The sequence below is a fragment of the Lentzea sp. NPDC058450 genome, assembly GCF_042721395.1.
GTDB lineage: Bacteria > Actinomycetota > Actinomycetes > Mycobacteriales > Pseudonocardiaceae > Lentzea.
The window spans coordinates 334,329-390,734 of sequence record NZ_JBHXLO010000001.1; the positions used below are offsets into that span (position 1 = coordinate 334,329).

At 68.3% G+C, this 56,406-nt stretch carries 53 protein-coding genes and 1 tRNA gene (2 of these 54 running past the window's edge); 28 read left to right on the top strand and 26 right to left on the bottom strand.

Translation table 11 applies throughout. From position 1 onward, the window contains the following. Window positions 1–2,425: the 5' portion of an ATP-dependent RNA helicase HrpA gene (gene hrpA, locus ACFWNN_RS01700; protein ID WP_382437891.1), read on the bottom strand. 1,442 nt of this gene lie to the left of the window's left edge; 2,425 of the gene's 3,867 nt are visible here — the first part of the coding sequence; its start codon is at window positions 2,423–2,425; its stop codon lies off the left edge, out of view. 215 nt (window positions 2,426–2,640) lie between these two features. On the opposite strand from hrpA, the gene ACFWNN_RS01705 reads away from it, so the two are divergent. The 3 genes from ACFWNN_RS01705 to ACFWNN_RS01715 all read left to right on the top strand — a co-directional run bounded on the left by ACFWNN_RS01705 (window position 2,641) and on the right by ACFWNN_RS01715 (window position 4,329). Continuing rightward, the gene (locus ACFWNN_RS01705; protein ID WP_382437892.1) at window positions 2,641–3,222 is read left to right on the top strand and encodes a DUF4240 domain-containing protein; all 582 of its coding nucleotides are present in this window, start codon (window positions 2,641–2,643) and stop codon (window positions 3,220–3,222) included. Window positions 3,223–3,460: 238 nt separating this feature from the next. After that, window positions 3,461–4,003: a DUF4240 domain-containing protein gene (locus ACFWNN_RS01710; protein WP_382437893.1), complete on the top strand. Its 543-nt coding sequence runs from the start codon at window positions 3,461–3,463 to the stop codon at window positions 4,001–4,003. Continuing rightward, window positions 4,003–4,329, top strand: coding sequence for a hypothetical protein (locus tag ACFWNN_RS01715; RefSeq protein WP_382437894.1), 327 nt, complete (start codon window positions 4,003–4,005; stop codon window positions 4,327–4,329). Before ACFWNN_RS01710 ends, ACFWNN_RS01715 begins: the two co-directional genes overlap by 1 nt. Here ACFWNN_RS01715 and add read toward each other — a convergent pair. Both add and ACFWNN_RS01725 read right to left on the bottom strand, forming a co-directional pair. Continuing rightward, complete coding sequence (add, locus tag ACFWNN_RS01720) at window positions 4,245–5,273, bottom strand: adenosine deaminase (protein WP_382437895.1); 1,029 nt, start codon at window positions 5,271–5,273, stop codon at window positions 4,245–4,247. The two genes, ACFWNN_RS01715 and add, sit on opposite strands and share 85 nt — an antisense overlap. A gap of 529 nt (window positions 5,274–5,802) precedes the next feature. Next, on the bottom strand, window positions 5,803–6,549 hold the full coding sequence (locus ACFWNN_RS01725) for an alpha/beta hydrolase (protein WP_382437896.1): 747 nt from the start codon (window positions 6,547–6,549) through the stop codon (window positions 5,803–5,805). A 212-nt stretch (window positions 6,550–6,761) separates the two neighbouring features. Here ACFWNN_RS01725 and ACFWNN_RS01730 point away from each other — a divergent pair, with 212 nt between their 5' ends. From ACFWNN_RS01730 to ACFWNN_RS01745, 4 genes are all read left to right on the top strand, one after another. Next, window positions 6,762–7,133, top strand: a complete 372-nt coding sequence (locus ACFWNN_RS01730) for a DUF4180 domain-containing protein (protein ID WP_382437897.1) — start codon at window positions 6,762–6,764, stop codon at window positions 7,131–7,133. A 65-nt stretch (window positions 7,134–7,198) separates the two neighbouring features. After that, window positions 7,199–8,245, top strand: coding sequence for a threonine aldolase family protein (locus ACFWNN_RS01735; RefSeq protein WP_382437898.1), 1,047 nt, complete (start codon window positions 7,199–7,201; stop codon window positions 8,243–8,245). Then, window positions 8,242–9,360: a site-specific integrase gene (locus ACFWNN_RS01740; protein WP_382437899.1), complete on the top strand. Its 1,119-nt coding sequence runs from the start codon at window positions 8,242–8,244 to the stop codon at window positions 9,358–9,360. Before ACFWNN_RS01735 ends, ACFWNN_RS01740 begins: the two co-directional genes overlap by 4 nt. 366 nt (window positions 9,361–9,726) lie before the next feature. Then, window positions 9,727–11,238, top strand: coding sequence for a M4 family metallopeptidase (locus tag ACFWNN_RS01745; protein WP_382437900.1), 1,512 nt, complete (start codon window positions 9,727–9,729; stop codon window positions 11,236–11,238). Window positions 11,239–11,310: 72 nt separating this feature from the next. Here ACFWNN_RS01745 and ACFWNN_RS01750 read toward each other — a convergent pair whose 3' ends face one another. Then, the gene (locus ACFWNN_RS01750; protein ID WP_382437901.1) at window positions 11,311–11,760 is read right to left on the bottom strand and encodes a YybH family protein; all 450 of its coding nucleotides are present in this window, start codon (window positions 11,758–11,760) and stop codon (window positions 11,311–11,313) included. A gap of 103 nt (window positions 11,761–11,863) precedes the next feature. Here ACFWNN_RS01750 and ACFWNN_RS01755 point away from each other — a divergent pair, with 103 nt between their 5' ends. Then, window positions 11,864–12,238 (top strand): YciI family protein, encoded by a 375-nt coding sequence (locus ACFWNN_RS01755; protein WP_382437902.1) that lies wholly within the window; start codon window positions 11,864–11,866, stop codon window positions 12,236–12,238. Further along, a complete protein-coding gene (locus ACFWNN_RS01760) occupies window positions 12,235–13,410 on the top strand; it encodes an RNA polymerase sigma factor (protein WP_382437903.1) in 1,176 nt (391 codons plus the stop codon). The genes ACFWNN_RS01755 and ACFWNN_RS01760 overlap by 4 nt, the downstream gene beginning before the upstream one ends. Here the strand turns inward: ACFWNN_RS01760 and ACFWNN_RS01765 are convergent. The 3 genes from ACFWNN_RS01765 to ACFWNN_RS01775 are packed head-to-tail and all read right to left on the bottom strand — an operon-like array spanning window position 13,382 to window position 15,952. Next, window positions 13,382–14,068, bottom strand: a complete 687-nt coding sequence (locus ACFWNN_RS01765; RefSeq protein WP_382437904.1) for a histidine phosphatase family protein — start codon at window positions 14,066–14,068, stop codon at window positions 13,382–13,384. The two genes, ACFWNN_RS01760 and ACFWNN_RS01765, sit on opposite strands and share 29 nt — an antisense overlap. 10 nt (window positions 14,069–14,078) lie before the next feature. Continuing rightward, on the bottom strand, window positions 14,079–14,906 hold the full coding sequence (locus ACFWNN_RS01770; protein ID WP_382437905.1) for an undecaprenyl-diphosphate phosphatase: 828 nt from the start codon (window positions 14,904–14,906) through the stop codon (window positions 14,079–14,081). Further along, window positions 14,903–15,952 (bottom strand): LLM class F420-dependent oxidoreductase, encoded by a 1,050-nt coding sequence (locus ACFWNN_RS01775; protein ID WP_382437906.1) that lies wholly within the window; start codon window positions 15,950–15,952, stop codon window positions 14,903–14,905. Before ACFWNN_RS01775 ends, ACFWNN_RS01770 begins: the two co-directional genes overlap by 4 nt. A gap of 72 nt (window positions 15,953–16,024) precedes the next feature. Here ACFWNN_RS01775 and ACFWNN_RS01780 point away from each other — a divergent pair, with 72 nt between their 5' ends. The 3 genes from ACFWNN_RS01780 to ACFWNN_RS01790 all read left to right on the top strand — a co-directional run bounded on the left by ACFWNN_RS01780 (window position 16,025) and on the right by ACFWNN_RS01790 (window position 18,097). Then, on the top strand, window positions 16,025–16,990 hold the full coding sequence (locus tag ACFWNN_RS01780; RefSeq protein WP_382437907.1) for an aldo/keto reductase: 966 nt from the start codon (window positions 16,025–16,027) through the stop codon (window positions 16,988–16,990). 241 nt (window positions 16,991–17,231) lie between these two features. Beyond that, window positions 17,232–17,888, top strand: a complete 657-nt coding sequence (locus ACFWNN_RS01785; protein WP_382437908.1) for a YncE family protein — start codon at window positions 17,232–17,234, stop codon at window positions 17,886–17,888. After that, the gene (locus ACFWNN_RS01790) at window positions 17,885–18,097 is read left to right on the top strand and encodes a DUF5703 family protein (protein WP_355296552.1); all 213 of its coding nucleotides are present in this window, start codon (window positions 17,885–17,887) and stop codon (window positions 18,095–18,097) included. Before ACFWNN_RS01785 ends, ACFWNN_RS01790 begins: the two co-directional genes overlap by 4 nt. Here ACFWNN_RS01790 and ACFWNN_RS01795 read toward each other — a convergent pair. Continuing rightward, window positions 18,090–19,022: an aldo/keto reductase gene (locus tag ACFWNN_RS01795; RefSeq protein WP_382437909.1), complete on the bottom strand. Its 933-nt coding sequence runs from the start codon at window positions 19,020–19,022 to the stop codon at window positions 18,090–18,092. The genes ACFWNN_RS01790 and ACFWNN_RS01795 overlap by 8 nt on opposite strands. Window positions 19,023–19,092: 70 nt before the next feature. Between ACFWNN_RS01795 and ACFWNN_RS01800 the strand changes: the two genes are divergently transcribed. The 3 genes from ACFWNN_RS01800 to ACFWNN_RS01810 are packed head-to-tail and all read left to right on the top strand — an operon-like array spanning window position 19,093 to window position 24,134. After that, the gene (locus tag ACFWNN_RS01800; RefSeq protein WP_382437910.1) at window positions 19,093–19,815 is read left to right on the top strand and encodes a helix-turn-helix domain-containing protein; all 723 of its coding nucleotides are present in this window, start codon (window positions 19,093–19,095) and stop codon (window positions 19,813–19,815) included. 46 nt (window positions 19,816–19,861) lie between these two features. Further along, window positions 19,862–23,623: a hypothetical protein gene (locus ACFWNN_RS01805; protein WP_382437911.1), complete on the top strand. Its 3,762-nt coding sequence runs from the start codon at window positions 19,862–19,864 to the stop codon at window positions 23,621–23,623. Window positions 23,624–23,672: 49 nt separating this feature from the next. After that, the gene (locus ACFWNN_RS01810; protein WP_382437912.1) at window positions 23,673–24,134 is read left to right on the top strand and encodes a hypothetical protein; all 462 of its coding nucleotides are present in this window, start codon (window positions 23,673–23,675) and stop codon (window positions 24,132–24,134) included. Here ACFWNN_RS01810 and ACFWNN_RS01815 read toward each other — a convergent pair. The 8 genes from ACFWNN_RS01815 to ACFWNN_RS01850 form a co-directional block, all read right to left on the bottom strand. Continuing rightward, a complete protein-coding gene (locus ACFWNN_RS01815) occupies window positions 24,115–25,218 on the bottom strand; it encodes a hypothetical protein (RefSeq protein ID WP_382437913.1) in 1,104 nt (367 codons plus the stop codon). The two genes, ACFWNN_RS01810 and ACFWNN_RS01815, sit on opposite strands and share 20 nt — an antisense overlap. A gap of 16 nt (window positions 25,219–25,234) precedes the next feature. Continuing rightward, window positions 25,235–26,068 (bottom strand): alpha/beta fold hydrolase, encoded by an 834-nt coding sequence (locus tag ACFWNN_RS01820; protein ID WP_382437914.1) that lies wholly within the window; start codon window positions 26,066–26,068, stop codon window positions 25,235–25,237. 63 nt (window positions 26,069–26,131) lie between these two features. Then, a complete protein-coding gene (locus tag ACFWNN_RS01825; RefSeq protein WP_382437915.1) occupies window positions 26,132–26,920 on the bottom strand; it encodes an SDR family oxidoreductase in 789 nt (262 codons plus the stop codon). 11 nt (window positions 26,921–26,931) lie between these two features. Beyond that, window positions 26,932–28,257 (bottom strand): M20/M25/M40 family metallo-hydrolase, encoded by a 1,326-nt coding sequence (locus ACFWNN_RS01830; RefSeq protein WP_382437916.1) that lies wholly within the window; start codon window positions 28,255–28,257, stop codon window positions 26,932–26,934. 19 nt (window positions 28,258–28,276) lie between these two features. Beyond that, on the bottom strand, window positions 28,277–29,167 hold the full coding sequence (locus tag ACFWNN_RS01835) for a glutaminase (protein WP_382438394.1): 891 nt from the start codon (window positions 29,165–29,167) through the stop codon (window positions 28,277–28,279). 27 nt (window positions 29,168–29,194) lie between these two features. Next, window positions 29,195–29,788: a DUF6801 domain-containing protein gene (locus ACFWNN_RS01840; protein ID WP_382437917.1), complete on the bottom strand. Its 594-nt coding sequence runs from the start codon at window positions 29,786–29,788 to the stop codon at window positions 29,195–29,197. Between the two features lie 144 nt (window positions 29,789–29,932). Further along, window positions 29,933–31,090: a PucR family transcriptional regulator gene (locus ACFWNN_RS01845; RefSeq protein ID WP_382437918.1), complete on the bottom strand. Its 1,158-nt coding sequence runs from the start codon at window positions 31,088–31,090 to the stop codon at window positions 29,933–29,935. A 75-nt stretch (window positions 31,091–31,165) separates the two neighbouring features. Beyond that, window positions 31,166–31,834 (bottom strand): GAP family protein, encoded by a 669-nt coding sequence (locus tag ACFWNN_RS01850; protein ID WP_382437919.1) that lies wholly within the window; start codon window positions 31,832–31,834, stop codon window positions 31,166–31,168. Window positions 31,835–31,934: 100 nt separating this feature from the next. Here ACFWNN_RS01850 and ACFWNN_RS01855 point away from each other — a divergent pair, with 100 nt between their 5' ends. Next, complete coding sequence (locus ACFWNN_RS01855) at window positions 31,935–32,339, top strand: hypothetical protein (protein ID WP_382437920.1); 405 nt, start codon at window positions 31,935–31,937, stop codon at window positions 32,337–32,339. Between the two features lie 18 nt (window positions 32,340–32,357). Continuing rightward, complete coding sequence (locus ACFWNN_RS01860) at window positions 32,358–33,239, top strand: LysR family transcriptional regulator (protein ID WP_382437921.1); 882 nt, start codon at window positions 32,358–32,360, stop codon at window positions 33,237–33,239. 6 nt (window positions 33,240–33,245) lie between these two features. Here ACFWNN_RS01860 and ACFWNN_RS01865 read toward each other — a convergent pair whose 3' ends face one another. Together ACFWNN_RS01865 and ACFWNN_RS01870 are read right to left on the bottom strand one after the other, a co-directional pair. Continuing rightward, a complete protein-coding gene (locus tag ACFWNN_RS01865; protein WP_382437922.1) occupies window positions 33,246–35,822 on the bottom strand; it encodes a LuxR C-terminal-related transcriptional regulator in 2,577 nt (858 codons plus the stop codon). Beyond that, window positions 35,819–38,152: a LuxR C-terminal-related transcriptional regulator gene (locus tag ACFWNN_RS01870; protein ID WP_382437923.1), complete on the bottom strand. Its 2,334-nt coding sequence runs from the start codon at window positions 38,150–38,152 to the stop codon at window positions 35,819–35,821. Before ACFWNN_RS01870 ends, ACFWNN_RS01865 begins: the two co-directional genes overlap by 4 nt. A gap of 218 nt (window positions 38,153–38,370) precedes the next feature. Between ACFWNN_RS01870 and ACFWNN_RS01875 the strand changes: the two genes are divergently transcribed. Genes ACFWNN_RS01875 through ACFWNN_RS01890 form a run of 4 tightly spaced genes read left to right on the top strand, consistent with a single transcriptional unit; the run spans window position 38,371 to window position 41,700 of the window. After that, window positions 38,371–39,255, top strand: coding sequence for an ABC transporter ATP-binding protein (locus ACFWNN_RS01875; RefSeq protein WP_382437924.1), 885 nt, complete (start codon window positions 38,371–38,373; stop codon window positions 39,253–39,255). Further along, on the top strand, window positions 39,252–39,959 hold the full coding sequence (locus tag ACFWNN_RS01880) for an ABC transporter permease (protein ID WP_382437925.1): 708 nt from the start codon (window positions 39,252–39,254) through the stop codon (window positions 39,957–39,959). Before ACFWNN_RS01875 ends, ACFWNN_RS01880 begins: the two co-directional genes overlap by 4 nt. Continuing rightward, the gene (locus tag ACFWNN_RS01885) at window positions 39,956–41,098 is read left to right on the top strand and encodes a sensor histidine kinase (protein ID WP_382437926.1); all 1,143 of its coding nucleotides are present in this window, start codon (window positions 39,956–39,958) and stop codon (window positions 41,096–41,098) included. Before ACFWNN_RS01880 ends, ACFWNN_RS01885 begins: the two co-directional genes overlap by 4 nt. After that, a complete protein-coding gene (locus ACFWNN_RS01890) occupies window positions 41,095–41,700 on the top strand; it encodes a response regulator (RefSeq protein ID WP_382437927.1) in 606 nt (201 codons plus the stop codon). Before ACFWNN_RS01885 ends, ACFWNN_RS01890 begins: the two co-directional genes overlap by 4 nt. Here the strand turns inward: ACFWNN_RS01890 and ACFWNN_RS01895 are convergent. Next, window positions 41,697–42,314, bottom strand: a complete 618-nt coding sequence (locus ACFWNN_RS01895; protein WP_382437928.1) for a hypothetical protein — start codon at window positions 42,312–42,314, stop codon at window positions 41,697–41,699. The two genes, ACFWNN_RS01890 and ACFWNN_RS01895, sit on opposite strands and share 4 nt — an antisense overlap. A 437-nt stretch (window positions 42,315–42,751) precedes the next feature. Between ACFWNN_RS01895 and ACFWNN_RS01900 the strand changes: the two genes are divergently transcribed. Then, window positions 42,752–42,837, top strand: a tRNA-Leu gene (locus ACFWNN_RS01900). On the opposite strand, the gene ACFWNN_RS01905 is transcribed toward ACFWNN_RS01900, so the two are convergent. The 5 genes from ACFWNN_RS01905 to ACFWNN_RS01925 all read right to left on the bottom strand — a co-directional run bounded on the left by ACFWNN_RS01905 (window position 42,816) and on the right by ACFWNN_RS01925 (window position 48,041). After that, the gene (locus ACFWNN_RS01905; RefSeq protein WP_382437929.1) at window positions 42,816–44,564 is read right to left on the bottom strand and encodes a recombinase family protein; all 1,749 of its coding nucleotides are present in this window, start codon (window positions 44,562–44,564) and stop codon (window positions 42,816–42,818) included. The two genes, ACFWNN_RS01900 and ACFWNN_RS01905, sit on opposite strands and share 22 nt — an antisense overlap. A 150-nt stretch (window positions 44,565–44,714) precedes the next feature. After that, entirely contained in the window at window positions 44,715–46,793 is a 2,079-nt protein-coding gene (locus ACFWNN_RS01910) for an FtsK/SpoIIIE domain-containing protein (protein ID WP_382437930.1), read from the bottom strand. Continuing rightward, a complete protein-coding gene (locus ACFWNN_RS01915) occupies window positions 46,790–47,383 on the bottom strand; it encodes a hypothetical protein (protein ID WP_382437931.1) in 594 nt (197 codons plus the stop codon). The genes ACFWNN_RS01910 and ACFWNN_RS01915 overlap by 4 nt, the downstream gene beginning before the upstream one ends. Beyond that, the gene (locus ACFWNN_RS01920; RefSeq protein ID WP_382437932.1) at window positions 47,380–47,706 is read right to left on the bottom strand and encodes a hypothetical protein; all 327 of its coding nucleotides are present in this window, start codon (window positions 47,704–47,706) and stop codon (window positions 47,380–47,382) included. The genes ACFWNN_RS01915 and ACFWNN_RS01920 overlap by 4 nt, the downstream gene beginning before the upstream one ends. Continuing rightward, window positions 47,703–48,041, bottom strand: coding sequence for a WhiB family transcriptional regulator (locus ACFWNN_RS01925; RefSeq protein ID WP_382437933.1), 339 nt, complete (start codon window positions 48,039–48,041; stop codon window positions 47,703–47,705). Before ACFWNN_RS01925 ends, ACFWNN_RS01920 begins: the two co-directional genes overlap by 4 nt. Before the next feature lie 349 nt (window positions 48,042–48,390). On the opposite strand from ACFWNN_RS01925, the gene ACFWNN_RS01930 reads away from it, so the two are divergent. The 3 genes from ACFWNN_RS01930 (at window position 48,391) to ACFWNN_RS01940 (ending at window position 50,821) form a co-directional block, all read left to right on the top strand. Next, window positions 48,391–48,774, top strand: coding sequence for an XRE family transcriptional regulator (locus tag ACFWNN_RS01930; RefSeq protein ID WP_166053843.1), 384 nt, complete (start codon window positions 48,391–48,393; stop codon window positions 48,772–48,774). A gap of 128 nt (window positions 48,775–48,902) precedes the next feature. Further along, window positions 48,903–50,474 carry a transcriptional regulator gene (locus ACFWNN_RS01935; protein WP_382437934.1) on the top strand — a complete coding sequence of 524 codons (1,572 nt, stop codon included), beginning with the start codon at window positions 48,903–48,905 and terminating at the stop codon, window positions 50,472–50,474. Continuing rightward, window positions 50,471–50,821 carry a signal peptidase I gene (locus ACFWNN_RS01940; protein ID WP_382437935.1) on the top strand — a complete coding sequence of 117 codons (351 nt, stop codon included), beginning with the start codon at window positions 50,471–50,473 and terminating at the stop codon, window positions 50,819–50,821. The genes ACFWNN_RS01935 and ACFWNN_RS01940 overlap by 4 nt, the downstream gene beginning before the upstream one ends. On the opposite strand, the gene ACFWNN_RS01945 is transcribed toward ACFWNN_RS01940, so the two are convergent. After that, window positions 50,810–52,342: a transcriptional regulator gene (locus ACFWNN_RS01945; protein WP_382437936.1), complete on the bottom strand. Its 1,533-nt coding sequence runs from the start codon at window positions 52,340–52,342 to the stop codon at window positions 50,810–50,812. The two genes, ACFWNN_RS01940 and ACFWNN_RS01945, sit on opposite strands and share 12 nt — an antisense overlap. Before the next feature lie 342 nt (window positions 52,343–52,684). Here ACFWNN_RS01945 and ACFWNN_RS01950 point away from each other — a divergent pair, with 342 nt between their 5' ends. From ACFWNN_RS01950 to ACFWNN_RS01960, 3 genes are all read left to right on the top strand, one after another. Further along, the gene (locus ACFWNN_RS01950) at window positions 52,685–53,749 is read left to right on the top strand and encodes a helix-turn-helix domain-containing protein (RefSeq protein ID WP_382437937.1); all 1,065 of its coding nucleotides are present in this window, start codon (window positions 52,685–52,687) and stop codon (window positions 53,747–53,749) included. Between the two features lie 117 nt (window positions 53,750–53,866). Further along, complete coding sequence (locus ACFWNN_RS01955; RefSeq protein ID WP_382437938.1) at window positions 53,867–54,709, top strand: DUF5753 domain-containing protein; 843 nt, start codon at window positions 53,867–53,869, stop codon at window positions 54,707–54,709. An 88-nt stretch (window positions 54,710–54,797) separates the two neighbouring features. Further along, window positions 54,798–55,547 carry a hypothetical protein gene (locus ACFWNN_RS01960; protein ID WP_382437939.1) on the top strand — a complete coding sequence of 250 codons (750 nt, stop codon included), beginning with the start codon at window positions 54,798–54,800 and terminating at the stop codon, window positions 55,545–55,547. A 25-nt stretch (window positions 55,548–55,572) separates the two neighbouring features. Here the strand turns inward: ACFWNN_RS01960 and ACFWNN_RS01965 are convergent, their stop codons facing one another. Then, on the bottom strand, window positions 55,573–56,406 hold the 3' portion of the coding sequence (locus ACFWNN_RS01965) for a tetratricopeptide repeat protein (RefSeq protein WP_382437940.1). Its footprint extends 1,455 nt past the window's final position; 834 of the gene's 2,289 nt are visible here — the last part of the coding sequence; the start codon falls outside the window, past its right edge; it ends in the stop codon at window positions 55,573–55,575.

Genomic DNA, 56,406 nt, shown 5'->3' on the forward strand with positions numbered 1-56,406 from the left:
GGGCGGACACGACCTCGGCGGCGACGCGTTTGTCGTAGAAGTCGAACAGCGTCTCCTCGTCGACGACGATGTCGCGCCTGCGGGCGCGGTTCTCGAGTTCGCCGACCTCGTCGAGCATCGCCCGGTTGGTGTGGAAGAACCGGTGGTGGGTGGTCCACTCGCCCTGCACGAGGGCGTGGCGGATGAACAGCTCCCGCGAGAGTTCGGGGTCGATGCGCCCGTAGTTGACCTTGCGGCCGGCGACGATCGGCACGCCGTAGAGGGTGACCTTCTCCAGGGCGACGACGCTGCCGCGTTTGGTCTCCCAGTGGGGTTCGCTGTACTGGCGTTTGACGACGTGTTCGCCGAGGCGTTCGGCCCATTCGGGTTCGATCTTGGCGGCGATGCGGCCCCACAGGCGGCTGGTCTCGACGAGTTCGGCGGCCATCACCCACTGCGGTGGTTTCTTCGCCAGCGCCGAGCCGGGGAAGATCGCGAACTTGGCGTTGCGGGCACCCAGGAACTCCGTCATGGGACGGCGCTTCTCATTGGGTGCCTGCTTCTTGAGGACGTCCTTGACGCCGATGTGGCTGAGCAGACCGGACAGCAGGGCGATGTGGATGTTGCGGGGGTCGCCGGGCTGGTCGTTGACGTGCATGCCGATCTGCTTGGCGACCTGCCGCAGCTGCAGGTAGATGTCCTGCCACTCGCGCACGCGCAGGTAGTTGAGGAACTCGGCCTTGCAGCGCTTGCGGAACTGGTTGCCGGACAGTTCCTTCTGCTGTTCCTTGAGGTACTGCCAGAGGTTGAGGAACGTGACGAAGTCGGATTCCTTGTCCACGAACCGCGCGTGCTGCTGGGTCGCGGCCTCCTGCTGGTCGGCGGGCCGTTCGCGGGGGTCCTGGATGGACAGCGCCGCGGCGATGATCATGACCTCTTGCAGGCAGCCGGTCGTGTCGGCTTCGAGGACCATGCGGCCCAGGCGCGGGTCGACGGGCAGGGCGGCGAGCTTGCGGCCGGTGGGGGTGAGCTTCTTCTCGGCGGCGTTGATGGCGCCGAGCTCCTGCAGCAGGCCGATGCCGTCGTTGATGTTGCGGGAGTCCGGCGGGTCGATGAACGGGAACCGCGCGACGTCGCCGAGGCCGATGTTGGTCATCTGCAGGATGACGCTGGCGAGGTTGGTGCGCAGGATCTCCGCGTCGGTGAACTCCGGGCGCGCCTCGAAGTCCTCCTCGGAGTACAGGCGGATGCAGATGCCTTCGCTGACGCGGCCGCAACGGCCCTTGCGCTGGTTCGCCGACGCCTGGCTGATGGCCTCGATCGGCAGGCGCTGGACCTTGAGACGGTGGCTGTAGCGGGAGATGCGGGCGTTGCCGGGGTCGACGACGTACTTGATGCCCGGCACGGTGAGGCTGGTCTCGGCGACGTTGGTGGCGAGCACGATCCTTCTGCCGGTGTGCCGCTGGAACACCCGGTGCTGCTCGCCCACGGACAGTCGCGCGTAGAGCGGGAGGATCTCGGTGTTCTTGAGGTCTTCGGCTTTGAGGGCGTCGGCGGTGTCGCGGATCTCGCGTTCGCCGGACAGGAACACCAGGACGTCGCCGGGGCCTTCGGCCTGCAGTTCGTGGACGGCGTTGATGATGCCCTGGGTCTGGTCGTCGTCCTCCTCGAGCGGCCGGTAGCGGGTCTCGACGGGGTAGGTGCGGCCGGAGACCTCGATCACCGGGGCGTTCTCGAAGTGCTGGCTGAAGCGCTGCGGGTCGATCGTGGCGCTCGTGATGACGACCTTGAGGTCGGGCCGGCGCGGCAGCAGCTGCTTGAGGTAGCCGAGCAGGAAGTCGACGTTGAGGCTGCGTTCGTGCGCCTCGTCGATGATGATCGTGTCGTAGCGGCTGAGGTCGCGGTCGGTCTGGATCTCGGCGAGCAGGATGCCGTCGGTCATCAGCTTGACCAGCGTGTCGTCACCGGACTGGTCGGTGAACCGCACCTTGTACCCGATCGTGTCACCGAGCTTGGTGCCGAGCTCCTCGGCGACGCGCTCCGCGACCGTGCGGGCGGCGATCCTGCGCGGCTGGGTGTGCCCGATCTGGCCGGTGATGCCGCGCCCGAGCTCCATGCAGATCTTGGGCAGCTGCGTGGTCTTGCCCGAGCCGGTCTCGCCGGCGACGATCACGACCTGGTTGTTCGCGATCAGCTCTTTGATGTCGTCCTTGCGCTGGCTGACCGGCAGCTCGGCGGGATAGCTGATCTTCGGGACGGACTCCCGGCGCAGCGCGACCTTGAGCGCGGCCTCGTCGATCTGGGCGGCGATCTCCTCGGTGATCTTCTTGCGCGCGAGCGGGTCCTTGACCCGGCGTGCGCCGTCGAGGCGCCTGGCGAGCCGGCGTTGATCACGCGGCATGAGCTCGGGCAGGCGTTTGTGCAGTTCAGCGTGCGGGGTGTCCATTTGGGCTCAAGGATAGTCAGCCTCCGCCACTTCGTTCGCCTCAATAACCGTGTGCCGCGTCTCGGCCCGCCCTGGGCCGCCTCACCCGCGTCCTTCGTTTCGGGGCCACCGGCTTTTCTTGTGGCCTGCCGCTGTTTGCCTGTGCGTGTGTTTCTCGTGTTGCTCCGTCCGGCGGTCTCCGGGAATTGTCGGACCCTCCCGATAGCGTTGTCGGCATGGATCTCGACGTCTTCTGGGCTCTGCTGGACGAATCCGCCTACGCGACCTCTGAGCAGGGAGAACGTACTTCCTGGCTGGTGTCGCGGTTGTCTTCGCTGCCCGCTGGTGACATTTGTGGTTTCGAGACCCTGTTAAGCGCCTCGCGTGGCCGTGTGAACACGTTCTCACACTGGCACGCGGCTTATGTCCTGTGCGATGGATTGTGTTCCGCGGATCGTTTCTTCGGGTTCCAGTCGTGGGTGATCGGCCTGGGCCGGACCGTGCTGGCGTCGGTGGCGTCGTGTCCGGACGCCCTGGCCGAGGTGCCCGCCGTCCGCACCCTGCTGGCCGTCGGCGCGGAGTCGTGGCCGGATGCCGCGTGGCCGGTGTGGGACGGCCTCGCCGGTGTCGCGCGGGAGGCGTTCTTCGCGGCGACGGGCCGTTCGCTGGACAACGCCCTGGCGATCCTGGGCCACGTGCCGGTGACGGACGCGGGCCCGTTCGACGGCGAGGTGTGGGACCTGGACTCGCCGGCGGAGGCGGCGGTGCGGCTGCCGCGGCTGTGGAAGCTGTCGGGCGGTCTGGAGGAAGCGGCCTGACACCTCCCGGCGCTTTCCCTTTCCCCGCCTCCAACCCTCCCGTCCTTCTTTCCGCTCTCGCTTCCCTTCCTCTGGCTCCCTCCCCGCCCCCTCCGGGGTCCCTTCTCTCTCTCGTTCACCTTCCGCTCACCCACCACCCTCCCTTCCGGAAACTGCCATCCCCCTCCAGTCAGGCCTCTGAACTGGGGCGACGCGTGACCGTCCAAAATTGTCAGACCCCCTCGCTAGCGTCTGCTGCATGGACCTGAACGCGTTCTGGGTCCTGATCGAGGCCTCCTCCGCGGAGGGGTCCGATCGGGACGTTCGGCGGGAGTGGCTGGCGGCCGCTCTGGCCGGGCTGCCTCCGAGCGAGGTGGTGGAGTTCGCGGTGCGGCTCGACGAGCTTCGGCGGCGGGTCGACACGTGGGCGCTGTGGCAGGCGGCCGCGGTGATCCACGGCGGGTCCTGCGGTACCGACTCGTTCTTCTACTTCCAGCCGTGGCTGGTCGGGCTGGGCCGGGTGGTGTTCGAGGAGGTGGCCGTCGATCCGGACGCTCTGGCCGAGGTGCCGGAGGTCCGGGTGCTGGCGGCGTGCGGCGGGATGCACGCGTGGTCCAGCGCGCAGTGGCCGGAGTGGGAGGGCCTCGGGTACGTGGCGGCCGAGGTGGTGGGTGAGGGCGCGTTGCCGCCGGGCCTGCTGTCGGACCCGGCGCCCGCCGGTGTGCCTTGGGATTTCGCGGATCCGGCGGAGATCGCCGCTCGGGTGCCGCGGTTGGGCTCGTTGTTCGGAGAGGTGGCGTGATGGACGTGCCGATCGATGTGGTGGTGTGGCGGGCTCCCGGTCCGGCGTCGTTCGCGGAGGCGGCGGCGCGGTACGCGGAGTTGCGGTCGTCGCCGCTGGGCGCGTTCGAGCCGGCGGTGGCGGCGTTCGTGCGCGAGTTACGCCAGACCTCGCCGGATCCCTCGTCCACGGTGTCGTGGGACGAGGCGCTGACGGTGGGGGTGGACGCGGTGATCGTGCACGTGGTGTGGCCGGGGCAGCGTCAGGTGCTGGAACTGGTGGCGTTGCTGGCGTCGCGGCACGGGCTGGTGTGCTTCGAGCCGGCCCGCCAGGTGGCGATGTCCTGACGCAGCAGGGTTTTCGTGGCCTCCGGGGCGAACGAGACGTCGACGGCGTTGGTGGCGATGCGCGCGAGGGTGTCGTCGTCGAGGCCGAGTTCCGAGCGCAGCAGGCGGTACTCGTCGGTGAGCGTGGTGCCCGTGGAGGCGGGGACGTCGGTGCTGAGCGTGACGGTCAGCCCGGCCTCGAGCAGGTGTGGCAGCGGATGAGAGGAGATCGATTCGACCAGTCCCAGCGCGACGTTGGACGACGGGCATGACTCGAGCGGGATCGCGCGGTCCCGCAGCAGGGCGACGACCTCGGGGTCTTCCAGTGCCCGGAAGCCGTGCCCGATGCGGTCGGCCAGCCCGACGGTGACGGCCTCGGCGACGCTGGCGGCCCCGCACGACTCGCCGGCGTGGTGCACGAGCCCGATCCCGGCGTCCCGCGCGGCGCGGAACACGTCGGTGAACGGGGTGAGCGGGTGGTCTTCCGCTCCGGCCGTGCCGATCGCCACGACGTGCGGGTGTGCCAGCGCGAGCCGCAACGAGTCCTGAAAACGCGCGACAGATCGCTTCCTGGGGTGGTCCACGATCACACGGCATTCGATGCCGTGGGCGGCCTGTCCTGCGGCGAGCCCGGACAACACCGCTTCGAGCGGCATGTCCGGATCACCGAGCCGTTCACCGTGCGCCGCGGCGGTGAACGTCACCTCGGCGTACCGGGTCCCCTGCGCTGCTTCCTCGGCGCAGAACTCGTACGCGATCCGGTGGAAGTCCTCGGCTCGCCGCAGGCAGTCCCGCACGGCCCCGTTGTGGGCGGCGAACCGCGCGAAGTCCGCGAAGGCGCCGACCTGGACCGCCGGCACGTCGACGCCGTGGTGCGCGGCGAGGTCGGCGAGGGTGTCCGGGCGGACGGTGCTTTCGAGGTGGACGTGCAGGTGGGCCTTGGGCAGTGCTGCGAGGTCGAGCATGATCACGACGCTACCCAGAACCCGCGGGCGGACGCCCCCGATTTTCGGTGGCGCCCGCCCGTGACCTGGACGGGACCCGCCAGCGGCTCGCGGGCTCAGGCGTGCCCGACGACGCCTCCCGTGTGCCCGGCCTCAACGTCTCCCTCTATGCCCCTGTGCCCCTTCTCAGCGGCAAAGCTGGCCTTGCCGGCCGACCGAAGGGTGGATAGCTCAGGCCGCGCCCGCCGGGCTCGGGCTGGGCCTCGCCTGGCAGCCGGCAGTTCGGTGGCTGCGGCCCCGTCGTACCGGACGGGTCTCCGGCGGGCCGTTCACGGGCACCGCGTCTGGGCCGGACGTCTCGGCGACCTGGCTGATCGGCGGCTTCTCTGGCGCCTTTGCCTGCGGCACCCGCACAGGTCGGCGGCCTCATCAGGCGGCACCGTCACTGCCAGGACGGTCTCGCCGCCAGGACGGTCTCACCGGCACGGCGAGACCCGCCTCGCCTGGCGGCGTCGGCACAGGCGGAGCGGGCGGCACCCCGGGCGGTGGTCTAGCCAGCCGTCGTTCCTTCCGGTGCTGTGCCGGCGAGGAACCGCACGGCGTCGTCGAGTTCGTGGCGGGGCACGTCGCCGTGTCCGCCGGGGTTGGCGTGCAGGGTCTTGCGTGGTGTGGCGAGGGCGTCGAACAGGGCGAGTCCTGCGGGGCGGGCGATGAGCTGGTCGTCCCACTGCAGCAGGAACCGCACCGGCACGGTGATCGACGCGGCGGCCGCCGTGAGGTGATCGGTGGCGCCGATGAGGCCGAACACGGCGCTGCGCACGCGGGGTTCGGCGGCGGTGAGCGGGATGCCGAGGGCGCTGCCCATGGACACGCCCCAGAAGCCGGCGCCGGTCAGGTGTGCGAGCTCGAGCTGTCCGAGCAGGGCGTCGAGCGCGGAGCGCCACTCCGGGATCGCGCGTGCGGACTGCAGGGCGTTGTACTCGGCGACGAGTGGTCCGGCGTCGGCGCCGGTGGTGATGCGGGCGCGGATCTCGGTGGCGTAGTGGTCGTCGTCGGGGGTGCGGGGCCGGTCGCCGTGGCCGGGTGCGTCGAGGGTGACGGTGGCGAGTCCGGCGGTGGCGCACGCGTGGGCTCGGGCGGTGATGCCGGGGGCTCGTTTGTGCTGGCCGCCGCCGTGGGCGCTCAGGACGAGGCCGGTGGCGGTGCCGGGCGGGGTCCACAGGACGCCGGGGACGCCGTCGTGGACGAAGTCGTGGGCGGTGACGCCGTCGACGGACGACGAGGAGGTGATGTGCATGGTCGTTGGCCTTTCGGGACGCTGGTGGAGCGCTCCCGTGGCGACGCGCGTGAAAGGCGTCAGGCCGTGGGGTGGAGGGAGCGCCCATTCGGGGTGACCGCGTTGATGGGACTCACCTCCTCTGGCCGGTCGCGACGCTGATCACCCTAGCAAGGGGTGCACGCGGTATTCGGCGCGACATCGGGTGTGAGGCGCTACTAGGTTTCGGTGCCATGCCTGATGTTGTGCAGACGCGCCATGGCGCGACGGTGCTGATGTGCGCCGCGGACGGTCCGACGATCGGTGACGAGCAGTCCGCTGTGGACTTGATCGGCACGTTGTGGGGTCAGGACGTGCAGTGGATCGCGTTGCCCACGGGGCGGTTGTCGGAGGACTTCCTGGTGTTGCGCACGCGGGTGGCGGGTGCGGTGGTGCAGAAGTTCCAGCAGTACGGGTTCAAGGTCGCGGTGCTCGGCGACGTGGCGGAGCAGGTGGCGGCGAGCACGGCGTTGCGGGACTTCGTGTTCGAGTCGAACCGCGGCCGGCAGTTGTGGTTCGTGGCGGACGAGGCGGAGCTGGACGCACGGCTCAGCGCCGCTGCCTGATCGCGGTCACCTGACCAGGCCGAACGAATCTATTGCAACTTAGTGGCAATAGGTAGTGTGCGGGGATGGACGTCCTTCGCTCGTTGTCGCAGCACAGTGGTCCGCGCAAGTCGCCCTACGAGGTGCTGCGCAGGCTGGCCGAGCACGTCACGCCGGAGACCCGGCCGGAGGATCCGGTGCGGGAGCTGGAGGAACGGGTCGCGGGGTTGCTGGGCAAGCCCGCGGCGTTGTTCTTCCCGTCGGGGACGATGGCGCAGCAGGTGGCGTTGCGGGTGCATGCCGAGCGGACGGGCCGCAGGGCCTTCGCCGGGCACCCGCAGACGCACCTGCACGTGTGGGAGAACCAGGGCTACAACGCGTTGCACGGCTTGACGTTCCACCCCACGGGTGACCGCAACGAGCTGTTCGGGCTGGACGACCTGAAGGCGGTGCACGAGCCGCTCGCGGCGGTGGTGTTCGAACTGCCGCAGCGCGACATCGGTGGTGTGCTGCCGGAGTTCGCGGACCTCGCCGCCCAGGCGGGGTGGGCCAGGAGCACGGGGGCGGCGGCGCACCTGGACGGGGCGCGGTTGTGGGAGGCGCAGACGGGGTACGACGCGTCGTTCGCGGAGATCTCGGCGTTGTTCGACACGGTGTACGTGTCGCTCTACAAAGGACTCGAAGGGGTCAGGGGCGCGGTGCTGGCCGGGGACGGCGACACGATCGCGCAGACCGCGGCGTGGCGGCGGCGGATGGGCGGGGCGATCGTGGACGCGTGGCCGTTGGCGGCGATCGCGTTGATGGGCATGGACGTCAACCTGCCGCGCATGCACGAGTTCCGCGACCACGCCCGAGCCATCGCACACGCCGTCAACGCCGACGGGTTCGCGCACACGGTGCCGGAGGTGCCGTCCACTCCCCTGTTCCACGTGCACCTGCCGATGTCGCGGGCGGACGCTCAGCGGGCGTCGCAGAGGCTGCTGGAGGAGACGGGGATCAAGTTGTTCCTGTACGCCAGGTCGAACCCGGATCCGGGCCGGTGCGCGTTCGAGGTGAGCGTCGGGATCGGCGGGCTGGAGTTCACGCCGGGCGAGGTCGTGGAGTTGATCAGAGGACTACCATCGCGGGTGTGAGCCTGCCCGAACCCGTCCAACACGCGCTGGTCAGGGTGTCGCACTCGGTGCTGATCGACACCGGTGCGCTGCAGAGCGTGCGCGAGCGGTTCGACGACGAGCAGGCGGCGTCGCTGGGGACGTATCTGCGCAGCGCGCAGTCGCCGAACACGGTGCGGGCGTACCGGTCGGACTGGATCGCGTGGGCCGGGTGGTGTCAGGCGGAGGGCCGCCAGGCGTTGCCGGCGGATCCGCTGGACGTGGCGGTGTACCTGGCGGTCGCGGCGGACACGGTGAAGCCGGACGGGTCGCCTGCGTTCGGGCCGTCGACGCTGGAACGCAAGTCGGCCGCGATCGCGGCGGTGCACGCGGCGAACGGCTTGCCGAGCCCGACGCGCAGTGACGTGGTGCGGCTGACGTTGCGCGGTATCCGCCGCTCCCGCAAGGCGCAGCCCCGCCGCAAACGGCCGGTGCTGCTCGACACCCTGGAAGCGCTGCTGGCGGAACGGCCCCAGGACGGCCCGGCGCGGGCGCGGGACGCGTTGTTGTTGCTGGTGGGGTTCGCCGGGGCGCTGCGGCGCAGTGAGCTGGCGGCGATCGAGTTCGAGGACGTGTCGGTGGACGTCGATCCGCGCACGCACGAGCCGTTGCTGCTGATCCGGCTGGGGACGACGAAGACCGACCAGACGGGCCGTCACCAGCAGCAGGTGGTGCTGCCGCGCGGGAGCAGGCGGCCGACGTGCCCGGTGTGCGCGTTCGCGGACTGGGCCGACGTGCTCGACGGCAGGGACATCACCGAGACCGGCCTGCACCGCTGCCACGGGTTTCAGCAGCCGGCCCGGCAGGGCGCGGTGTTCCCGATCATCAACCGCCACGGCGGCGTGAGCGGCAAGGCGATGTCGGGGCGCGCGGTCGCGGAGCTGGTGAAGCGCTACGCCGTCAAGGCGGGGCTGGATCCGGCGTTGTTCGGCGGGCACTCGCTGCGGGCCGGGTTCGCGACGCAGGCGGCACTGGGCGGGGCGAGCGACCGGGAGATCATGCGGCAGGGCCGGTGGACCAACCCGCGCACGGTGCACCGCTACATCCGCACCGCGAACCCCCTGGAAGACAACGCCGTGACCCGCCTGGGCCTCTGAATCTGTGACCCAGCTCTCACTCTGCGTAGTTAACTGTAAACAAGATCCCCTCCGGCAGGGCTGAGCCGGACGGCGTAGCGCGTTAGGCCGGAAGAACGGGCGCACCGCGAAGTTTCCGTCGTGTTTCCACGCCGTTTGAGCTGCTCTTATGTCCCGCCATCCGGACAAAACCCGGCGTCCTGACCAGCGGCTCCACGAAAATCATGAATCGATCTCGCACTCTGGGAGTGGCTGGTCGCATGCACCCAGAGCAATACGATCACCACGCCCGGTCATCGACGATGGTCGGGCTGTTCCAACGGTGATCGGCTCGGCACCCCTGTAACGCCGGAGCGATCACTCCCTGCACCGGAACAAGGAGCGTTCATGAAGCGCAAAACCCTGGGCATCACCACCGCCCTGGTGGCCGGAGCGGCACTCGCCGCCTCGGGCACGCTGGGAGCCAACGCCGCACCGCAGCCGAGGCCCCAAGAGGAAGCTCTGCACGCCGCGGCCGAGCAGGCGGGGACGATCTCCTCCGCCCTCGGCCTCTCCGGCGGCGAACAACTCGTCCCCCGCGACGTCGTGCGCGACGCCGACGGCACGAACCACCTCCGCTTCGACCGCACCCTCAACGGCCTGAAGGTCATCGGCGGCGACCTCGTCGTCGCGCAGAAGGCCGGGAAGGTCACGGGCGTGACGAAGGCGTCCGAGGCCTCCCTCGCCGGCCTCGACACCTCCACACCCACCACGGCGAAGAACGGCACGCTCGTGGTGTTCGCCGTCGACCGCACCCCGACGCTCGCCTGGGAAACCGTCACGCACAGCGTCAAGGACGACCAGACGCCGAGCGAGCTGCACACGTTCACCGACGCGAAGACCGGCCAGACGCTGCTGACCTACGACGGCGTGCACAACGCCGAGGGCACCGGCCAGTCCACCTTCAGCGGCACCGTCCCGCTCAACACCACCCAGTCGGGCTCCACGTTCCAGCTCAAGGACCCCGCGCGCGGCAACCAGGCCGTCAACAACCTCAACAACGGCTCGGGCACCGGCACCCTGTTCACCGACGCCGACAACAAGTGGGGCAACGGCACCTACACCGACAAGGCCACCGCCGGCGTCGACGCCGCGTTCGGCGCCGCCAAGACGTGGGACTACTACAAGGACGTCCACGGCCGCAGCGGCATCAAGAACAACGGCCAGGGCGCCCTGAGCAAGGTCCACTACGGCAACAACTACAGCAACGCCTTCTGGACCGACTCCTGCTTCTGCATGACCTACGGCGACGGCGCCCAGAACCAGAACCCGCTGACCAGCATCGACGTCGCCGCCCACGAGATGAGCCACGGCGTCACCTCCGCCACCGCGGGCCTGATCTACTCCGGTGAGTCCGGCGGCCTCAACGAGGCCACCAGCGACATCTTCGGCTCCACCACCGAGTTCCACGCGAACAACAGCGCCGACGCCGGCGACTACCTGATCGGCGAGAAGATCAACATCCGGGGCGACGGCAAACCCCTGCGCTACATGGACAAGCCCAGCAAGGACGGCAAGAGCCTCGACTACTGGACCTCCAGCGCCGGCAGCGTCAACGTCCACTACTCCTCCGGCATCGCCAACCACTTCTTCTACCTGCTCGCCGAAGGCAGCGGCCAGAAGACCATCAACGGCGTCGCCTACGACAGCCCCACCGTCGACAACCAGCCCGTCACCGGCATCGGCCGCGCCAAGGCCGAGAAGATCTGGTACCGCGCCCTGACCACCAAGTTCACCTCCAGCACCAAGTACGCGGCAGCCCGCACCGGCACCCTCGCCGCCACCGCCGACCTCTACGGCGCCTCGTCGACCGAGTACGCGGCGGTCAACCGGGCCTGGGCCGCGGTCAACGTCAAGTAGCTCCGCCGCCAGAAAGCGCCGAGGCCCGGACCGACCCCCTGCACGGTCCGGGCCTCGGCACGTCCCCGCCGGTCAGGGCTCCAGGTCGGTCGCCGCCAGGAACGACCCGTCCATGTGAAACGGCACCGAGTCGTGCGCGTGCGTCACCACCCACCGGCCATCACGCCGTTCGAACCCCACGGTCGTGCGCATCCACATCGAGACCCCCTCCGGGTATCCGACCGGCACCGCCGCCAGCCGTGCCAGCCCGTGAGCGAACGCCACATCACCCGACACCACCACCGTCAGGTCCCGGTGCTCCAGCGTGATCGGCCCCTCGAACCCGGCCATCCACCCCGCCAGCGACTCCACGTCCCGCGCGTCCAGCGGCGAGTTGCGCAGCGGCGGCGCCAACGTCGCGGTCACCACGTCCTCGGCGTAGCGGGCCACGATCCGCGCCGGGTCACGCAGCCGCATCCCCTCCTCGTGCTCGGTGAACGTCTCACGGATCGCGGCCTCGTCGACCGTCAGCGTGCGGGTCATCTCAGTACCTCCGTCTCGAAGTGACACTCCGATGTCGAGACACGACCCGCGGTCTCGACATGGCGGTGAGAAGATTTTTCGCAAGCCACGAGCGGAGGCCGACGTGAAGTACCTGATCCTCATCTACAGCAACCCGAAGTCCCGGGCAGCCTGGGAGAAGCTGTCCGAGGAACAGCAGATGAAGTTCGGCCAGGACCACTACGACCTCAGCGCCAAGCTCCGCGCCAGCGGCGAGCTCGTCGTCAGCGAAGGCCTGCCCGGACCCGAGACCGGCAAGGGCGTCAGCATCCGGGGCGGCGAGGTCGTCGTCACCGACGGGCCCTTCGCCGAGGCCAAGGAGTACCTCGCCGGCTTCTACCTCGTCGAAGCCGACACCATCGACCAGGTCATCGCCCACGCCGCCACCCTGCCCGACGCCCACAACGACGGCATCGAGGTCAGGCCCGTGTGGGACATGTCCATGCTGGACGGCGCGTGAACCGAGAGATCGAGGGCCTGCTGCGCACACTCGCGCCGCAGGTCCTCGGCGTCCTCGTCCGACGCCACGGCCAGTTCGACGTCTGCGAGGACGCCGTCCAGGAAGCACTCCTCGGCGCCGCCCAGCAATGGCCGGCCGAGGGCATCCCGGACAACCCCAAGGGCTGGCTCATCACCGCCGCCAGCCGACGGTGGATCGAGCAGTACCGCTCCGAGGCCGCACGCCGTCAGCGCGAGGACAAGGTCGTCGCCCTCACGCCACCACCACCCGACCCGGTACCCGCACAGGACGACACCCTCACGATCCTCGCCCTGTGCTGCCACGAGTCCCTCACGACAGCGTCCCAGATAGCACTGACACTCCGGGCCGTCGGCGGACTCACCACCGCCGAGATCGCCCGCGCCTTCCTCGTCCCCGAGGCCACCGTCGCCCAGCGCATCAGCCGCGCCAAGCAGAAGATCAAACAGGCCGGCGCCAAGTTCCGCCCGCCCCAGGACCTCACCGCCGTCCTGCACGTGCTCTACCTGATCTTCACCGAGGGCTCCACCGCCAGCTCCGGCGACGACCTGCTGCGCGTCGACCTCACCGCCGAAGCCATCCGCCTCACCCGCCAGCTGCACAAACGCCGCAAAGAGGGCGAGGTCACCGGGCTATTGGCGCTGATGCTGCTCACCGACGCCCGCCGCCCCGCCCGCACCGACCCCCACGGCGCGCTCATCCCCCTCGCCGAGCAGGACCGCGCGAAGTGGGACGAAGAAGCGATCAAAGAAGGCACCGAACTCGTCCACGACGCCCTCACCACGGCCCAGATCGGCCCCTACCAACTCCAGGCGGCGATCGCGGCCGTCCACGCCGACGCCAGCAAGGCCGAAGACACCGACTGGCCGGAGATCCTCGGCCTCTACGACCTGCTCACCGTCACCGCACCCGGCCCGATGGTCTCACTCAACCGCATCGTCGCCGTCGCCATGGTCCACGGCCCGCAACAGGCACTCGACGAACTGTCCACACTCGACCTGGACCACTACCGGGTGCACGCCGTCACAGCACATCTGCTGGAACTACAAGGAAAAACCGACGAAGCACGCGAAGAGTACGAGAGAGCAGCCGCGACAACCCTGAGCGTCCCCGAACAGCGCTACCTCAGGTCCCGGTCGCGCCGCCCACGGTAGCGTCCGACGACGGCGCCTCCTGCGCAGCAGGCACCACACCCGACAGATCCCCGCCGTTGTCGTTGGTCCGCAACACAAACGGCCGCGTCGGCGTGTACTGCACCACCGACACCGAACACGGATCCACCACGATCCGCTGGAACCCGTCCAGATGCACACCCAACGCGTCCGCCAGCACGGCCTTGATCACATCACCATGCGAACACAACACCCACACCGCCGAAGGACCGTGCTCCTCGGTGATCCGCGCATCATGCGCCCGCACCGCGGCAACCGCACGCGCCTGAACGTGAGCCAAACCCTCACCATCAGGAAAAACAGCAGCGGAAGGATGCTGCTGCACAACCGCCCACAACGGCTCGCTGTACAGGTCCTTCAACGCTTTACCGGTCCACGCGCCGTAGTCCACCTCGGACAGATCCGGCTCCGCCACCGCCACCAACGAACGATCGGCCAGCAACGGGGCCAACGTCTCCTCACACCTCTGCAGAGGAGACGACACCACCGCGCTGACCGGAACGTCCTTCAACCGACCCACCAGAGCCTGAGCCTGGGCCCGCCCCCGCTCGTCCAAACCGACACCCAGCGAACGCCCGGCGAGCACACCGGAACCGTTGGCAGTCGAACGAGCATGTCGAAGCAGGATCACCGTGGCCACGGCCCCCACCTTAGATCGGCTGCAACAACCCCATCGACAGCAGCCCCATCAGCACCAGGCCCAGCATCAACCGGTACCAGACGAACACCGAGTAGGAATGCTTCGACACGTACTTCAGCAACCACGCGATCGTCGCGTACCCCACGACGAACGAGATGACCGTCGCCACGATCATCTGCGGAATCGACGCCTCCCCGGCCGCACCCGTGCGCTCCAGCACGTCCGGAATCGAGAACAACCCCGCCCCGAACACCGCCGGAATCGCCAGCAGGAACGAGTACCGCGCCGCCGCCTCACGCGTCAGACCCAGGAACAACCCGGCCGTCAACGTGCCACCCGAACGCGACACACCCGGAATCAGCGCCAGCGCCTGCGCCAGCCCCATCCCGATCGCGTCCTTCATCCGCAGCTCATCACGCTGCTGCTTCGCCAGATGATCCGCCAAACCCAGCAGCAGACCGAACACCACCAGCATCGTCGCCGTGATCCACAGGTTCCGCGCCGACGTCCGGATCTCGTCCTTGAACAAGTACCCGAGCACCGAGATCGGCACGGAACCGATGATCACGTACCACGCGAGCTTGTAGTCCTTCTCCTTGCGCGCTTCCGCGCTGAAGAGGCCGCGGAACCAGGCGCTGATGAAGCGCCCGATGTCCTTGGCGAAGTAGATCAGCACCGCCACCTCGGTACCCAGCTGGATGACCGCGGTGAACGAAGCGCCCGCGTCGTTGCCGAAGAACAGCGTCGACGTGATGCGCAGGTGCGCACTGCTGGAAATCGGCAGGAATTCCGTCAGTCCTTGGACGAGCCCGAGGACAAGAGCCTGCAACCAGCTCAACTACCCACTCCTGCCAGATCCAGAGCCTCGGCCGCGGTGCGAAGGCCCGCGATCCCCTGCTCCAGATCTTGCAGCATCGGCGAAACGGACAGCGTGGTGACCCCCGCGGCAGCGAGAGCCTTCATCTTGTCTGCTATGCGCTCCTTCGGCCCCAGCAACGACGTCGCGTCCAGGAACTCCAGCGGGATCGCCGCCATCGCACCCGCGTAGTCCCGCGCCAGGTACTTCTCCTGGATCTCCTCCGCCTCAGCCGGGAAACCCATGCGCACCATCAGGTTGTTGTAGAAGTTCTGCTTGCGGCTGCCCATACCGCCCACGTACAACGCCGTGTACGCGCGAACCGGGTCCGCACACGCCTTCCAGTCGTCCCCGACGATCAGAGGCACCGTCGGAACGACGTCGAAACCCTCCATCGTCTTGCCGACCTTCTCGCGCCCCGCCTTCACCGACGCCAGCGACTCCGCCGAGTACTCAGGGGAGAAGAAGATCGCCAGCCAGCCGTCCGCGATCTCACCCGTCAGCTCCAGGTTCTTCGGACCCACCGCCGCCAGGTAGATCGGGATCTGGTCCCGCACCGGGTGCACGGTCAGCTGCAACGCCTTGCCCGGACCATCGGGCAACGGCAGGGTGTAGTGCTCACCCTCGAACCGCAGCTTCTCCCGCGTCAACGCCTTCTTGACGATCTCCACGTACTCACGCGTGCGCGCCAACGGCTTGTCGAACCGCACACCGTGCCAGCCCTCCGACACCTGCGGACCCGACACGCCCAGCCCCATCCGGAACCGGCCACCCGACAACGTGTCCAAAGTGGCCCCGGTCATCGCGGCCATCGCCGGCGTCCGCGCCGGAATCTGGAAGATCGCGCTACCCACGTCGATGCGTTCGGTCTGCGCGGCCACCCACGCGAGCACCGTCGGCGCGTCGGAACCGTAGGCCTCCGCGGCCCACACCACCGAAAAGCCGAGACGGTCGGCCTCTTTGGCCAGCTCAAGGTTCGCGGCGTCGTTGCCGGCGCCCCAGTATCCGAGGTTCAATCCGAGCTTCACGAACCGTGACCCTACCGGTCAGTAACACCGATTGCCAGGCTCACACGATGATCACCCCTTAGCATCGCGCACGTGGAACAGCGATACCTCGGCCGCAGCGGCCTCCGCGTCTCCAGGACCGCACTGGGCACCATGACGTGGGGACGCGACACCGACGCGGACGAGGCCGCCACCCAGCTCATGGCCTTCGCCGACGCCGGCGGCACCCTCGTCGACACCGCCGACGTCTACGCCGAAGGCGAAGCCGAACGCATCCTCGGCACCCTCCTCGGCGAGATCGTCCCCCGCGACGAACTCGTCCTCGCCACCAAAGCCACCGCCCGCCGCACCGAAGGCCCCTTCGGCGGAGGAGCCTCCCGAGGCGCACTTTTGTCCGCTTTGGACGGATCCCTGCGCCGCATCGGCGTCGACCACATCGACCTCTGGCAACTCCACGCCTGGGACGCCGGCGTCCCCGTCGAGGAATCCCTCTCCGCCCTCGACCTCGCCATCACCAGCGGCAAGGTCCGCTACGCCGGCATCTCCAACTACAGCGGCTGGCAACTCGCCACCGCCGCCATGACCCCCACGACCTACCCCCTCATCTCCACCCAGGTCGAGTACTCCCTGCTCGAACGCGGCATCGAACGCGAAGTCGCCCCCGCAGCCCTCCACCACGGCCTCGGCCTCCTCCCGTGGGCACCCCTCGGCCGCGGCGTCCTCACCGGCAAGTACCGCAACGGCACCCCACCCGACTCCCGCGGCGCCTCCGCCCACTTCGCCGGCTACGTCGAACAACACCGCAACGAACGCGCCGCCCGCATCGTCCAGGCCGTCTCCACCGCCGCCGAAGGACTCGGCACCTCCGCCCTGTGCGTCGCCCTCGCCTGGGTCCGCGACCGGCCCGGCGTCATCGCCCCCGTCGTCGGCGCCCGCGACACCAACCAGCTCATCGCGTCCCTCGAAGCCGAAGCACTCACCCTGCCCCCGGCCATCCGCGCCGCACTGGACGACGTCAGCGCCATCGAACTCGGCTACCCCGAACGCCCGATGCCTTGACCTGCTTCTTCTCCGAAGGGGGCCGAACCGCCAGCCGGGTCGGCCCCCTTCTTTGTGGGTTTTTAGCTCTGGAGTTCATTACTGAGTTGGCAGCTGGCAGGCATTAATTTTGGTCCACACTGAAGCTATAGAGATAAGTGGGTCCAGGCGGCCGAACGGGGCTTCACCCCACCCCTTGCGTGACCTCGAAGCGAACGTCAGGGATGCTGGAGACCACGACGTTTCACAGGAGGAACCGATCTTGCGCCGGCTCGCTGCTCTGATCTTGACCACCGCCACGCTGACGGCGTGCGGCCAGAGCGAGGGGTCACAGGATCCGCTGCAGGTAGCGGAGACCCTCGAAGCCGCCACACCGGCCCACTCCCCCGCCCAGAACGCCACCCCGCCCGGCGACATCGCCCCCGGCGGCACGTTCACCGAAGGCGACACCACGCAGAAGTTCCAGGTCAACGGCCGCAACGTCGAACTCGACCGCCTCCGCAGCGCCGTCTTCGAGATGATGCCCGGCGACAACGGCGCCGAGACCCGCGGCGCGGGCCTGCGCGCAGGAGACGGCGCCACCAACGGCGTCGCCGACCGCTACGGACGCCTGCTCGTCGTCGACACCCGCGGCGGCGAGTTCATCGCGTTCTCGGTCAACCCGCTGATCATGCGCCAGCGCTACCCCATGCCCGGCACCCCCTACGGCATCGCCTACGACGCCAAGCGCGACATCGCGTGGATCACCCTCACCGAGCGCAACGAGGTAGTCGGACTCAACGTCGCCGCTGGAGAACCGGCCGAGAAGTACCGGTTCCCCACCGTGCGTCAACCCAACACCGTCAGCGTCGACCAGGAATCCGGACGAGTCACCGTGACGTCCGGCGACAACGGAGGGATACAGGTGATCTCGCCATGACCGAAGGGGTGATCGACGGAGACTGGGAGTACAGGCCACTGCGCCTGCCGCCCGGCATCTCCCGCCGCGCCGCGACCACGCAGCTGGCCATCCAGGCCGAGTTCTCCGGATGGGAACTGTCCCGCACGCTGCTCTACAGCGACGGCTCCCGCAAGATGTGGCTGCGCCGCAAGGTCCAGCCCGCCCTGGTGCCGGGCCTCATCACCTGACCACCAGCCCCTCGCCGAACGCGACCGGATCGCACTCGGCGATGAAGTCCGCCGGAAAGCCCCGCACGAACGGGGCCGCCGCCTCCAGGCGCGCGACCGCTTCCGGCGGCAACACCACCTCGCCCAGGCAGTCCCGCACCTGCTCCGGCGTCCGCGCGCCCACCAACGGCAGCGCCCCCTTGCCCCGCACCCACGCCAACGCGACCTGAGCCGGCGTCGCCCCCAGTTCCTCCGCGACCGCCCTCACCGCCCGCGCCACGGCTTCCTCCCGTTCGGACAGCCGCCCCGAGCGTTGCGTGCCGCCCGACAACTTGCCCGCGGCCAGCGGCGCCCACGCCGCCATCGTCAGTCCCAGCGCCGACGCCATCGGCAGCAGCTCCCGTTCGACGTCGCGCCACAGCAGGCTGTACGGCACCTGCAGCCCGGCGAACGCCGTCCAGCCCCGCCACTCGGCCAGCGTGTTCGCCCGCGCCACGAACCACGCCGGCGCGTCCGACACCCCGACGTAGAGCACCTTCCCGGCACGCACCACGTCGTCCAGCGCCCGCATCGTCTCCTCGACCGGCGTGTGCCGGTCCCACACGTGCACCCACAGCACGTCGACGTAGTCCGTGCGCAACCGCCGCAACGACTGCTCCAGCGACGACACCAGGTTCTTCCGGTGGTTCCCACCCGCGTTCGGATCACCGGGGTCCCGCGATAACGAGTACTTCGTCGCCACCACGAACCGGTCCCGCCGCCCCAGCACCGCGCCCAGCACCTCCTCGCTCTCGCCGTAGGCCGAAGCGGTGTCGAGGAAGTTCCCGCCGGCGTCCGCGTACGCGTCGATCACCGGCCGCGCCACCTCCTCCGAACGCAACGTCATCGTGCCCAGCAACAACTCCGAGACCCGCAGACCGGTCTGCCCGAACAGTCGGTATCGCATGATCCACAGCATCACCGCACCCCGGCGATCACAGGGAGACCCGCTCAGGGCCCCTCTAAGCTCGACCGCCATGGCCGACAACGCACTGGGCCGCTTCCTGCGAGCCCGCCGTGAAGCCACCGCTCCCCCGACGACGGGACGCCGCCGCACCCCCGGCCTGCGCCGCGGCGAACTCGCCGACCGCGCCGGCATCAGCGTCGAGTACCTCACCCGCCTCGAACGCGGCACCGACCGCTCCCCCTCCGGCCAGGTCCTCACCGCCCTGGCCGAAGCGCTCACCCTGACCGCGGACGAACGCATCCACCTGTACCGCCTGATCAAGGCCGGCTCGACCTGCTCCCCCGCCCCGCCACCCCCGCTGCGCCCGACGATCCTCGCCACCCTCGACGCCCTCGAACCGACCGCGGCCGCCGTCCTTACCCCCGCCCTCGACGTGGTCGCGTGCACCGGCGGGTTCCGCGCGATCTCCGGCCTCGACGGCGAGACCAACCTCGCCCGCTTCGCCTTCAGCGAGCCCGCGAGAACCCACTACCCCGACTGGGACGCCATCGCCACCAGCCGGGCCAACGCCCTGCGCGCCGCCGCCGACCTGGGCGATCCCGCCGCCGCGGCGCTCGCGTTCGAGCTCTCGATCACCGCGGGAGCGCCGTTCACCGACCGCTTCACCACGGCCGCGTCCCTGCCCGCGTCCACCGGCACCGAACGCTGGGGCCTCCACCTCCTGGCGTTCGAGTGCCTGTTCGTGCCAGGTGAGGCCGAACACCGGCTGGTCGTCTACTTCAGTCAACACTGAAGCTATTGAGTCTGACGAGACTTGGACGGGTGGAAGACTCTCCGTCATGCCCCGCCCGGAGAAACCGCTCGACCCGTTCGCCGGGCCCGTCCAGCAGTTCGCGTTCGACCTGCGCAAGCTCCGTGAGAAGGCCGGCTCCCCCGGCTACCGCGAGCTGGGCAAGCTCAGCCACTACTCCGCCAGCACCCTCGCCGACGCCGCCCGCGGCCAGCGCCTCCCCAGCCTCGCCGTCGCACTGGCGTTCGTGCGGGCCTGTGGTGGCGACGAGGAGCGGTGGGAGCAACGCTGGCGCGAGATCGGCGAGACGGACGCCGAGCCTCAGAGCCCCCACTCCCCCTACGTCGGCCTCAAGGCGTTCACCGTCCAGGACGCCGACCGCTTCTTCGGCCGGGAACGGCTCCTCGGCAAGCTGCTGGGCAAGCTGGAGCACCACGACGTCGTGCTGGTCGTCGGCGCGTCCGGATCGGGCAAGTCGTCGCTGCTCAGGGCCGGTCTGCTGGCCCGCACGGACGGCGAGCTGATCACCCCGGGCACCCACGAGACGCTCCCCGGCACCGAAGAACTCCTGGTCGTCGACCAGTTCGAGGAGATCTTCGCCCTCCCCCACCAGAACGAGTTCATCGCCGCGCTGGCCCGGAGAACGCACAAGACCGTCATCGGGCTCAGGGCCGACTTCTACGGCCACTGCGCCCGCCACCCCGAGCTGGTCAAGGCCGTCGAGGACGCCCAGGTCGTGGTCGGACCGATGACGACCGACGAGCTGCGCAAGGCCATCACCCAGCCGGCCGTCGAGGTCGGCTGCGCACTGGAGACCGGGCTGGTCGCGCGGCTGATCGCCGACGCCACCGGCGAGGCGGGGGTGCTCCCCCACGTCAGCCACGCGCTGCTGGAGACCTGGCAGCGCAAGCGCGGCAACACCCTCACCCTCGCCAGCTACCACGAGAGCGGCGGCATCGCCCGCGCCGTCGCCAACACCGCCGAGAACGCCTACAACAGCCTCCCGGAGCCCCAACGGCGGCAAGCCCGCCAGGTCTTCCTGAGGCTGATCACCCCGGGCGAAGGCACCGAGGACACCAAACGGCACGTCAAGCGGTCCGAGCTCGCCGCGGACGAGGTCGTCGAACACCTCGCGAACGCGCGCATCCTCACCGTCCACGGCGACAGCGTCGAGATCAGCCACGAGGCCGTCATCCGCAGCTGGCCCCGCCTCAAGGACTGGGTCGCGGAGTCGCGGGACGACCTCCGCACGCACCGCAGGCTCACCGCCGCGGCCGCCGACTGGGAGGCCCACGACCGCGACCCCGGCTCGCTCTACCGGGGCGTCCCGCTCACCCAGGCCACCGACTGGACGCAACGGGACCCAGGTGCCCTCAACGCCGATGAACAGGCCTTCCTGACCGCCAGCAAGGCCGCCGTCGAGCGTGACCTCGCCACGGGCCGACGCCGCACCACGAACCTAAGGCGCGTAGTGGCACTGCTGGCCGCGCTGCTGCTCGTAGCCACCACAGCGTCCGTGTTCGCCGTGAGAGCGCAACGCCAAGCCACCGAGCAACGCACCATCGCGCTCGCGCAGAAGGCCATCGCCGAGGCCAACGACCTCCAGGAACGCGACCCCGGCCTGGCGAGCCAGCTGAGACTCGCCGCCTACCGCCTCACCGGCATCCCGGCGGCACGGGACAGCCTGCTGAGCACGTTCGCCGGCCCGCAGGTCACGGTGGTCAGCGGCCACGCGGAGCCCGCGTCGTTCGCCCTGTTCAGCCCGGACAAGAAGCTGCTCGCGACTGCGGGCGACGACCGGATGCTGATCGTCTGGGACTTCCAGGACCCCCACCACCCCACCGAGCTGAGCCGGGTCCGCGCCGGCGACCACGCCACGCACGGCATGGCGTTCAGCCCGGACGGCAGGACCATCGCCGCGGCCGGCTGGGACGGCGTCATCCGCCTGTTCGACGTCAGCAACCCCCGCAGGCCGTTCGAGAAGGCCAAGATCAGCGGACACGACGGCCAGGTCCAGGCCGTGCTGTTCACGCCACGAGGTCAGCTCGTCAGCAGCGGCGAGGACGGCACGATCCGCGTCTGGGAGGTCACCGGCACCGCGGTCCGCACCCTCCAGGGCCACACCGCGCTGGTGCACGCCATCTCCCTCACCACCGACGGCACACGCCTCGCGTCCGCCTCCTGGGACGGCACCGTGAAGCTCTGGGACCTCGCCACGGGCACCACGCTCGCCACCATCACCCCGCCCACCCACGGCAGCACCGTCGACACCGCCATGTACGGCGTGGCCTTCTCCCCCGACGGCCGCACGGTCGCCACTGGCGCCGCCAACGACGTGCGGCTCTGGGACGTCACCGACCCCCGCTCCCCCGCCCAGATCGCCGAGCTGACCGGCCACACGTTCAACATCCACACCGTCGAGTTCTCCCCCGACGGCCGCTACCTCGCGACCGGCGGCGGCGACAAGACCACCCGCCTCTGGGACGTCAGCGACCCCCGCGACGCCCAGCTCGCGGCCCTGCTCGGCGGCCACAGCGACTCCCTCTGGTCGGTCGCCTTCAGCGCCGACTCGCGCCACATGGTCACCGCCACCACCGACGCCGAGGTCAGGGTCCTCGACCTCGCGAACCTCACCGTCCCGCGCCACCGCCAGACGGTCTGGAAGCTCGACTACGACCCGCGCGGCCGCTTCTTCGCGACCGTCTCCTCCGACAGCGCCATCAAGCTCTGGCGTCCCGAGGAACGCCACGCCGCGGAGATCTCCACCCTCCCCGCGCTCGGGCCGGACGACGAGGGCCAGACCGTCGACATCAGCCCCACGAGCGACGTCGTGTTCGCGTCGACCTCGGCGGGCACGGCCCTGTGGGACGTCAGCGACCCGGCCAGGCCCCGCGAGCTCAGTAGGACGACCAAGCCCGACGTCCCGATCGTCGCCGCCACGTTCAGCCACGACGGCAGGACGCTCGTCACCGCCGACGAGGACGGCGCGATCACGCTCTGGAACGTCACCGACCCGGCCGCCCCGGTCAGGACGGGCGGTTTCACCATCCCCAGAACCGACACGGTGTGGCAGGTCGAGCTCTCTCAGGACGACCGCACGGTCGTCATCGCCAACGGCAGCCATGAGCTCCAGCTCTGGGACATCAGCGACCCGGCCAGGCCGAAGGCCCACCCGTCCCTGCGGACCGATGACAACCCCAGCCCCATCCGCCGCGGCGGCCAGGCGGGCCGTGAGGAGGTCCTCACGGTCGTCATCACCGTCCCCGCCGTGGCGATCGCGAACCAGGGCGCGAGCGGCGCGCTGTACGACATCGGCGATCCCGCACAGCCGCGCAAGCTCGGCACCCTCCCCAACGACGGCGGCCCGCTGCAACGCCTCGCCTTCTCCCCCGACGGCACCCTCATCGCGGCCGGCACGACCGACGACGTGGTCCGCGTGTGGGACGTGCGCGATCCCCGCAACCCCCAGGTGCGGGCAGTGCTGCACGGTCACACGGAACGGGTGTGGGGCGTGGCGTTCGCACCGGACAACCGGACGCTGCGACGGCGGGCGCGGACCGCTCCGTCCGCGTCTGGGACCTCGACGCCGAGGCCACCGCCGCCCGTGTCTGCACCACTACGACGGCGCACCTGTCCAGTCGTCATTGGGACCACTACTTCCCCGGTGTCGACCCGAGGCCACTCTGCTGAACAAGGACACCCTCCTCTTTTCCACACCGCCTTTGTAGTGCGAGAACGTTGTGCGGTGTCGGCGTCGGGGCGCCTTACAACAACGTCCGTTCAACGCGGCGGCCTGAACCCGGGAAGGTGAGCTTTCAGTCAACACTGAAGCAATAAAATTCACCGAACTGGTTGTCGATATGATCAGATTCTGGGTCATGGAGCTCGTGCCGCACGAAGTCGGGGTCGCACACAGCGCACTGCCGCACGACGAAACGTCCGCCCGTGCCCTGCTCGCGGAAGCCGCCGAACAGGGCCTGCACACAGTCGTGGTCACCGCGGAGGAAGGTGACGAACGCGCGATAGCCGTGCTGCGCGAACTGCGCGCGGAATGGCACACCGAGGACGGCCGGATCACGGCCCAGCTCGACACCGATGCCGAGGGTCAGCTCAAGCACCTCTGGGGACTCACCGCGGACGAACGGGCCGGCTGGCTCGCCGCGTTCCCCCGCAGCGAGGACCCGAACTGGTGGATGCACCGCCTGCTGGTGCTCAACCACCACCCGGAGTGGGCGCCGCTCAAGGACTGGCTGGTCGACGAGCACGTCCGGCTCTTCGGCCGCCCGCCCGGACGGCGCCGCTCTAGCGCGGCAGGCCGCTGAAGTCAGGCTGGGTGAACCGCTGGATCCACGGGACCGGGTCCTCCTTCGGGGTGTCCCGGTCCGGCTGGACGGCGGCGAACGTCAGCACCGGCACGCGCGGCACGCCGACCGCGATCACGTCGTCGTGCGTGCCGGCGATCCACATGACACCCGTGTCCGCGATGTTCGCGATCACGCTCAGCTCGGGCACCACGAACTGCACGAGCGCGAGCTTGCCGTCGGGCATCTGCGCGAGCCCGGCCACGTTCTGGTTGGGCTGCCACGGGAACAGCGTGATCGTCACCGGCGTCCACTGCGCCGAGTTCTCCACCGCGCGCACGGCGTCGCGGTACCAGCGGCCGATCTCGGTCGCGGTGGGGATGCCGAGCAGGCCCAGGACCAGCACGAGGCCGCCGACGACCAGCCCGGCCGGGGCGAGCGGGACCAGGCTCAGCAGCACCAGCACTCCCCCGGCGACCGCGGGCACGACCGCCCACAGCCACGCGCGCTCGCCCCACCGGAAGCCCTTGAAGGCCTGCGCGGTCGCCGGATCGTCGAGCGGACGGCCGAGGGGCCGCTCCACCCGTGCGCGCACCGGGTGCTCCCCGTCCTGGTGCCGGTCGACCTTGGCGTTCTCCATCTTCGCGAACCCGGCGGCGCGCACCACGGCCTTCCCGTTCGCGTCAGGCCCGCAGACGAAGACCTCCCCGCGTTCGAGCACCATGTCCGGCAGGTCCTGGAACCAGCCGCGCAGCACCACGCCGTCCGCCAGCCGCAGCCGGTCGGTGCCGTCCTCGCCCTTCTCCACGACCTGCGCCGGCACCCGCCGCCACGACTGCTCCAGCAGGCCACGCCGCTGCGCCCGCGTCTCCACCCGGTAGATCAGCGGGGCCAGCGAGAACACGACCGTGATCAGCGCCAGCACGGCGAACGCGCCGATGTTGCCCGGCGTCGAGGCCAGCAGCCAGCACGCCACGGCACCCGCGCCGGTCGCCAGGGCGATGGCGCCGAGCGACTTCGCACCCCACCGCAGGTCGCGCAGGATCAGCCCGGTCGACCAGTCGTCCTTCGCGGGCCCGTCCGTGTTCGGTTCGAGGTACTGCACCACAGCCGACCCCCAGCTAGGCCTTGGCGGCGACCTCCCGGATCAGGTTCGCGAGCTCGGCCGGCCGCTCCAGGGGAAGCATATGACCCGCGTCCGACAAGATCACCGACGTTCCGCCGAACTTGACGGCGTCCGACTCGGGCACCAGCCGGTCCTCGTCCCCCACGACGGCGACGACGGCCTTCTCCTTCGCCACGGTCAGCCCGGCCTCGCGGTCGTAGCGGTCGACGGCGGGCCGGAACAACGCGACGGTCTCCGGCCAGTGCGCCCACACCATGTCCGCGGTCAGCTCCACGTCCTCGGGCGCGGGCTGGTCGCCGAACAGCCACCAGCGCAACCCGGCGGTCTTGGTCGGCTCGATCTTCTCCCGCACCGCCCGCACCAGCGGCCCGAACGCCCGTTCCAGCTCCCGCACGAGCTTGCCGACGGCCTTGGGCCACGCGAGCGTCGTCTCGGACATGCCGCTCGCCGCCGTGGACACGAACACGTTGCCCAGCACGCGTTGCCGGAACAGCCGGGGCCGCCGCTCGGCCATCGCCAGCGCCGCCATGCCGCCCATCGAGTGCCCGGCGATCACGACGTGCCCCTGCGGCACGGCCCGTTCGATCAGCTCGCCCAGGTCCTCCCCCAGCTGCTCGATCGTCGCCGTCTCCTTGGACGCGCCGCCGGAGGAGCCGTGGCCGCGGTGGTCGTAGGCGATGACCTGGAAGTCCACGCTCAGCAGGTCCACGACCTTGTGCCAGCTGCGGTGGTCGAGCGCGTAGCCGTGCGCGAGCACGACCGTCACCGGGGCGTCGGGGTCCCCCGCGCGCACCACGTTGAGCTCGGTCCCGTCCTCCAGCCGCACCATGCGCTGTCCTTTCGCCGTGTCGTCTGTTCGTCCTAACGAGACAACCCGGTTCCAGGACACGGTCTAAACGTGGCCGAGCACCACATCGGGTGGCAGCTGCCCGCCGCCCACGCCCGGCACGCCGCGGAAGCCGTACGCGGTGGCCTTCCCGCCGGGCTGGATGATCCACGCCTCCCCCGGCTGCCCGTCCGCGAGCACGTTCTCCACCGCACCGGCGACGTCGGAAGGCGTGAGCAACGGGAACCCGGCCGCCGCGAACTCCTCCTTGGCGCCGCCCAGCAGCAGGGTGTCGACGAAGCCGGGGCACAGCGCGGACACCGTGATCCCCTCCCCCGCCAGCGCCTGCCCGGCGGCCCGCGCGTACCCGACGACCGCGTGCTTGGTCAGCGTGTACAGCGGATCGGCCGGCATGGCCGTGATCCCCGCGAGCGACGCCGTGATCACGATCTTGCCGCCGCCCTGCCGCCGCAACGCCGGCACCGCCGCGCACAACCCGTACACGACGTGGTCGACGTTCACGCCGACCAGCCTGCGGTAGCGGGCGACGTCCAAGGCGTCGTCCACCCCGGCCTGCCCGCCGCCGGTCCCCGCGTTGAGCAGCACGACGTCGAGGCGGCCGAGGTCCTGCTCGACCTGCGCCACGACGGCGGGCATCGTCGCGGGATCGGTGACGTCACCGGCGATGGCGACGCCGCCCACCGCGGACGCGACCCGCTGGGCCCCGGCGCCGTCGAGGTCGAGCACGACGACGCGGGCGCCCAGCCGGGCGAGCCGGTGCGCGACGGCGGCGCCGATGCCGCGCGCGCCTCCGGTCACCAGCGCGACCTGCCCGGTCAAGTCCACAGTGGACACGGCGATCACCTCTAGCTGTTGCGCAGGAACCTGTCGAGGACCCGGACGCCGAACTTCAGGGCGTCCACAGGCACGCGCTCGTCCACGCCGTGGAAGAGCCCGGAGAAGTCGAGGTCGGCGGGCAGCTTCAACGGCGCGAAGCCGAAGTTGCGGATGCCGAGCTGCTGGAACGACTTGGCGTCCGTGCCGCCGGAGAGCATGTACGGCAGCACGCGGGCGCCGGGGTCCTCGGCGATGATCGAGGCCGTCATCGCGTCCACCAGCGCGCCGTCGAACGTCGTCTCGACCGGCGGCAGGCCGACCCACTCGCGTTCGACGTCCGGGCCGAGCAGTTCGGCGAGCTCGCGGTCGAACGCCTCCTCGCGGCCCGGCAGGATGCGGCAGTCCACAGTGGCCTCGGCGGTCGACGGGATGACGTTCGCCTTGTAGCCCGCGGAGAGCATCGTCGGGTTGGCCGTGTCGCGCAGGGTCGCGCCGATCATCCGCGACAACGCGCCGAGTTTGCCGATCGAGCCCTCGACGTCGTCGTCGGGGAACTCCAGGCCGGTGATCTCGGTGACGCCGTCGAGGAACTCGCGCACGGACGGCCGGATGATCAACGGCCACTGGTGCTGGTCGAGCTTCGTGACGGCGGCGGCGAGCTTCGCCACGGCGTTGTCGCGGTGGATCATGCTGCCGTGCCCGGCGGTGCCCTTGACCCGCAGCTTGAGCCAGCGGATGCCCTTCTCGGCGGTCTCGACGAGGTACGCGCGCACGTCGTCCTTCAGCGTGATCGAGAACCCGCCGACCTCGCTGATCGCCTCGGTGACGCCCTCGAACAGCTCGGGCCGGTGCTCCACCAGCCACTTGGCGCCGAACAGGCCGCCCGCCTCCTCGTCGGCGAGGAACGCGAACACGATGTCGCGCGGCGGCACGACGTTCTCGCGCTTGAAGTGCCGCGCGAGGGCCAGCGTCATGCCGACCATGTCCTTCATGTCGACGGCGCCGCGGCCCCAGACGTACCCGTCCTGCACGGCGCCGGAGAACGGGTGGACCGACCACTCGGAGGCGTCGGCGGGCACGACGTCGAGGTGCCCGTGCACCAGCAGCGCGCCCCGGCTCGGGTCGGCGCCGGCCAGCCGCGCGACGACGTTGCCGCGGCCCTTCGCGCCGGACTCGACGTAGGTGGTCTCGTAGCCGACCTCGGACAGCTTCTCGGCGACCCACTCGGCGGCGGCCCGCTCCCCCACGACCGTGGCGGGATCACCCGTGTTGGTCGTGTCGATCCTGATCAGCTCGCTGACGAGCGTGACGGCCTCTTCTTCAGCCAGTGCCAGTGCGTTCCCCGTTGTGCTCACCCCGTCTTCCTACCATCCGTCAGAACACGGACCAGCCCGTGAGAGTGGTGAAACGGTCCAGCGCGTCGACCCCGGCGACGGAGTTGCCGCGTGCGTCCAATCCTGGACTCCACACGCAGATCGCGCACTTCCCCGGCACGACGGCGATGATGCCGCCGCCCACCCCACTCTTGCCGGGCAGGCCGACCCGGTAGGCGAACTGGCCTGCAGCGTCGTAGGTGCCGCACGTGAGCATGACGGCGTTGACGCGCTTGGCCCCGCTGACGCCGAGCAGCCGGGTGCCGTCGTTGCGGACGCCGTGCCGGGCGAGGAACAGGGTGGCGCGGGCCAGATCCGCGCAGCTCATGGCGATCGAGCACTGCCGGACGTACTCGCGCACGACGACGTCGACGGGGTTGCGCATGTTGCCGTAGGAGGCCATGAAGTGCGCGAGCGCGCGGTTGCGGTCGGAGTGGTCCAGTTCGGACTTGGCGACCTCGGGATCGACGTCGAGCGCGTGGTTCCCGCTCTCCTGCCGCAGGAACTCGATCAGCCGGTCGGACGCGCCGAACCCGAGGTGGTCGGTGACGACGACGGCACCGGCGTTGATGAACGGGTTGCGCGGGATGCCCTGCTCGGTCTCCAGCTGCACCAGCGAGTTGAACGGCGACCCGGACGGCTCGCGGCCGACACGGGTCCACACGTCGTCGTTCTCGGCGAGGGCCAGAGCGAGCGTGAACGCCTTGGAGATGCTCTGGATCGAGAACGGCCTGTCGTACCGCCCCGCGCCGAAGACCTCGCCGTCCAGTGTCGCGACGGCGAGGCCGAAGGCGTGCGGGTCGATCCTGGCCAGTGCCGGGATGTAGTCGGCTGCGGCGCCACCTGGCGTGACCTCGGACGCGATGCGGTCCACCAGTTGCTGGAGCTCCATGCCGCTCATCCCATCACGGGATGAGCCTTACGCCACCGGGAACTCGTGGAACTTGGTGGCCTGGCCCGCCCCCACCGTGCAGGGCGAGTTGACGGTGCCGATCCACGTCGGGTCGCCGTTGGCGTAGCGCGGCGTCAGGGCGAGGGTCGCGTTGCCCAGCGAGATCGTGGCCGTGCCCGCGTTGGGCAGGGTCAGCGCCGGGAACGTGCCGGTGGCGACGACCTGGAACGTGCCGGAGGCCGGCACCGCGGTGTTCGGGATGGTCGACGTCGCGGTGATGTTCTGCACGCTGCTGCCGTTGGTGACCGTGATGGCGGTGCTCAGCGTGCCGTCGACGGAGCGACCGCCGATCCACCACAGCGTGTTGCGGATGTCGTCCGACACGGTGGCGGTCACGCTCGTGGACGCGGGTGCGGTCGGCACGCCGACGGCCGCCGAGTCGGGCACGTCAGGTGAGGTCACCACGGTGGGCACGTCGTGCGTACCGGTGATCGAGAACTCGCACCGGTAGGTGATGGTCAGCGAGGCGGTCGCGGCGGAGCTCGTGCCGGCCGTCGCCACGCTCAGCGCTCCGGCAACCAGAGCGACGGCGGCGATGCGCGCGAAAAGTCCGGTCTTCATCTGCAGGGACCTCCATGAGTACGACATTGAACTGCAAGAAGGCGGTGTTGCTTTACTCGCCAGTAAAGTAACCAGGACGGATTCTTCGTGGCAAGCAAAAACACGCTTTTGTCACTTGGGTGCGAAATGCTTTGCCGCGATTTGTCAGTCGCGCCGCAACAAATAGTGCGCGCGCAGGGCGAGTTCGAGGGTGAACCGCTGCTCGGCGTCGTGCATCCGGTCGCCGAACAGTTCGTCCAACTGGTTCACCCGGTAGCGGACGGTCTGCGGATGCACCTGCAGCCGCGCGGCGACCTCGGGGGCGCCGCCACGTGCGGACAGCCACACGAGCAACGTCTCGGCGAGCTTGGTCCGCTGCCGGTCGGTGAGCGGGGCCAGCGGCGCGAGCGCCTTCCGAGCCAGCTGGCGGGCCAGGAACTCGTCCGCCAGCACGGTCAGTTCGACGAGGTGGTCGGCGCAGTCGAGGACCGGTCGGCCGGGCAGCACGCCGTCCTGGGCCAGCACGAGCACCCGGCGTGCGCTGGCCAGCGACCTCGGCGTGTCCTGCGGGGCGACCGGGACGCCGACCGCCGCACGCCAGCCGGGCAGTGCGCGCCGCAGCCACCTCCCGACCTCGGCCGGGTTCGGCACCAGCAGGTACGGGGTGGCGTCCTCGAAGTCGACCAGCACGTCGGGCGGCAGGTCGTCGGCGTGGGCGGCGGACGGCTCCAGCGCCACCGCCGCGAGCCGTTCGGGCATCGGCCACGCCGCCGCGTGGGCCGCGTCGAGCACCGCCTGCCAGTTGCCCGCGGGGTCGCCGACCAGCAGTTCCATCAGCTTGCGCCGCCTGCGTTCGAGCGTGCCCGCCGCGCTGGCCTGCGCGGCCGCGTAGCCCTCGACCGAGAGGCTGACGAGCTCGTCGACGTGCGCGATCATCGCCTCGCCCAGCACGGACATCTCCCGCAGCGACAGTGCCCGCTGTTCGGCGAACCCGCAGACGTGCCTCCAGGCCACCCGCGCGCCGATGCGGTAGGCGGCCTGCAGGCTGTCGAGGCTGCGCCCGGACTTGAACTCCCACGCGCCGAGCTTGCGGTGGATGTCGTCGTGCGGATCGGGCTCGGAATCCGGTGCGGCGATGTGGTCGACGAACTTCACCAGCGCCTGCCGGATTCCGTCGACGACGTTCTCGCGGAACTCGCTGTATTCGGGAATCGATTTCTCGATCGCCTCGAAAATGCCGACCGCGACCGGCGCCACTTCCATTCGGAGCAACGGCGCCAGTTCGCGCGGGACCGATCTGCTCGGATCGTCCAGGCCGGTCATCCTGGCGAGTGTAGGAGTAAAACGAAACCGGGTCGTTCAGCCAACCGGACGAAGTGGTTCACTTGACGAACCGGTTCACGCGAAGAACAGCCTGACCACGGCGTCACGGGTGACCAGGAACCCGGCGATGCCGAGAATCCAGCCGGTCGTGCTCGCACCCTTCTCCGCGAACCAGGTGCTGATCCTCGTCAGGAACGGTTCGACCTTCTCGCGCAGCGCCAGTCGCGCGCCGAGCAGGACCAGCGCGGGCACGATCATGACCAGGCAGTACCCGGCCAGCAGCAGCCCGATCTGACCGGCGTTCAGGTCCGCGGCGCTCATCATCCCGATCGCGCCGAGGTACGGCAGCATCGTGGCGAGTTCGACCACGCCCGCCAGCACCGCGACGCCGGCGAGCGGGACGGCGGACCCGTTGGCGTTGAGGCGGTTCTGCCACTTGCCGGTGTCGGCCTTCTTCTTGCCGTCGAAGCGGAAGCTGACCGCGAACAGCAGCACGCCGATCACCAGTTGGATCCACAGCGCCACCTTGCCGTCCAGGTGGTCGATCACCCGCGAGGCGCCGAGCACGATCAGCACGCCGACGCCGAAGTAGAAGACGGTGATCGTGCCCAGGTAGACGGCGAACCCGCTCGGCTTCAGCCTGCCCGGCGTCAGCATCAGCCAGATCGGGATGAACAACGTCCCGATGCTCGTCGAGTCGAGCAGCGCCAGCCCTGCCAGCGCCGCGATGAGTCCCGGTGTCATGCGCTCCCCCGTTTTCGCACGACTGTAATATAACGTCCTCGATCCGATCTTCGCAACGCGCCCGGGCAACCCCTCGGCCGCGTACGGCGTCGATCAGCTCGTGAAGCGATGGATCTGGGCGGCCGTGGCCGCGGTCCCGGTCGTGGCCGGCGCGATCTGGTGGGCCCTGCCCGGCACGACGGACGTCGCGGTGATCACCGCGATCAGCCCCGACGGCACGGTGACCTGGGTCGACGGCGAGATCAGGCCGGCCGAGGAGAACAACTCCGCCGTGCACGAACTGCCCGGTGAGCCGCACGTCTCCCGGCTCGCGGACGACGTCGTGATCCGCACGCCGTTCGGGTGCGGGCAGGCGGAAGGACTGACGCTCACCGTGTTCGGCATGGGCGACGCCCCGTGCGCGCGGGCCGACTTCCTCGCGGAGAAGGAACCGGTCTACGCGCCGCGGCTGACGTTCAACGGCGACGGCGAGATCACCGAGATTCAGGGGCGATACCACCCGTAGCCCGTATACACGTGGGTCATGGACCTGAGTGCGGTGCCGCTGGTGGCGTTGCGGGTGTTCCAGGAGGTGGCCGAGCGGGGCTCGCTGAGCGCCGCGGCCGTCGCGCTGGGCTACACGCAATCGGCGGTGTCCCGGCAGATCGCCGCTCTCGAACGGGTGGTGCGCGCGCCGTTGTTCGACCGTCAGCTCGATGGCGTGCGACTGACCGATACCGGGCACGTGCTGCTGCGGCACGCGGGCCTCGTGCTCGCGCAGCTCGACGCGGCGAGCCGGGAGCTGTCCGGGCTGCCGGCGACCGCGGGCACCGTGCGGCTGGGGTGGTTCACGAGCGCGGGCGGCACGCTGGTGCCCGCGGCGCTGGCGTCGTTGCGGCGCAGTCATCCCGCGTTGACCGTGACGACCCGCGACGGCACCACGGCGTCGTTGGTGCGGGCGTTGCGGGCGCGCACGGTGGACATCGCGGTGCTGGCGTCCGAGCCGCCGTTCCCGCCGCTGGACGACGAAACGCCGGCGTTGCGGACGAAGGTGCTCGACGAACGCGAGCTGCTGCTGGCCGTGCCGTCGACGCATCCCCTGGCGCACAAGGACTTCATCGACGTGGCCGACCTGCGCGGCTGGGCGTGGATCGCCGGGCCGCCGGGGTTCGGCGTGTGGCCCGGCCTGGACGAACGGGCCGTGGTCGCCCATGTGGCCCGTGACTGGCTGGCGAAGCTTCAGCTCGTGGCGACCGGTGCGGGCATCACGACGTTGCCCGAGCCGTTGGCGACGTTGGTGCCCAACGGCGTGCAGGTGATCCGTGTGCGCTCACGGGAACGTCAGCGCATCGTCGTCGCGTGGCTCAACCTCTCCGAACCTGCGTCCGTGGTGGTGGACGCGCTCGTCAGCGGTACGCACCCCTAGGCATCGTCAGTGGTACTCCCCCGTGAGCATCGCCGTCGCGAGCTCCACCCTCGACCGGTACCCCGTGCGCTGGAACAGCCGGGTCAGCCGCGCCTCCACGCTCTTCTCGGTCGTACTCAGCACGCCCGCGAGCTCGCGGTTCGTGAGCCCCTCCGCCACCAGCGAGGCGAGCAGGCGCTCCTGTTCGGCCGTGGTCGCCGCACGGCCGGGAACCGCCACACCGTTCTCGCGCATCATGTGCCGCAGCAACGCCCTGGGCAGCAACGCGTCCATGGAGCCGAACAGCTCGTAGGCCTCGCGCAGCAGCTGCGGGTCGGCTAGCCGGAACGCCACCAGGGTCGTCCAGGTCCGAGCCATCTCGTGCGGCTGAGACCGTTCGGCGACGAGCCGGCGGACTTCCTCCACCGCGGCCTCGTCCCGCCAGGTCAGGGCGCGTCCGAGCAGGTGGTTGCGGTGGGCGCGGCCGGTGTCCATGCGCTCGGCGACGTCGGCGAGGTGCTCGACGCGGGCCGCCGCGTCCTCGTGGTCGCCGTCCTCCAGCGACATGATCGCGAGCCGCAGCTGCAGCTCGTCGGTGCCGAGGACGATGGCGTGCTGCGCCGCGTGGGCGAGCCCGCGTCGCAGCACCTGGCGGCTCTTGTCGCGGGCGCCGAGGACGAGTTCGAGATCGGCCTCGGGGGCGTCCAGGACGTGCGGCAGGACGTTCTGGCCCGCGCGCACGTCGGCGATCACCTCGCGCGCACGGGTGAGCTTCGCGCGGGCGAGCAGCATCGAGGTGAGGTCGCGGGCCAGTGCCGTGTGCGCGATGACGGCGCCGAGCGTCGAACCGGTGACGAGCGCCTTGCGGGCGTGGGCGAGAGCGTCGTCCCAGCGGCCCTCCGCGACCTCCAGCAGTGCCTGGTCGGACGCGAGCGGCCGCTCGCCCTCGAGGACCCGGCGCGCCCTGGCCGCCTCGCCCGCCAGCAGCAGGGCGCGTGCCACGGCCGACTTCACGGCGGGGCGGTCCCGTTCGGTGGCGTGCAGCGGGCACAGCGCGGGGTCGTTGACGATCCGTTCGAACTCGGCCATCCGCCCGGTCATCAGCGCCGCGCTCATGCCGAACAGTTCGCCGAACGTCACCGTGGCCGCGTTGCCCAGCCGCCACATCGTGCGCGTGCTCGCGAGCAACGTCGCCGCTTCGTCCCATCGGTCCGTGTAGCACAACGCCACCGCACGGTCGATGAACCGCGACGACGCACCGCCGGGCAACGTGCGCCATGTCGTGTCCGCGACCTTGCGCAGCCCAGCCCGGTCCCCCGCCGCCGCCATGCCCACGAGCCGGATGAGGTGCAGTTCCTGCAACTGGTCCGGGGTGAACTCGTCGGACCGTTCGAGCGCGACCTCGACACTGGCCCGTGCGGCGGCCATGTCGTTGTGCACGCTGCACGCCACGGCGTGGGTGAACAACGCGTCGGCCCGTTGCACGGCGCTCGTGGCCCGGTCGGCGGCCGCGTGCAGCCAGCGCCGGGCGGACGGGTCGCGCAGCACGCCCGCGCGTCCGGCGGCCAGCAGCTGGCTCGCGGCCTTCTCCCGGTCGGCGAACCCGCCCGCGTCGATCAGGCGGTCCGGCAGGTAGGCGGGATCCTGGACGAACGCCCTGCCCTCCCAGATCGCGCTGACCGCACGCCATCCGAGGTCGTGGCGCTCGTACGGGCCGATGCTCGCCATCAGCGCGTGGGCGAGCACGGGCGCACGGAACCGCCAGCCGCCATCACGCCGTACGAGCACGCCTTCGGCTTCGAGGTCGGGCAACGCGCTGGTGTCGTCGAGGAGCTCTTCGGCGACCGGGCCGAGCGGGTGCAGGACGGCCATTGCCTTGGCGGTCCGCCACGGGAGGTCGCCGAGGGCCTTCACCCGGTCCACGGCCGCGTGCCGGTGGCCGGTGCCGCGCGGCTCGCCGACCAGGTAGGCGGTGCGGTCGATGATCCGCAGCGCTTCGCCGCGCAGGTACGTGTCGACGGCGAGGTCGACCAGGCCGGGCACGCCGCGGCTGTCCTCGTGCAGCCTGCGCACCAGGTCGGCGTCCGCGGCGACGTTGAGCAGTCCGGTGACCATGTGGCTGACCTCGGACCGGTTGAGCGGCGCGAGCGGGACGACCTCGGTCAGTCCGTTCGCGCGCAGCACATCGGTGAGATCGGTGTGTTCGAGACGCACGGGCGTGCGGTAGCTACCGACGACACTGGTGCCCAGCTCGGGCAGTGCCTCGAGTAGCGCGCGAAGCACGTCGTGGTCGAGTCGGTGCAGGTCGTCCAGGAACAGCACCGGCGGCCGCGACCACCGTGCGAGCTCCTCGGTGACGCGGGTGACCACGGCCTGCGGTCGGTCCCGGTCGGCGCGCAGCAGAGGAACGTCCGCCGTGCGCACGCGCTGCTGTTCCAGCGCGTCCCTGACCTCGTTCAGCAGGGCGGTGCGGCCGATGCCCGCGGTCCCGGTGACCAGCACCAGCCGTGTGCTCCCCGACAGCAACGGCCACACCACACTCGTGTGCGCGGCCTCGCGCGCGATGAGGGCCGAGGTACCGATGGGGTTGAGCGTGCCCGTCATCCGGTGGCTCCCCGGTCGTCGAGCCTGCCCGCCAGACTCGCGGCGGCCAGTTCCACGCGGGACCGGACGCCGGTGCGCAGGAACAGTCGGGTGAGGTGGTGCTCGACCGCCTTCTCGCTGACTTCCAGCTCCGCAGCGATCTGACGGTTCGTCTGGCCCGCGCGCACGAGCTCGACGATGCGCAGCTCGGTGGTGGTGAGGCCGCTCTGGGTGGCTTTCGGCGCGGCCACGCCGAAGCTGCGCATCAACGCCGACACCTTGGCGGGCAACAGGAACGCCGCCCCGCCCTCCCTGGCGATGGCGTGCAGCTCGCGCACGACCTGACGGGGGTCGTCGCAGAACTGGGCGAGAACGTGGCACGCCCACAGCAGGTCGGGCTTGTGGTCGCGCTGCCGCACGACGTCGGCGCCCTTCGCGGCCTCGGCCGGGTCCCAGTTGAGCAGGCCCCGGCCCAGCAGGAGGAGCTGGAGCGTGGCGCGGCAGTCGTCCTGCCGGTGCAGCTCGGTCAGGTCGGCCAGGGCGGCGAGGGCGATGTGCTCGTCGCCGTTGCGCAGCGCCAGTTGCAGCGTGAGGAGCATCAACCGTCCGATGCCGGGCCGCACGCCCGCGTGCTTGGCCAGGCCGATCGTGCGCCAGGCCAGGTTGACCGCGCCCTCGGAGTCACCCGCGCGGTGCTGGAGCCTGGCCTCGACCATGGCCTTGACCGGCGCGTACCGGATGTCGCGGCTGACCTTGGCGAGCCAGCCGTGCGCCTGCCTGTTCTCCCCTCGCGCCGTGTGCATCGCTGCGGCGAGGACGCGCGCCAGGTGGTGGGAGGGCATGGGGCGCGTGAGCTCGAGTTGGCGCACGGTCCGCAGTGCGGTCGTGAAGTCGGCTTTGGCGTAGTCGCGGACCACGCGCTGATAGAGCTTCAACGGGCCGTGGTCGGGTGTGCGGTACCTCGCGCCGAGGACGAGTTCCAGGACCGTGGCGACGTCACCGGCCGTGCCGGCCTCCGTCAGCTCATCGAAGCGGTCCTTGACCTGCTCGTCGCGGACGAACTTCAGCGCCGTGCGGAGAGCCTGAGCGTCGAACCTGAGTGCGTGGTAGATCGCGTTCAGTTCGGCGTGGGTGATGACGGCGTCCTGGTGGTGCGCGTTCATCGGCAGAGGCGTCCAGTCCGGGCGTTCGCCGAGCCACCACCGTGCGAGGTCGGAGGCGGGACCATCGGCCGTGTCGACCGTTTCGCCGTTGAGCAGCAACAGCATCGTCGCGGCGTCGGTGGTCGCGTCGTCGTCCGGGCCGTCGTCCAGCACCGCGCGCATCAGGTCGTGCTGGCCCGTCGCGACGAGCGCGGTCATCGCGCTGTGAAAGAGCCTGCCGCACGGCTGCGGATCGGTCATGCGGACCGCGGCCGCGAGCCAGCGCCCGGCCCGTTGCGGATCGGTGGACTGGATCTCGACGGCGCGGTTGCCGAGCCACCCGGCCCACTTCCGCGCGTCGGGCAGGTCCGGACCCGCGAGCGCGATCAGGTCCGGGTCGGCGGTGCCGGCGGCGAGCGCGACGTGCACGCGGCGGACCGTGTCCTCGCCGCTCTGGTCCACGACGGCGTTCGCGAGCGCCGGGCACAACATCTTGAGGTCGTGGGTGAGCACGCCGCGTTCGACCAGGTCGTCGAGCGCGCGGCCGCAGCTCGCCTGGTCCTCGTCCAGCAGCGCGAGGTCCGTGACCTCGATGCCCTCGCGGACCACGCACAGCAGCGCGACGCGCTGGGCGAGACCGTGGACGTGCGCGAGCAGCGGGTGGTCGCCGGGCAGGCTGATCCGGTCGTGGGTGAGGAAGACGCGGTCGCCGACCCAGGTCAGGTCCGCGTTCCTGAGCGTGGCGAGGACCGTGCCGGGGTTGCCGTAGAGGGGGCCGAGCGCGGTTCTGAGGCCTTCGACGACGCTGACGTCGAGCGGGTCGCGCGTGGTGATCAGCTCGGTGACGACGTCGTCGGGCAGCGGCGACAGGTCGACGACCACGTCCGCGATCTCGGCCAGCTCGGCGTTGTCGCGGGTGACGGCGACGACGAGACAGCCGGGCATGCGCAACGCGGTGGCCGCGAGCACCGGTTCGGCGAGCTGGTCCGCGTCGTCGAGCAGCACGACCGCCCGTGATCGGGGCCGGTGCGCGGTCACGACCGCGACGCCCTCGGCCCGCCACATCGCCGCCGCCTGCCGCAGCAGTGCGGTGCGTCCGCTCCCCGGCTCACCGCGCACGACCGCGAGCCGTCCGCGCGAGGTGGTGGCCTCGAACGCGGCCCGCAGCGCGGTGAGCTCCCCGTGGCGTCCGCGCAGAACTTCCTGCACGTGACGACTCCCCTCGGATTTGGCGGGAGCCGGCCAGCCCCTGTCACTCGCCGGATCCCGATGATGACCACCGGTCACCGGAATCGAGACTAGGGGAGATCGGGACCGTCGAGAGAGGACTCGGGGAAACCCCTCAGATGACGACCATGACATCTGTCATGGGGTTTTGATGTGTGACGGCACTGCCGATTCCCGGTGTTTCCCGAGATCGTGGGCATATGACAGCGATCGAGGTGCGGGGGCTGACCCGCCGGTACAGCGGAGGATTCGAAGCTGTCCGGGGCGTCTCATTTGATGTGGAGCGGGGCGAGATGTTCGCGTTGCTCGGCACGAACGGTGCGGGAAAGACCTCGACGGTGGAGGTGGTGGAAGGGCTCTCGCGTCCGGCGGAGGGGACCGTGCGCGTGCTGGGCCACGACCCGTTCGCGGAGCGCGCGGCCGTGCGCCCGCGGATGGGGGTCATGTTGCAGGAGGGCGGTTTTCCGCCTGACCTGACCGCTTTCGAGGCGGCGCGGATGTGGGCGGGGACGCTGACGTCGCCGCGGCCGGTCGACGAGGCGCTGGAGATGGTGGACCTCTCGCACCGGGCGTCGGTGCGGGTGAAGCAGCTGTCCGGGGGCGAGCGGCGGCGGCTGGATCTCGCGCTGGCGTTGCTCGGGAAGCCCGAGGTGCTGTTCCTGGATGAACCGACGACCGGACTCGATCCGGAAAGCCGCAGGAACACTTGGGAACTGATTCGTGCCCTTTTGCGCGAAGGCGTGACAGTTCTGTTGACAACGCATTATCTGGAGGAGGCGCAGGCGCTGGCCGACCGGCTGGCGATCATGCACCGCGGCCGGATCGTGGCGCAGGGAACGGTCTCGGAAGTGGTGGACGCGTATCCGTCGCGCATTTCTTTCGTGGCTCCTGCGGGAGTGACGCTGCCGTTCGTGGTCGACGCCGAGTCGTCGGGCCGCGTGACGCTGAGGACCAACGCGCTGCAGTCGTCGTTGCACGAACTGCTGGCGTGGGCACATGTGAATGACGTGGAACTGGCCGGTCTGGACGCCCGCTCGGCGTCGCTGGAAGAGGCGTTCCTGGCGATCGCGGAGGAGGCGGCATGAGGGCCGTGGCTGTGGGACAGGCCGAGCTGACGTTGTTCTGGCGCAACCGGACGGCGCTGTTCAACTCGTTGCTGATGCCGTTGCTGCTGGTGCCGGTGCTGATCTCGGTGGACGCCTCGGGCGTGCCACTGGTGGTCGGCCTCGTCGGGTTCGCGCTGTTGATGGCGGTCTACTACAACCTCGTCACCACCTTCGTGGCCCGGCGCGAGGAGCTCGTGCTGAAGCGCCTGCGGGTCGGCGAGCTGACCGACCCGGAGATCCTGGTCGGCGCCGCGCTGCCGTCCGTCGTGATCTCCCTGGGCCAGATGGTGCTGTACTGCGTCGTGGTGGCCGTGATCACCGGGGTGGACATGCCGTCCCGCCCGTGGTTCCTGCTGCTGGGCGTGCTCGGCGGCGTCGCGATCTTCGTGCTGCTGGCCGCGGCGTCCTCGGCGTTCACCAGGACCGTCGAGATGGCGCAGGTGACCTCGCTGCCGATCCTGATGGCGTGCCTCTTCGGCTCCGGGATGATGTTCCCGCTCTCCGCCCTGCCCGACGTGCTGGCCAAGGTCCTCCAGTACCTGCCGCTGACCCCGGTGCTCGAACTGCTGCGCGCCGGCTGGGCCGACGGCCCGGTGCTCAAGCCCCTGACCGTGATGGCGGTGTGGATCGTGCTCGGCACCTACGCTGTGCGGAAGTGGTTCAGGTGGGACCCGCGGAGGTGAACTTGCTCGGCTGGTGGCGGTCGCGTGGCAACGCGGCGCGGTTCGACCTGTTCGTCCGCTACACGTTCTACCTCTCGTACGTCTTCCTGCCACCACTGCTGATCATCGGCTTCGCCAACGAGGTCAGCACCGTCGCCCTGATCATCCTGGTCACGACGGTGCTGGCCTACACGGTCGTGAGCGTCCGCCTGGTCCACGTGGGCCTCGAGTACAACCTGGGCCGCACCGACTTCCCGCGCCGCCTGCTCATGTTCCACGGCATGGTCACCGCCGCGATCCTGGTAGCAGGCCAGCTCGCCTACCCGGATCCCCTCCCGGGCAAGCCGGACAGCCCGGGCGACGGCGTCTCGGTGATCTTCCTGGTCCTGGCGATCACCACCTACTCGGCCGTCCTGCGCCCCAGAACCCTCGTCCTCCTGGCGTTGCTGGGCGGCGCCTGGATGTTCCTCACCGCTCCCCCGGGCCACGCCTTCTTCATGACCCTGATGCTCCAGTTCCTCGTGGCGGCCTTCCGCTCCACCCTCTGGATGCTCAAGATCGTCTGGGAGCTCGACCGCTCCCGAGAAGTAAGGGCCAACCTCGCCGTAGCCGAAGAACGCCTCCGCTTCGCCCGAGACCTCCACGACGTAGTAGGCCGCAACCTCTCCGCCGTAGCCCTGAAAGCAGACCTGGCGGCCCAACTGGCCCGCCGAGACCGCACATCCGCGGCCATCGACGAAATGCTGGAAGTCCGCCAAATCGCCCAGGACTCTCTAGACGAGTTAAGGGCCGTCGTTAGCGGCTACCGAACCGCAGACCTGACAGCAGAACTGGCAGGCGCCCGCTCCCTCCTGGCCTCCGCCGGCATCGACTGCCGAGTGATCGGCGACGTCACCTTCGCAGGCGAACCAGCAGGAGCCCTGGGCTGGGCAGTACGCGAGGGCGTAACCAACGTCCTGCGCCACAGCGAAGCCAGAACCTGCACCATCACCCTCAAGGGCAAAGTCCTGACCATGTCGAACGACGGCGTCTCTCAAAACGGCTTCCGCTTCGGCAGCGGCCTAACCGGCCTCCACGAACGAGTAGCGGCTCTAGGCGGCTCGGTCACCGCCACCCCAGAACCCCCGAACCGCTTCGTCCTGACCGTGGAGCTCCCATGATCCGCATCCTCCTGGCCGACGACGAACACCTCATCCGCGGAGCCATGGCCGCACTACTGTCCCTGGAGGACGACCTAGAGGTAGTAGCCCAAGCAGCAACAGGCAAAGAAGCCCTGGCCACAGCCAGAATCGTCCGCCCAGACGTGGCAGTGATCGACCTTCAAATGCCAGACCTGGACGGAGTCTCAGTAGCCCAAACCCTGGCTACCGAACTCCCCACCTGCGGCACCATGATCGTCACCAGCCACGGCCGCCCAGGCCACCTCAAAAGGGCTCTAGCCGCAGGCGTAAGGGGTTTCCTCCCCAAAACCGTCTCCTCAGACGTCCTCGCCACAGTGGTCCGCACCGTCCACACAGGCGGCCGCTACGTGGACCCAGCACTAGCCGCAGAGGCAATCAGCGCAGGCGACAGCCCTCTAACCCCAAGAGAAGCAGATGTCCTAGAACTCGCTCTAGAGGGCGCCCCCATCGACGAGATAGCCCGCCGAGCCTCCCTCTCCCCAGGCACAGTCCGCAACTACCTGAGCTCAGCGGTAGGCAAAACGGGCGCCTCAAACCGCCACGAGGCAGCCCGCTTCGCCAGAGCCAAGGGCTGGATCTAACTCTCCCACCACCGCAACACCCGAAGCGCATAAAACGTGAGCCACTTGGACGGCTCCCCAGCCTCAACATCAATCTCAAACCACACGTCCCCAGGATGCCGCCCACCCTGCAGCCACGTCCCATCAGCCTGCCGAGCAGACCGCACAACCTCCACGGCCTCCTCCATCCGAGGATCCTTCCGCCCAACGCCCCGGAAGTAGTCCAACGCGTTCAACACGCTGTACCCCCACCGAAACGGCGACCGAAACTCAACAGCGAACTCCCCCACAACCTCCGAAGTGGACAACCGCCGCATCAACCGCCGCTCAAGCAGGTACTCCTCCCCACCCAACCGAGCGCCCCGAACGTCCACCCCACCACCCGCAACCTCGTACGCCCACAACCCTTTCAACGAGTTGAGCGTCGAGTGAAACGAAGACCTCACCGACCCCTCAACCCACTCGCAGTTCCACCCACCATCCCCAAGCCGATGGTCAACAAACCACCGAGCAATCCCCTCAACAGGTGCCCCAAGCCACACCCCGTTGGCCAACGTCCAAGAGTTGATGCAGCAGTCAACCTCCCCCTCCCAGTAGGGCAACCCCTCGTACTCCCACCGAGCGTTGGCAGCCAACAACCCAACAGTCCCCTCAAGCCGCCCCGCCTCAACCCCCCACTCCCGCAAAGACGTCAACGACCAGGTAGTAGCCGTCCAAGGCTGACCAGCCCCAGTCCCGTCAAACCCAGCGGGAAAGAAGGCCCCACCAGCCCACATCCCATCGGCACCCTGCGCCCCGAGCAGCCGAGCCCCAAACCCCTCAGCCCCCACCAAGGCCCGAGTAGCCCGCCAAACCCCCTCAGGCGCCCCCACAAGATCCCGCTCAACCTGCCACCGCAAGGCAGGATCAGAGTCCAACAACCACTCAGTCAGCTCCCGCATGCCAGGACCCTAGCCCCACCCCAACCCTCCAACCAGCACAAACACCACACCTTCCCCCCGATTTTGGCCGACGCTGACGATCATGTAATCTATGCACACACCACGGCGCGAGCCGAGGCACAACTAAACAAGTCCGGGTGGCGGAATGGCAGACGCGCTAGCTTGAGGTGCTAGTCCCCGAAAGGGGGTGGGGGTTCAAGTCCCCCCTCGGACACCAGCGTTATTCACCCCCACGGGGTTGATGGAGACATCAGCAACGTGGGGGTTTTGCTCGTACCGAACTTGCAGGTCTATCGCCTCGTACAGCTCTTCGAGTCTGGTCGGTGCACTACCTCTCAACGCTGCGCTGACGTCGCCTATGAGGTCGATCGCCGCGTAGATCTCAGCGACGTCCACCTCCACCGGGGCTGGGACGTTGTCCAGAGCCGCCCGTGAGGCAAGCCTCTCGGCCTGCGCCTCGTTGATCGCCTCGACCAGCGCCGCAGGGTCCACGCCGGCCATGATGGCGTTCTGGAACCTGGTCAACTTGGCTTCTGCTTCAGCGAGCCGCTTCTTCGCTGCGTCGCGTCCGATCTGCACGACCGGCTCTTGTGAGTCCATCAACGCGGCAACGGTCCGATCGCGGTTCTTACGGTCGAAGACGTGCCCCAACCAGCCATTCACCGCGTGCTGGAGCGCGTCTTCTCTCAAATAGACCGCACCCGGATGCGACGTGAGAACAGGAGATCCCGGAGCCAAGGTGCGCGCAGGACACCTGTAATACATCGCTTTCTTGCGCGGACTGCCCTCCATCTTCCGCCCACAGATGTCGCACCGGATACGACCGCGGAACAGGTAGCGGTGTTTCAACGCGCGTCCGGACCGTTCCGCCTTCCGCGCGCTCCGCAGGTTGCCCTTCGACTTCCGCAGAAGCTGAGCGGCCGTGAAGTCCTCAATCTCCACGATCTTCGGGTGCGCTGGATTCCGTGACCGGACCACTCGATCCGGGCTGGCCTTCCTGAACCGCACCACATGACCGGCTGACACGTCGTCAGGGTCGAGCAGCGTCTCGAACTTCGTAGACCGACCAAAGAACGCGTAGCCGGTATAGCGAGGGTTCTCCACGATCGCCCGCACGGTGCTGCCCTGCCATCCATCTCCCAGCCGATGCTTGTTCTGGTCAGGCCGGCGCGCGGACGGACACAGAATCCGATCCCGGTTGAGCCCATTGGCAATCGCCCGATCACCCATGCCGCTCAAGTACTCGGCAAAGATGCGCTGAACGACCCATGCAGACTCGTCATCGATCGCGAGCACCCGCAACCGGTACCCCTCCGCCGCCTTACGCGGATTCGGATGCGGACCACCGTCCGCCGTCACGTACCCGTAGGGCGCTCGCCCGCCCTGGTGCCGTCCCTCGTTGAGCACCTGCGTGTCCATCGCAGCCCGAACACGAGCCTGGACGTGCTGGCGCTCGGACTCGCTCATGCCACCGAGCACGCTCATCAGCATCTTGTGTGACGGATTGCGTGAGTCGTACTTGCCACCCAACTCCGGCACCCACAGATCGACCCCGTAGGCCTCGAACCGCGGAGCGATCAACGAGAACTGATTGCCGAACCAGCACCTCGTCCCCTCCCCCACCACCACGGCATTCCAGCCACGATGCGGGTTCTTCAGCGCTGCCAGCAGCCGTGACGCCTCGTCCCGTCGTTCCCACGGCACCGACCGCGACTTCCCGACATCGAAGAACTCCTCCACGATCCGGCCGCCCAGCGGCCCGACGAACTTCTCCGCGTTGCCAAACTGCCAACCGCGCGACGTCTCCGGGTCCTGGTTGTCCTCAGTCGAGCAGCGCCCGTAGCCCGCTACCGCGCCGATGCCGTCTTCCACGACTTCGCTGACCTCGATGCCCCACAGGTCATCAAGCGTCGCCCACGGGTCCCGGCTGATTTCAACAGTCATCACACCTCCCTCCCGAAGACCCGTCCAGGGCCTTCGCCTCGCTCAGCTCAAACAGGATGTCTAGCAGTATGCGGCTAACTCTCCTGTTCAAGACAGGTAGCTCAGCTGGAAGGTTGACCTTCAGCTCACCGGCTTCCGGATCTTCGCTGGTCATAGCCGATCCACAGCACGCAAGCTCGATGAGCCGATTTCAACAATCGCGGCTCGGATGTCCGCAGTCAGGTAACCCCGGACCCGCCGCGTGCCCTCGTCCTCCTGGACGTACTGCCGCGTAGGCCGGCAACCAAGGCCACCCATGTCCTTCCCGAACGTCGTCGGCTCGACGTTCAGCGCCGCCACCAGCTCGGCCGTAGGCACGAACTCCCGCTCGTCCAGTCCGTCACCGAGGTAGTCCACGACCGCAGCCAAGGGCTCCGGCAACTCGATCTCGTCCCGGCTCGGCCCGTCGATCTCCCGCACGACCTCCGCGTGGTGGAGCAGCGGCGTGTCCTGACCAGCGGCCTGCCCGGTCAGCGTGCCTTCGGCCTCACGGAGTGCGCGGCCGCGTTCGCAGATCGCCCGCCAGTCCTCATTGGGCATGTAGAACGTCCGCACGGTCAGCGCGAGCACATCGGCCCCGGCCTGCGTCTCCCCGTCCGGCCGCAGGATGCCGACGCCCTTGTGCGACGGAAGCAACCGGCTGCTGTCGTACCCACGGGTGTTCATCTGCTCCCCGAGCACGATGTTGCTGTCACGCCAGTCCATGACCCGCAACGCGAACCGCGACCCGAGCACCGCCCGCAACTTCGACGGAATCGTGTTGCTGTCCGGCCGTTGAGTGGCGAGCACAAGCACCAGTCCGGCCGCGGGTGCCTTCTTCGCGAGCCACGTCAGCAACTCGCCGATCTGCTCCCCTGCTGTGAGCTTCTTCCCTTGAACCACAACAGGAGTGCGATCCTCCAGTGCAATGTGGACCTCGTCCACAACCAACGCCGTAATCGGCATGTCCAGCGACGGATCACGCGACATAGCCGGCGTCACCTTCGACTCGGGACACGTCACGTCGTCGAGGTCCTGCATCCGCCGATAGCGCCGCTGAACATCAGCAACCAGCTCAACTAGCCAGTCCAGAAACCTCAACACGTGTTCACCGTCGTCACCGGCCATGAACCGGTGCGCGACCTGCTCCGCAGCCTGCCAGTCCTTCCCGTTCTTGAAGTCGGCGATGTACAGCCGCGCGTGCGGATCGAGGATGAGCCCAGCCGCGGCTAGCCGTTCGGCCATCGTCTTCCCCTGCCGCGGAATCGCGCCGATCAGCACAGACGTCCACACCAACGGCAGGTCGATCCGCCGTCCACGCGCGTCAGTACCGAACGGCACCGACCGCCACGCATCCCAACGCTCGACCGCGAGCAACGGCGTTCCGATCGGTGGTGAGGCGTACGGGTCCTCATCAGCCACCCACATCGCCACACGCCCAGCATGACCACCGTTGCCACGAACACGCTCAACGCTCAGCTGGATCTCGTCCACCGCGAGCGCCGACGCCAGGTCCTCCCGGTGCTTCACGACGCCGGCTGCCTTGCGTGTGGCCGGCAGGTCCACCGTGATCGCCCAACCGGCACCCTGCCGAGACGCACGCTCGACCAGCCGAAGCGACTCGTCCTTCCCGATCAGCTTGGCGTCCCGAAACGCATCGACCAGCACCTGAGAGTCCATCGTCCACGTCAGCGTGCGCGGCCCGGAAAGTACGGACTTCCTCCCTGGTGAGCCATCCTTCGCCCGTCCGACGATTGCCAGCACAGCCGCACCGACGCCTCCAACGCTCCACAACACCAGGTCGCCGTACAGCGCCCAAGCCACCGTGACCGCCGCACCACCCGCAACCAGCACGGTCCCCGTGACCTTCCACCGGAACAACGTCAACGCACGGATCTCAACGAACTTGTCTGCCAGCTTCTCCGACTGCTCGGCAGCATCGCGGTAGTCCCGCACCCGTACCCAGTTCCGCCAGCCACGCGCCGCAAGCACCACCCCGCGGCCAACCGCACTCGCACACCGAAGCGGAGCCCGAAGCACCCAACCGAGCGCGTCCTTCGCAGCGAGCTTCAACGCCTCCCTAGACTTCAGCGCCGAAGGCACCGCCCGCGAGTAGCGCCAGGTCGTCTCGATCCGCCGGACGAGCGCCGCGCGCTCGTCGACCAGTTCCCCTTCCAACACCTGCTCGGCCGGCACCAGCTCGCCGCTCATCGCTGGTCTCCGTTCAGCTCAGCGGCCAGCTTCGAGGACAACCCCCGCGAACATCCAGTGACCTCGCGAACCCAGGCCGGCGACACCTTCGCGTTCGACTTACGTGCCTTGCGAGCCACCGCCATGTACTCCGCGAACGACGTCCGCGGGCCAGGTGCCACGGCCTCAACCCTGGCACCCGCAGCGGTCCCGAGCTTGTCCCGCAGCTCCGTCACGGCCTCCGCGGCGACGAACACGACGAGCGGCGGCACCGAGTGCAACACCACGAGCGCCGCGGACCCGGCCACGAACGCACTCCACGTGTTCATGACGTACGTAGCTCCGAGCGTGAACCACTTCGCGGCCCGCACCCATCCCCCGAGCCGCAACCCGTGCCGAGCCGTCACCTGCTCGGCACGGAGGATCGCCAGCAGCACCAGCGACACCATCGGGTCCAACAACCATGCCGCGAACCAAGCCAACGACCACACCGCAGCACCAGCGGCCGCGAACTGCTGAACGTTGGTCATCGTGAACGCGAGCCCCAGCAAGATCCCGGTCCAGCACAACCGGTCCACCTGCACAGCAACCCGCTCGATCGGCTCGCTCACTTCCGACCACCACCACGAGGCTCGTAAGTGGTCACCGTGAGCGCCTTCGTCAGCGTGTAGGACGCGAGCAACGCCGGAACTCCAAGCACCGCGAACAGCAGCCAGCCACTCCCGCCGTGCGTCACGACCACCCACTGAACGATCACGATCAGCACGGCGTTCACGACCACGCGGCCACCAAGCGACATCAACCGAACGCCCGTCTTCGCTGCGTTCGCCGCGGCCTTGGCCCGACGAGAACCAGCCCGCCAGACCAACACGAGCACCAAGAGCACGCCGACCGCAGCCAGCACTTGAGTGGGAGTCACGCTGATGGCGTTCATGAACGCGGCCCCCTCTCGGCCCGTTCACCGCGCTGAAGCCAGTGCTGATGCACCTCGCGCCGCTCGTCCTCCGGCAGCGCTCCCCACACTCCGACCGTCTCAGCGCCGGCCGTGCGCAACTCCAGCTCCAAGCACTCATCCCGCACCGGACACCCAGCGCACTGCCGCTGAGCCAACTCCCGATCGGTCAGTTCCTCGTCCGCCCACGGCGGTTCGCCCGTGAACGCCCACATGCACAGCCCGTCGCTCTGAACGACGTCGGTCAACTCATCGGTCGGCACCCATCGCAACCGGTCCAGCGACCAGGCGATCCCGACCAGCCGCAGATCAGTCACGAAGCACCCCCGGCTCCGAAAGCACTCGCCGAAGCGAGCTACCAGAGACGACGAGGCGCCCGTACTGACGCTCGGCGGTCAACAGCCCGAGCCGGATCGCCCGGAACACGCGTCCCTGACTGATGCCGAGCACCCAGGCGGTCTCGCGGATGGAGTGAACAGAAGACACAGAAGCACACATAGGAATTAGGCCTTCCAAGAGGAGAGCTGACGATTTCAGCTCTACTTCATTGATTTCAGCGCACTCAACGGCGCGCTCGATCGCACACGGCTGGAAATGCGCCGTGTCGCGTAACCGAAGAACGAAAAGCGGCTAATCTCAGCGCTGAGGCGGAGCGCGGAGGAATACGTGTCGGAGGATTGGGCGGCAGTCGCCAGAGCGATCAACGAGCGCGTGAACGAGCTCGGCTGGCGTCAACGCGAGCTCGCGGAGCGTTCGAACGTCTCCCAGGCGATCGTCCGCGAGATCCAGCACCACACAGTGGAGCGCCGGCGGGGGCCGCGAACGCTGGAGTCCTTGTCTACAGCCATGGGCTGGCACCCGATGCACCTCGACGCGGTGCTGCACGGCCGCCGTCCACCCGAGCGAGACGAGCCGATCACCGACCCCGGCGACTCGCTTTGGTCGCGTTTGGACAGTGTCGAACAGCGCCTGATCGACATCACCGAACGCCTCGACGACCTGAAGTCGGACCTCGCATCCGTAGCGAAGCAAGTCCGCGAGAACCGGTAGCCGAGTGCGTTTCCGCTGGTTAAGCGCCCTGATTTCCATGCACCAATTCCAGCGCGAATAGCCGCCCGAACCCATGCATGTCCAATGCAAGTTCAATGCAGGTTCTGCGCTCTGGGGGTAGCGCGAGCATGAGCGTGAACGACGAGTGGACCGGCCAATCAGCACGCTGCCTCCAGGCAGCACTGCGCATGACTCACGAGGCGTTCGCCGAACACCTGGGCATCGGCGTCCGTACCGTGGCCTCTTGGCACCAGAAGCCGGACACCAAGCCGCGCTCCGGACTCCAGCGCGAACTCGACAAGGCCCTGACCAACGCACCGGCAGACGCGGCGGACCGCTTCCACGAGCTGATCAACGGCGGTCCGCTCGACCTGCCGGTAGGCGCAGCCAGGGACGCCGAACTACGCCTGAGCGAGGACGCGACGATCGTCGCCGCGCTGAACTGGCTCGACGATCACGCAGGCTGGAACCCTGGCACAGCCCGCCGCGAAGTAGCCGCCAGGCTCGCCGCCCTCGACCTGCACGCCCTCCAGGACCGCGGAGTCAGCCGCGGCCGCGTAAACCAACGCGACACCGCCCGCGCATTGGCGGACTACTACGGCACCTCGACCACCGGCCACGGCCGCTACTCGGCAAAGTTCGGCACGAACACGGCCGCGTCAACCACGGTCCTGACGCACCCGGACTGGCTAGACCTCGACGCCCCGCTGTTCCCCAAGCAAGACAGGCTGAAGCTGGCCGGCGTAACCCCAGGCGACAACATCGCGATGGACGAGGAGAGCGCAGACCGCGCCGCGCAACGGCTGGCCGAAACGCTGGCCCTGGGACACCGCATGGTGAACATGCCGCTGTTCCGACTGCTCGACGTGGACATGCGGAAGCACCAGCTCGCGGGCACCGTGGGCGTGACGGACTTCGTGGGGTACGTAGTGACGATGGACCTGCTCGAAGGCGAGCTGGTCGACGCACTCACCACGGACATGCCGACGAACCCCGGCTCACTCCCCCTCCGCGACGCTTACATGCCGAACCTCTCCGCCGCGCTGAACGTCGGCGACCGGCTGTGCGCAGGCGGAGCACTCGCCCTGACCGCGTTCGCGCGCCCCGCGGACGCGTTCCGCAGCGAGCCGGACTACCTCCTGCTCATCCAGGAACGCTCAGGCCACGTGATCAACGCAGCCCGCCGCCTGGCCGTCATCCCCAAGGGCTTTCACCAGCCGCTGACGGACTTCCGCGCCGACACGCAGGTGGGCGCGACGCTCCGCCGCGAGATGGAAGAGGAGCTGTTCGGTCGCGACGACGTGGACAACACGGTCGGCGAACAGCGCCACGCCGACCCGATGCATCCAAGCCGGCTGTCCGAGCCGATGAGCTGGCTGCTCGCCGAACCGGGCCGCCTGCGCATGGAGTGCACGGGCTTCGGGCTGAACCTCGTGAGCGGCAACTTCGAGTTCGCCAGCCTCATCGTCATCGAGGACGAAGAGTTCTGGACGCGCTACGGCGGAGACGTCCAAGCCAACTGGGAAGCGTCCCGTCTGCACCAGTACTCCAGCCGTGATGCGGAGCTCCTGGACGAACTCGTCAACGATGTAGCTTGGAGCAACGAAGGGCTCTTCGCCCTTCTGCAGGGCCTCCGCCGCCTCCGAGAAATCGGCGGCACCCGCGTGGACCTGCCAGAGATCGAATGGGAGATCAGGTGACCGCCAACTGGCAAGCCGGCAACGCAGCGGACGACAGCACGGAGACCCGCGGCTGGCTGGTCGGACACTTCATCGACCCGTCGATCGGCGTCCGCTCCCAAAAGGACGTTGAAGTGAAGTGGGGAACCCACCCCGCCGGCGACAAGCGTCCAGAGTGGACCGCAGATGACCAGCGCACGACCCTGGTCCTGTTGGTAGAAGGCAACTTCCGCGTGGACACAACCGACGGCAGCAAGACCATGAGCCGCCAGGGCGACTACATCATGTGGGGACCGGGCGTCGACCACTCCTGGGAAGCCCTCGCGGACTCTGTCGTCATGACCGTCCGCTGGCCATCACAGACCTGACAACTCGAAGTTCGGCAGCTTCACCCGCGAGCCACCGACCTCACGCAACCGCCGGAGCCCTTGGAGCAACGCGAACAACCCTTCGTTGCTCCAAGCCTCTTGCTGCACCAGATCAGTGATGAGTTCACGGTCCAGGCTTGAGTACAACGTCAGCCCGGACGCCTCCCAGTTGGCTTCGAGCTGTCCCCCGAACTGCGGCCAGAACTCCTCGTCCTCGATCACCACAAGCGTCGCAAACTCATAGTTGCCGCTCACGAGGTTCAATCCGAATCCGGTGCACTCCATCCGCATCCGGCCCGGTTCTTCCTCCAGCCACTTCATCGATTCGGACCACCGCCCCGGATGCATCGGCGACACAGCGCGCGTGGTGCCTGCGGTCCCGTCCACGTCGCCACGCCCGAACAACTCCTCTTCCAACTCGCGCCGGAGCGTTGCACCGATGCGTACATCTGCCCGCGGATCAGTGAGCGGCTGATGGAACCCCTTGGGGATGACCGCCAACTTCCCAGCTGCGTTGACCACCTGGTCCGATCGCGTCTGCACGATCAAGGCGTAGTCCGCAGCACCGCGGAACGGGTCAGCCGGCCGCGCGATCGCCACCAGCGACAGAACCCCGCCCGCACATACCCGCCCCGCCACATCGAACACAGACTCCACGTCCGGCAAGTACCTGTCTCGCAACGGATGCAGCGAGCCGTCCACCGAATCGGCAAGCTCAGCTTCGAGCAGGTCCATCGTCAGCGCGTACTCGACAAAGCTCCCCACGTCGACAGCCCCACCCACACCCCGGCTACTGACGTCGATCTCCACCAGCCGGTACAACGGCAAGTTCGCGAACCGCACACTCAGCGCCGCGGCCGCCACGAGCCGTTCAATCGCCGACTCCGCGTGCACCACGGGCGCTGTCCCTGCCCGATGAACAAGGACGAGCCGCTCGTTCTCCGCTTCGAGCGCCAGTCCGAGGGCATCCCACTCTGGCCTCGTGAGCACGCTGGTGCGCACCTCCATGCCAGGACCGCGGACCCCGAACGTGCTGTTGGTCCGGTAGTACCGGTGCGCCGCCTCCGCGACCCGACGTCGGCCAACCCGACTCCGCCGCGAATGTTGTCCCTGGACCACCCCGATATCAGCGATCCTCAAGCCAGCGTCCATCTTCGCCTCAGCCAAACCCGAAGGCCAACCTGCCGCTCCGTCGAGCCACTCGCATGCGCTGATCAACCCGGGATGAACAGCCATGCCAGCAGGAGTTGCCGCAGACCCGCGCTCCATCGGCGCAGACAACAACTCCTCGACCGGCGTGTCGAGCATGTTCTCCAACAACCTGGCCGTGCTTGCCTTCATCTGGCCAAGAGGCTTGCCAGCAGACCGACGACCAGCAACAAGCCGCTGAAGGTGCCTGAGCCCGAGCGACCCAGGCTCTCGATTCTCACGCGCGTACAGCTCAGCTTCCTGGACGAACTCCTCCAGAGTCAGCCGACGTTCCCAAATCCGCTGCTCAAGCACCGTGCGAAACGTCCGCATGGCTCCTCCTAGCTCCAGGTCGCAGCAGGTCGCCTCAAGTCACCTGCAGGCCGTACCGCTGATCGTGCGCTGATGGAATCTTGATTTCAGTCTGACACGACCGCTCAACGACCGTCAGACCGTCCGGTGACGTGTGGACTCCGCGTCCGCCTCAAGCACGTCACCAGACACCTCAAGCACACGCCAGCCTGGATGGGAGTCGCGATGACCGCACTCACGATCACCCTCGGCCTTGTAGCGGCATCAACGTGGACATGGGTCGTCGGCGACCACTACGACTGGTGGCGACGAGCAGCCGCGCGACGCCGTCGACAGAGACATAGCCACTAGGCAGGCGTTCCGATGAACGACCTCACGGCCGAAGCGATCGGCGAGAAGTGGTTGTCGCTCACCAACGAAGAGCGCTCCGAGTTGCTGTCACTGCGGCGTGAGAACCAGCGCAACAAAACGCGCTCGACTATGCGCCCGCCAGCCCCAGCAACAGCGACACGCACCAGGCCAAGGAACCCGGATATGCCCAAGAGGTACGCCACCGCGCGCGGCCGTGAGTTCGGCGAACGAATGCGAGCAGCTATCGCGCAAGCGGGCATGACCTCCCGACAGCTCGCAGACGTACTGGGCTGGCAGGAAGCCAAGGTCTCGGACATGGTGAACGGCAAAGGGGGCATCACCCTTCTGGACCTCGTGCTGGTGCTCGGCGCCTGTCGAGTCCCCGAGCCGGAACGCAAGTATCTGCTCGACCTCTTCCCCGATACGGAGATGGACGGCTGGTGGCAGCCGCACGGCAAGTGCGCGCCGGTGAGATCGGGCACGGCAAGATCCAACCTCGCGGCGGCCAGAACCCTCGTCAGCTGGCATCCGCACGCGGTTCCGGATTTACTCCGGACTCCTGACCACGCGCGGTCGCTGCTTGCCGCTTCGGCCACCGTGCCCGCGGCTGAACTCGACGAGCGGCTGCGCGCGTTGCGCGAGATGCAGGAGCTGCTTCGTAACGATCTCCACTGCACGTTCTACATCCACGAGTTCACGCTCGAACTTCAAGTCGGCAACCGCGAAGAGCAGGTCGCGCAGCTGCAACACCTCATGCGCATGGCGAGTTGGAAGAGGATCAGAATCCTGATCCTGCCCGCAGCCGCTGGTGCACATGCCGGCATGGCCGGACCGTTCACGCTGCTCACGTTCGCGAAGTACCAACCGCTGGTCTGGATCACGACCGAGAACTCCAGCCTGTTCGCCGAAGAGGAGCACGCAATCCAGGGGTACGAAGCGGTCGTCCAAGCGCTCAACGAGATCAGCCTCGACGAGGACCTGTCAATAAAGTGGATGGCTCGCCGATGTGTACGCCTCCAGGAGGCCGCTGAGAGCCAGGCCGTGAGCAGCGAAGACGAAACCTTTCCGCCGCTCTAGGCGGAAAGGCCCTCACCCCCGACATGAGAGTCGCCGACATGATGTCCAAGACCGGTACCTACGCGCTGGGTTTTGCCGCCGTCGAAGCCGCTGCGAAGCAACTGTGTCGATCTCCTCATGCCTAAGGACTTCCGGGCTACCGCGCTTGAACGTGCCATTGGTCGAACACTGAGCAGGTGGCGAGACGACCGCAGCTTCAGTCTTCTCGAAGCGGGCAACCGCGTCGGCTTCAGCAGCGCCAAGCTATCCATGATGGAAAACGCCATGCAACCATCCGCAGCAGTCGACATCATGGCGCTGGGATACGTCTACAGGGTTCCCGCACCCGAGTGGCAGTTTGTGACGTCGCAGGCGCAACACGCCGCGGACCTAAGGGCACACCAACAGCCGCAAACTGCGATCTTTGACCCGGCTGAGGACCTACCCCTGCTGATAGCCGATGCGACACGATTACGGATGTTCGCCTCAGAGACGGTGCCGACTGTCTTCCAACTCTCCGCTTACACCACTGCAACAGTCCGGTGGGACGACCAGGCCAAAGTCGTGCAGCTCTTGCGCGCCAGGGAAACGTGGGTAACCCGATCAAGCAGTGACGACCCCATTGCTGTCGAAGCCGTGCTCTCGGAAGCGGTGCTGCGACAGCTGGTGGGCGGTAGTCGCGTGCTGAAGGCACAGCTGCTTCACCTCATGGAGGTGAGCGAGCAGCCGAACATAAGCCTCCAGATCATGCCCTACTCAGCTGGGGCACATCCGTCGATGGGCGGCTCGATCACGTGGCTAAGCTTTCCACACAGACAGCACAACGACGTGGTGTATACAGAAACGTTTTTGCGACGCGAGTATGTGGAATCGCACAAGCAAGTTGAACAGGTGTCGGAGCGGTTCTCGGCATTGCAAACGCTGGCCCTGAACGAGGGGGACTCGTTGGAACTCATCGCTGAAGTCGCTGCGATGATCTAATCGGACATGTCGCATCCCGCCCAGCGTGTTCCCGACCTCCTGTGACTAGAGATTGAGCTACAATCGGAAGCTGCCGGCAGACATCTTCATGCAGGAGTCGATCGACTTGAAAGCAGCGTTTCCCCACCTCGCAGCAGACCCAGAGTGGGTTACATTCACCCCGATTGAACCGGGTGATGTCCCGACATACCTGGCATTCGCTGCTGCCACGATAGCGGCAACCATTGCGTGGCTGGCGTGGCGAAGGCAGGTAAAGAACTTCAAAATACAGGAGGATTCTCTTAAGACTCAGATTAACCTTCTGCGCGATCAAATCAGCCAGCAACAGGAATCCTTTAGCAAGCAGCTCGAATCCATGGCGGAGCAAGTTGCCTTTATGCGCGAGGAGTCGTTGTACCGGCAGCGCCTCGAAGAACGTGGGCAGGCTGTGCTGATCTCCACATGGCCAGGCGAGGACGCAGCAAATCTTCTAAATAGGTCGGGGCAGCCCGTCCACTCGGTCGTCGTAACCTCAGTTGCCGTACAAGGTGCCGCGTGGAACAAAGGCGAAGAGCTTCCTGAGCACTTTCATCATTCCCATCGGCGGGAGCTCAGCCTGCTACCTGACGGCGAGTGGCACGTGCCGATCGGCTTAGTGAAAGGCGGAATGCAATTGCGACCAGGGACGGAAATTGCATTCACCGATTTCCAGGGAGCACACTGGATTCGACGCGCCAACGGCCAACTGGAGCGAATTCACACAAACCCCATCGAATATTATAATTTGATGAGGCCAGCAGACATCTGTCTGCCGAGCTACGGACTGGCTTCGCGGAGAACCGGCGCACTGCCAGATTAGCCGCGCGATTACACTGGGCTCGCGCCTACATTCCATACATAATGAGCCGATTTCCCTCACGATGAAACTTGAAGCCGAAATGGGCGTAGAATCGCTCGAAGCTGGGCCTAGGATCCCCATCCTCCAGCAATCTAGCAGCCTCCGCCTCATTGCCCATCTCGGTCTCACAGTACGCCTGCAGCTCCCTCGCTGATTTTTCAAGCGACTGCTCTCTCGCAGACAACCCCGCAAGGTGCTTGCGAGCCTCGGCAAAAAGATCACGCACAGCAAATGGCGGCACATCAGTCCTAAGAAGAAAAAGCCCGTAGTTGAATTTAAAGACGGCTATTTCAGGCGTCGGTTCGACAGCAAGCCGCTCCATCATGTGCAAGCCTTCACTAAGTAGCGCTGACGCGGACTCGCTCACTCCGAGGTCTGCCAGCACCTCTCCACGCCTAAACAAGGTTCTTGCCAGATTTGGCGATAGGAGTTGGCTTTGCCGTGCGATATTCTGGCCTACGCGTAGAACCCTAGCTGCTTCAACAAGATTTCCTGAATCTCTGTGCACTGTTGCCAACATCAAGTGGCTCTCGACTGCCTCGTTCCACTCGCGATCACCTACCGCTTTCTCCACCGCTTCTTGGGCAAGCATCAACGAACCGCGCAAATCTCTCATTTTGAACCGATTGCGCGACAGATCCGAAATCGATTCGATCAGCCGACGCTGATCACCCTCTCTCTCGTATACTCGCCTTGATTTCTCAAATAGCTCTTCCGCTTCACCAAGCAGACCTTGAGCCTCACGCAGAGTTCCAAATGCGCCGAACCCAATTGCCGTCAAAACATGATCAGGCCCATAGAGTCTCAACTTGATTGCTAG

What these genes read in the sequence shown, in the direction of transcription:
- ACFWNN_RS01730 (WP_382437897.1), top strand. Translation starts at nt 6,762, where the DNA reads ATGCCTGATGTTGTGCAGACGCGCCATGGCGCGACGGTGCTGATGTGC.
- ACFWNN_RS01725 (WP_382437896.1), bottom strand. Translation starts at nt 6,549, where the DNA reads ATGCACATCACCTCCTCGTCGTCCGTCGACGGCGTCACCGCCCACGAC.
- ACFWNN_RS01935 (WP_382437934.1), top strand. Translation starts at nt 48,903, where the DNA reads ATGAGCGTGAACGACGAGTGGACCGGCCAATCAGCACGCTGCCTCCAG.
- ACFWNN_RS01865 (WP_382437922.1), bottom strand. Translation starts at nt 35,822, where the DNA reads ATGACGGGCACGCTCAACCCCATCGGTACCTCGGCCCTCATCGCGCGC.
- ACFWNN_RS01890 (WP_382437927.1), top strand. Translation starts at nt 41,095, where the DNA reads ATGATCCGCATCCTCCTGGCCGACGACGAACACCTCATCCGCGGAGCC.
- ACFWNN_RS01745 (WP_382437900.1), top strand. Translation starts at nt 9,727, where the DNA reads ATGAAGCGCAAAACCCTGGGCATCACCACCGCCCTGGTGGCCGGAGCG.
- ACFWNN_RS01905 (WP_382437929.1), bottom strand. Translation starts at nt 44,564, where the DNA reads ATGACTGTTGAAATCAGCCGGGACCCGTGGGCGACGCTTGATGACCTG.
- ACFWNN_RS01820 (WP_382437914.1), bottom strand. Translation starts at nt 26,068, where the DNA reads ATGGTGCGGCTGGAGGACGGGACCGAGCTCAACGTGGTGCGCGCGGGG.
- ACFWNN_RS01955 (WP_382437938.1), top strand. Translation starts at nt 53,867, where the DNA reads ATGCCTAAGGACTTCCGGGCTACCGCGCTTGAACGTGCCATTGGTCGA.
- ACFWNN_RS01860 (WP_382437921.1), top strand. Translation starts at nt 32,358, where the DNA reads ATGGACCTGAGTGCGGTGCCGCTGGTGGCGTTGCGGGTGTTCCAGGAG.
- ACFWNN_RS01715 (WP_382437894.1), top strand. Translation starts at nt 4,003, where the DNA reads ATGGACGTGCCGATCGATGTGGTGGTGTGGCGGGCTCCCGGTCCGGCG.
- ACFWNN_RS01910 (WP_382437930.1), bottom strand. Translation starts at nt 46,793, where the DNA reads ATGAGCGGCGAGCTGGTGCCGGCCGAGCAGGTGTTGGAAGGGGAACTG.
- ACFWNN_RS01800 (WP_382437910.1), top strand. Translation starts at nt 19,093, where the DNA reads ATGGCCGACAACGCACTGGGCCGCTTCCTGCGAGCCCGCCGTGAAGCC.
- ACFWNN_RS01945 (WP_382437936.1), bottom strand. Translation starts at nt 52,342, where the DNA reads ATGCGGACGTTTCGCACGGTGCTTGAGCAGCGGATTTGGGAACGTCGG.
- ACFWNN_RS01840 (WP_382437917.1), bottom strand. Translation starts at nt 29,788, where the DNA reads ATGAAGACCGGACTTTTCGCGCGCATCGCCGCCGTCGCTCTGGTTGCC.
- ACFWNN_RS01880 (WP_382437925.1), top strand. Translation starts at nt 39,252, where the DNA reads ATGAGGGCCGTGGCTGTGGGACAGGCCGAGCTGACGTTGTTCTGGCGC.
- ACFWNN_RS01795 (WP_382437909.1), bottom strand. Translation starts at nt 19,022, where the DNA reads ATGCGATACCGACTGTTCGGGCAGACCGGTCTGCGGGTCTCGGAGTTG.
- ACFWNN_RS01810 (WP_382437912.1), top strand. Translation starts at nt 23,673, where the DNA reads ATGATCAGATTCTGGGTCATGGAGCTCGTGCCGCACGAAGTCGGGGTC.
- add (WP_382437895.1), bottom strand. Translation starts at nt 5,273, where the DNA reads ATGCTCGACCTCGCAGCACTGCCCAAGGCCCACCTGCACGTCCACCTC.
- ACFWNN_RS01805 (WP_382437911.1), top strand. Translation starts at nt 19,862, where the DNA reads ATGCCCCGCCCGGAGAAACCGCTCGACCCGTTCGCCGGGCCCGTCCAG.
- ACFWNN_RS01750 (WP_382437901.1), bottom strand. Translation starts at nt 11,760, where the DNA reads ATGACCCGCACGCTGACGGTCGACGAGGCCGCGATCCGTGAGACGTTC.
- ACFWNN_RS01850 (WP_382437919.1), bottom strand. Translation starts at nt 31,834, where the DNA reads ATGACACCGGGACTCATCGCGGCGCTGGCAGGGCTGGCGCTGCTCGAC.
- ACFWNN_RS01710 (WP_382437893.1), top strand. Translation starts at nt 3,461, where the DNA reads ATGGACCTGAACGCGTTCTGGGTCCTGATCGAGGCCTCCTCCGCGGAG.
- ACFWNN_RS01835 (WP_382438394.1), bottom strand. Translation starts at nt 29,167, where the DNA reads ATGGAGCTCCAGCAACTGGTGGACCGCATCGCGTCCGAGGTCACGCCA.
- ACFWNN_RS01790 (WP_355296552.1), top strand. Translation starts at nt 17,885, where the DNA reads ATGACCGAAGGGGTGATCGACGGAGACTGGGAGTACAGGCCACTGCGC.
- ACFWNN_RS01920 (WP_382437932.1), bottom strand. Translation starts at nt 47,706, where the DNA reads ATGAACGCCATCAGCGTGACTCCCACTCAAGTGCTGGCTGCGGTCGGC.
- ACFWNN_RS01960 (WP_382437939.1), top strand. Translation starts at nt 54,798, where the DNA reads ATGCAGGAGTCGATCGACTTGAAAGCAGCGTTTCCCCACCTCGCAGCA.
- ACFWNN_RS01950 (WP_382437937.1), top strand. Translation starts at nt 52,685, where the DNA reads ATGAACGACCTCACGGCCGAAGCGATCGGCGAGAAGTGGTTGTCGCTC.
- ACFWNN_RS01705 (WP_382437892.1), top strand. Translation starts at nt 2,641, where the DNA reads ATGGATCTCGACGTCTTCTGGGCTCTGCTGGACGAATCCGCCTACGCG.
- ACFWNN_RS01845 (WP_382437918.1), bottom strand. Translation starts at nt 31,090, where the DNA reads ATGACCGGCCTGGACGATCCGAGCAGATCGGTCCCGCGCGAACTGGCG.
- ACFWNN_RS01875 (WP_382437924.1), top strand. Translation starts at nt 38,371, where the DNA reads ATGACAGCGATCGAGGTGCGGGGGCTGACCCGCCGGTACAGCGGAGGA.
- ACFWNN_RS01735 (WP_382437898.1), top strand. Translation starts at nt 7,199, where the DNA reads ATGGACGTCCTTCGCTCGTTGTCGCAGCACAGTGGTCCGCGCAAGTCG.